The sequence below is a fragment of the Chryseobacterium echinoideorum genome, assembly GCF_007474535.1.
In the GTDB taxonomy this organism is placed as follows: domain Bacteria; phylum Bacteroidota; class Bacteroidia; order Flavobacteriales; family Weeksellaceae; genus Chryseobacterium; species Chryseobacterium echinoideorum.
This window is the reverse complement of sequence record NZ_VKNW01000005.1, coordinates 173,014-230,684: the sequence shown is the minus strand read 5'-3', so window position 1 is coordinate 230,684 and position 57,671 is coordinate 173,014. Positions and strand designations below refer to the sequence as shown.

Sequence of the window (57,671 nt, the reverse complement as noted above, 5' to 3'; positions counted from 1 at the left end):
CGCATTGTGAGCAATCATTAAAGTTCCATACATCATTTCTTCTACTTCGTACCAGATGTCTTCAAAAGTAGGAGCATTTTTTACATCATCAGGATAAATACCGTGAACATCAATATTTCTTTGATGAAAGTAGGGAAAGCTGGGTGGTTTTATCAGCCAGGTTTTGGTTTCAACAACGATGGAATTTTGTACTACGCAAATACCCAGTTCACAGGCAGAATTTTTCTCGTGTGTTGCTGTTTCAAAATCTAATGCACAAAAATCCATGAATCCGGATAATAATTATTTAAGCCTTATTGTTTTGCAAAAAATGCTTGAAAATAAGCCATTTTGATTGATAATAATTTGAAGTCTGTTTTTTTTGACGCCGCTTAATTGTTCCTGGGATATGAATGTAAAAACCGTAATGAGCTTTAGCTACTGCCCAAAAATGAGCAATTCCGTTTTTATATCCAAAATAAAAAGAAGCGGCACCATCCAGAATCATTCTAAGAAAAATTATCGCCAAAAGTTTCGGAAATGGTAAATTTTTCAGCATCATCGAGAGATTGTTTCTCATATTGAGATACGTTTTTCGAGGACTTTGTTTATTTAAAGTTCCTCCACCAACATGATAAATTTTTGATTTTCCGGTGTAATATACTTTTTTTCCTGAATTGATCAACCTCCAGCAAAGATCTATTTCTTCTTGGTGTGCAAAAAATCTTTCGTCAAAACCTTTTTGTTCCCAAAAATCGTGTGAACGGATAAAAAAACAACATCCTGAAGCCCAAAAAATTTCTTTTTCATCATCGTATTGTCCCAAATCTTCTTCTACATCGTCAAAAATTCTTCCTCTGCAGTAAGGATATCCCAGATTGTCAATCAATCCGCCTGCTGCACCTGCAAATTCGAACTTATTTTTGTTTTCGTAAGATAAAATCTTAGGCTGAATTGCAGCGATAGAATGATTTTGCTCAAACAAATCCAAGACTGGCATAATCCAGTTTTCTGTTACTTCCACATCAGAATTCAGAAGACAGTAATATTCAGCATCAATTTTTTTTAAACCTTCGTTGTAGCCGCCTGCAAATCCTAAATTTTTATCATTAATAACGATTTGTACGGTAGGAAATTCTTTATGTAATAATTCAACGGAATCATCGGTTGATTGATTATCAATCACATATATGTTTGCTTCCGAAGAATGATTAATTACACTAGGAAGAAATTTCTGAAGCCAGTTTTTACCATTCCAGTTTAAAATGACAACGGCAATTTTTTGAGATTTTTGTGTCATTATTCTTCGTCATAAGTTTTTATGGCATCCTGATATTTCCATTTTCGATGAGACCAAAGGTAGTTGTCGGGATTTTTTCGGATGGTATTTTCCAATAATTGATGGAATTTTTTTACCACTTCGTTATTGACGAATTTCTCATTATCAGGATATATTCTTTTGTAATTGACCTGATAAAAACCTCTTTTTACTTTTTTCATTTCGCAATAGATGAAAACAAGATCCATTCTTGTTGCCAGTTTATCATAACCAATAAAAACAGGAGTTCTCTGATTGAGGAACTTCAGACCATAATTTACACTTGTAACATAAGGGGTCTGATCTGCAACAAACATATAAATAGATTCTCCGTCATTTCTTTTACGAAAAATATTGATGATAACTTCGTTGGCTTCTAAGGCTTCGTTTCCGAATTTGTTGCGCACTTTTTTCATTTGATTTTCCCAAAAACTGCTGTTTACTTTTCTGTAAACTGGGTGCGTGTTTTTTTGTGGAGTTAAAGTTGCAAGTGCGTTGATCCATTCCCAATTGAATACATGACCGGCTAGCAAGATAATATTTTTACCTTCAGATTTTGCATCGTGAAAAATCTGCTGATTGATATGTTGCATCCGTACACGCGCTTCAGTTTCGGAAATACTGAAAGATTTTATGGTTTCTACCAGATAATCTGAAAAATTGAGATAAAACTTCTTTCTGATTTCCTTTATTTCTTCATCAGATTTTTCGGGGAAGGAATTTTTAAGATTTTGAGTAATCACCTTTTTCCTATATCCTACAATGTAAAAATTTAGAAAAAACATAATGTCCGAAAAAATATATAATATTCTTAACGGCATTTTAGAAATCAGGTAAAGTATTTTGATCAGAAAATTCATAAAACAGACAAATTTAGTGATAAAATTATTATGGTTTTAAATTTGCTTATAATTACACTTATTTTTTTATTTTTATAGTATGAAAAAATTGTATTTAACAGCGTTTTTAGGTCTGGGAATTTTCACTTATTCTCAGCAATTAAAAGACAAGGCATATAAAAAGGAAACCGATAAGGCTTTATTGATAAAAACTGAGCAGGCAGAATTAGAAGCAAAGAAAAAAACTTCTGAAGAAAAAGCAAAGTTACCAAAACCTTATAACCCTAAAGCCGATGCAGAAAAAGATTTGCAAACTCTTATCGCAAAAGCAAAAAAAGAAAAAAAGAACATCATGATCCAGGCAGGAGGAAACTGGTGCATCTGGTGTTTGAGGTTTAATCAGTTTGTACAAACCAATCCTGAACTGAAAGAAATGGTAGATGCCAATTTTTTATATTATCATCTCAACTATTCGCCAGATAACAAAAATGAAAAGGTTTTTGAAGAATTTGGAAATCCGGGTGAAAAATTTGGTTATCCAGTATTTATAGTTCTTGATGAAAACGGAAAGTTGCTTCACATACAGCAAAGTGATGTTTTGGAAGAAGAAAAAGGCTATAGTCTGGAAAGAGTAAAAGACTTTTTTGAACAATGGGTCGTAAGAAAATAAACTTTGTTTTTGTATAAATGAGCATCCGGTCTGCTGAATGCAGACCGGATTTTTAATTAAGATTTTTATAAACTTTCCATTCTTCAAAACGGTAGTTAATCATTTGTTTCATCAAATGATAGTTTTCATGTGTATCTTCTATGTGATAAAAACTTTTATATGCTTCTCCGTTTTGTTCTGCTTTAGTATCAAAAAGATTGATATAGTCATCAGCAAAAGAACTGTATTGATTTCCAAAATCAGTATCATCTGCATAGTAATCTTGGGCAAAGCTGTTTCCGAAGTTATTCAGATCAGATTCTGAAAATTTTCCTTCCATGGCAGTAAGGATAAATTCTGCTCCGGTTATCTTTCTTTGCATTAATTTTTCAATGTCAGTGGCAGTAATTTCTTTCAGCTTATCTGAGATAAGATTGTTCTCAATACACCAGTTCAGAAACATTCCTGTATGGGTAGCGCAGTTTTTAAGAGGTACATCTTTTGGGAAATTTTCTCCGGAATGCCATGAAGCATCATCATATTTTAGCATAAATGATTATCATAATTGTCTGTTGCATCCAAAGATATAAAAAATCATTTTCTTTTGTCTGCATAGGAGAAATTTCCGTCATTTGCAAAATAAAATTAATGTATGAAAAGTGCCGTACTTATTACCATCGGAGACGAAATTCTTTCTGGCAATACCGTTGATACCAATTCTAATTTTATCGCCACAGAACTCAAAAATATAGGAATAAAAGTAGTGCAGATTTTTACTATTTCGGATGAAATTGAGATCATAAAAAATACTCTCAAATTATCATTTGAACTTGCAGATCTCGTCATCACAACCGGCGGTTTGGGTCCTACGAGAGATGATAAGACCAAGAAAGCACTGGCAGATTTTTTTGATGATGAAATTGCATTGGATGATGTTACTTTTGAGCATCTTAAAGCTTATATGGAGAAGCGGGGAAGAACGGAAATATTAGAAAGAAATCGAGAGCAGGCATTTGTGCCGACAAAATGCACGGTTTTCCAAAATCATTACGGCACAGCTCCCTGTATGATGATGCCCAACGGAAATAAACTGTCTTTCAGTTTGCCGGGAGTTCCTTATGAAGTAAAACCTTTGATTAAAGAACAGATTATTCCTTATTTAAAACAAAAATTCGGTTTGGAATATATTGTTTCAAGGATAGTATCTGTAGTTGGAATTCCTGAAAGTATTCTGGCAGATACAATTGAAAACTGGGAATTGCAGCTTCCTGATAATATGTCATTATCTTACCTTCCGATTGGAACACGCGTAAAGCTAAGGATTACAGCAAGTGGTAACAGTGAACAGTTTTTACAGATTCAGCTGGAAAATCAGATTCAAAAATTATTTCCAATAATTGGTGACAACATCATTGCAACAAAAGAAGATAAGATAGAGAAAATTCTGGCTGAAATTTTAAATGAAAAACAACTGTCTATTTCTACTGCGGAAAGCTGTACAGGAGGAGAACTGGCGAAAATGCTTACGTCAAATACGGGAAGTTCTCAATTTTTTTTGGGAGGAATTGTTGCTTATGCTACAGAAAAGAAAGTCAAAATTCTGAATGTTTCTGAAAGCACGATCGAAAGATTTACAGTAGTGAGCGAAGAAGTGGCAAGAGAAATGTCAGAAGGCTGCCAGAAACTTTTTCAAACCGATATTTCTCTCTCTACTACAGGCGTTGCTGGTCCGGATAAAGGTGAAGATGGTAAAGAAGTGGGAACGGTTTATTATTCTATAAGGGTAAAAAAACATACTCAGACATTCAAACTTTTTCTTCCTCATTTGGAAAGACAAGATTTTGCTTATTTTGTTTCTCAAAAAATTATTCAGGATTTAGTCGGGATTTTAATTGAAAAATAAATTGCAGTTCTCTGTTTAAATCATTTTTGAATATTCGTAATGAGTCATATTAGAAATCTTTGTAAAATTCAATAATTGTTAATGCCTTTGCGAACTCAAAATGAGTGCAAAACATTCAGTATTCAAAGAATCTTTGTAGACTTTTTGTTAAAACATTTTTCAATATGATTAAAAGCGGACAATCATAAATTATTTTAATTTTTGAGTAACAAATAATTAAAAACAGATACTTATCTTAAAATAAAAGAAAAAATACTTTTAGAAAAAAAATATTTTCTAGTTTTAAGAATACATACACCAATGAAAATAATGCAATTGATCAGGTATAAATACTTTGTTGAGTCTGCATTTAATTAAAAAAATAATAAAAATCTACATATGAAAAAACTGACACTATCCTTGTTTTTATTAGCCGGGATTTGTTCACAGACAACACTTACTGCTCAAACAAAATCAACTCAGACAGTACAGAAAGATTATGGTTTAGACATTAGCCTGATGGATAAATCTGTGCGTCCGCAGGATGATTTCTACAATTATGTAAGCGGAAGCTGGATGAAAACTGCTAAAATTCCTTCTGACAAGCCCACTTGGGGAAGTTTCAACAAATTGGCGGATGATACGGATAATAACTCTATGACCATTTTAAATTCTCTTCTGAAAGATAAATTTGCTGAGGGAAGTGAAGGTAAAAAAATTCAGGATTTGTATGCAACATATATGAATATGAATAAGAGAAATGCAGATGGAATTAAACCAATTCAGGAAAACATCAAAAAAATTGATGCAATTAAAAACCTTACGGATTTACAAAATTATTTAGCATCAGTTACCAAAGAAGGTGAAAATAATTTCTACGCATGGGGAGTTTATGCAGACCTTAAGGATTCTAATATGAATGCGGTTTATCTTGGGGATGCTTCTTTGGGAATGGGAAGAGATTATTATCAGAAACAAGATGCCAAAAATACAGAAGCTCTTGCAGAATATGAGAAATATGTAGCTTCCATGCTTGCCGAACTGGGCTATAAAAACTCTGCTGAGGCTGCAAACGGAATTGTTAACTATGAGAAAACGATTGCAAAACACCTTCTCACCAATGAGCAAAGCCGGGACAATACATTGCAGTATAATCCGAAGACGATGGCTGAGCTTTCAACTTTGGTGAAAAATATAAATCTTCCTGAGTATCTAAAGAAGGTTGGAGTAAATACTAACAGAGTCATTATTGGTGAATTGGATTATTACAAAAATTTTGATCAGTTGGTAAATGAAAAAACTCTTCCTGTGATCAAAGATTATCTTAAATTTCACATGATCAACGGAAGTGCTTCTTATCTGAGTGAAGATTTAGGAAATAAAAAATTCAACTTTTACGGTAAATATTTAAGAGGTCAGCAGGAGCAGAGAGCTTTGAACAAAAGAGGGTATGAGTTGATCAACGGTTCTTTAGGGGAAGCTTTCGGGAAACTGTATGTAGAAAAATATTTTCCTGCAGAAGCAAAAGCTCAAATGGTTGAGCTGATTGATTATTTAAAGAAAAGCTTTGCTGTCCATATCAATAATTTGGCTTGGATGTCTCCGGTAACTAAGGAAAAAGCAATGGCAAAACTAAATAAGTTTACCGTTAAGGTAGCCTATCCTGATAAATGGAAAGATTATTCTAAACTAAAAATCGTTCCTGAATCTAAAGGCGGAAATCTTTATGCCAATCTCCAGAATATTGCTGAATGGCAGTACAATAAAGAGCTTGAAAAAATTGGAAAACCTGTAGATAAAACCGAGTGGGGAATGACTCCGCAAACGGTAAATGCTTATTATAACCCTGTATATAACGAAATCGTTTTTCCTGCTGCAATTCTTCAGCCGCCGTTCTTTAATCCTAAAGCTGATGCTGCGGTGAATTTTGGTGCAATCGGAGCGGTTATCGGTCACGAAATGAGTCACGGATTTGATGATTCTGGGGCACAGTTTGATGCCGACGGTAATTTGATTGATTGGTGGACTCCTGAAGATAAAGCTAACTTTGAAAAGGCAACTAAAGCTTTGGCTGCTCAGTTTGATAAATATGAGCCTGTAAAAGGAACTTTCGTTAATGGTACTTTTACCAACGGTGAAAACATTGCAGATTTAGGTGGAGTAAGTATTGCTTATGATGCACTGCAGATGTATTTAAAAGATAAAGGAAATCCTGGAAAAATAAGCGGATTCACTCAGGATCAGAGATTTTTTCTAAGCTGGGCAACAGTGTGGAGAACTTTATCAAGCGAAAAATATATGGTTAATCAGGTGAAAACAGATCCGCATTCTCCTGGATATTTCAGAAGCTTCGGACCTCTTACCAATGTAGACGCTTTCTATAAAGCTTTTGATGTGAAACCGGGTGATAAATTATACAAAAAACCAGAAGAAAGAATCAAGATCTGGTAGATTAATTGATGATAAAACCAAAACCGCTGATCAACAGCGGTTTTTTTGTTTTTATTTATCATATTTGTACAAATTACACAATTAAGCATCCTCTAAAAGCTCTTGCAGCATAGTAGGAAGAAGCTCCATTGTGATAGGTGAAAACGGTATCGTAGCGCCGGTCACAAAATAAAGCACCACCTAGATTTCTGATTTTTTCTGGTGTTTTTACCCAACTTGATGTCTTCATATCAAATTCCCCCAAAGTTTGAAGAAAACGATATTGTTCTTCATTTAGAATTTCTATTTCCATGTCTGAAGCAGAGTCAATTGCTGAATGTTGAGGTTTGTTTTCTTTTCTTGAGTCCAGAGCTTCACGGTCATAGCAGAAACTTCTTCTTCCTTTAGGACTTTCAGCAGAGCAATCGAAAAAAGTATACTCATTTGTTTTTTCATCAAGACTGACTACATCAGGTTCGCCGCCAGAAATTTCCATTTGATAAAGTGACCATAGTTTTGAAGGACTATCATTTAATTTTTCCTCAATTTTTGCCCAATCCCCATCAGGATGACGGTTTTTGTGCTGATCAAATCTTTTTTTCAAAATATTGAAAATTTCAAAAGTCTGCTCTGCAGAAAGTAATTTTTTTGAAGTCATGGAAACTGGGTTTAAAAGTTTTTAAAATTAATAAAATTATAGATGTCATTTAAATGACTTCATTAAATATTGATATGAATATTTGTAAAAAACTGACCAAAAATAGTATTAGATAGTTTTTAAAATTCTTATTTTTGCCAACGTATGAAAAGATGGTATCTCTATCCTTTTTCTTTAGGTTTTCACATGGTTACGGGATTTCGTAATACAATGTATGATCTGGGAATTTTTAAATCTACTAAGTTTAAAACACCAATTATCAATGTTGGTAATCTTTCTGTGGGGGGAAGCGGAAAGTCTCCTATGGTGATGTATCTGGCAAAATCTTTGTCAAAATATTACAGAACCGGTGTTCTTTCCAGAGGATATGGAAGATTGACGAAAGGATATGAAGTAACCAACTACGAAAGCAATTACAAAACTGTGGGTGATGAAGCCATGCAGCTTTTTGAGCGCTTTAAAAACCGTTTTGTAATCGCGGTTTCCGAAGAAAGAGTTCCTGGAGCAAAGAAGGTGATTGATGATATGGATCTGGATGTTCTGATTCTGGATGACGCAATGCAGCACAGACCTATCAAAGCCGGTTTTAATATTTTGATGACCGACTTCAATGATCCTTATTTTAAAGATCATATTCTTCCCGCAGGAGATTTGAGAGAATCAAGATCAGGAGCTAAAAGAGCGGATGTTATCATGGTCAGTAAATGTCCGGATGAGTTAACGGAAGAAACCAAACGCTATTATATTTCCAGGATAAAACCTGCTGCCCATCAGAAAGTTTTTTTCTCTTCAATAGGATATGATGAAAATATTTATGCCAGAGACAAGATGCTTCCGGATAATAATCTGAATTATTACGACATTCTTTTGATCACAGGAATTGCCAATCCTAAGCCTTTACTGTCGCATCTTGCGAAATTTTCTCAGCGGGTAAAACATTTAAAATTCAGAGATCATCATAATTTTTCTGAGTCTGATATTAAAAATATTCTGGCAGAGTATAAAAAAATGGGTGAGTATAAACTTATTCTTACAACAGAAAAAGATTACGTTCGTCTTAAAACTTTCGATTATCTGAAAGATTTGGTTTATTACTGGCCTATTAATGTTGTGATTGACAAGAAAGAGGAGTTTAATCAAATCATTATGAATTATGTAAACCGAAAATAATTATTTTATTTGCTGGTTTATCTTCTTGTTATTTCTTTAATTAATTCTTTTGCCCGGTTTGCAGATAAGTAGATTCTCTTTTAGAATATATTATACAACCCAATCTTTAATAAGCTTTACAAAAAAACCGCCTCATTTACGAGACGGTTCATATAATTGGTAATTTCTTTAAATTAGAAAGTTTTATCAGCTTCAGGAGCGATTTTATTGTGCTTTGAATAGATCATGATAAATAAACCTGCTATCATAAAAGGAATAGATAAAACCTGACCTGTATTAAGTCCCGCAATGGAAATAAACTCTTTTCCCTGCGGCTCTTTCAAAAATTCCACAAAAAATCTGATTGCCCAAAGTATGATGAAAAATAAACCGAATAACCAGCCTTGCTGATATTTTTTATCAGTTTTTCTATACAGAAACCATAAAAGAACAAACAGCATTACATATCCTGCCGCTTCAAAAAGCTGTCCCGGAAATCTTGGGACTGTAATTCCGTATTCATCGCTCATCTGTGGAAAAAGAATCGCAAAAGGTGAATTCGGATCTGCAGGTTTTCCTACAATTTCTGAGTTAAAAAAGTTTCCTAGTCGTACAAAAGCACCTCCCAGCGCAACAACAATTCCTAATCTGTCGTAAACCCAAAACGGATTTTTCTTAATTATTTTAAAAGAATAATATAGCGTTGTAAAAATTAAGGCAATGGTCGCTCCGTGGCTTGCAAGTCCTGAAAATCCTGTAAACTCAAGCTCAGGTTTTGTTCTGATCGGCAAAAAAACACTTAAAAAATCATCTTTAAAGAGCTCTGGCTGATAAAAAATGACGTGTCCCAGTCTTGCTCCCAGAATTGTTCCGAGTAAAGTCCATGTAAAAAGAGGATCAAGATATTTCTGATTAACATGGTCAATATCAAATATTTTTTTCATCAGTATATACCCGAAACCAAATGCAAAAACAAACATCAGACTGTAATAATGCAGCGTAACCGGTCCTAAATGAATTCCTACGGAAGGATCCCAGATTTTATAGGTTGTGTCAAGCGAAACCTGATCTCCTTCTTTTAACGGCTGCTTGATTTTGGTAATATATTTAAAATCTGCTTTATTTTCTGTCAGCTTAAAATTTTTATTTAAAAACTGATACCCATTCTGTTTCAGAATGGCAAAAGAATTGTCATAAAAAGCTCCCCATCCGCCTTTAGATTCAAGATTGGCAGCATTGACAATGATTAAGCTGTTGGCAGGATTTTTTCCCGCAAACTGAGCAAAAGTCTGTGCATCTGTCGTAGAAAAAACTTTAACCGGGATTGACTGATTGTTGACTACCAGATCGGCATCAGAAACACCATCAGGATAATTTTGAGCAAAAATGTTTTGTACAAAAAATGCAAAAATCAAAAGATAAATTCGAAAGAATAAATTATTCATTATGAAATTTTTTTTAGCTTATTATTTTTTGGGCGGAACGGGATCATAGCCGCTTCCTCCCCAAGGATGACATTTTGAAATTCTTTTCACACCAAGCCAGAATCCTTTAAAAATACCATGAATCTGTAAAGATTCTACCATATAGTGCGAGCATGTAGGTTCATAACGGCAGTTTTTCGGAAGTAATGGCGAAATAAACCATTGGTAAAATCTGATGACAGTTACCAAAGGAAACGTGATGATTTTATTTAATGTAAATTTCAAAACATTGCAAAAATAGGGTAAAAAATTGAAAATTAGTTTAAATTTGTTGTAAGTTTCAACGATGAAATAAGGCTTTGGTCGTATAAAATAGGATGTTGGTCGATTATAGTCTTTTCGCATAAAATCAGTGAAGTTTTTCCCTTAATTTTTACTTTAAATCAATTAAATTGGCTCAGAATATCCCATTAGCAGAACGGTTAAGACCCAAAACTTTAGATGAAGTTTTAGGACAGGAACATCTTACCGGTGAAAAAGGTACAATAAGAAAAATGCTGGAGAATGATACATTAAATTCATTGATTCTTTGGGGTCCGCCGGGAACGGGCAAAACAACTTTGGCAGAAATTATTTCAGAAAAATCCGGGCGTAAATTTTTTAAACTTTCTGCGGTTTCTTCCGGAGTGAAAAATGTTCGCGATGTAATAGAAGATGCCAAAAAGCAGAATCTTTTCTCAGGAAAATCTCCGATCTTATTCATTGACGAAATTCACCGTTTCAACAAATCTCAGCAGGATTCTCTGCTTCATGCGGTAGAAAAGGGGTGGGTGGTTTTAATAGGTGCAACTACAGAAAACCCAAGTTTTGAGGTAGTTTCCGCACTGCTTTCCAGAAGCCAGGTATATATTCTGAAAGCTTTAAGTTACGAAAAATTGGAAGAACTTATTGATATTGCGGCTAAAAGATTTAATAAGGATGAAAATTCAGATTTTATCATTAAACAAAAAGAAGCATTCATTCAATATTCCGGTGGTGATGGCAGAAAACTGATTAATTCTGTCGAATTGGTTCTCAATCAGTTTAAAAATTCAGGTAATCAAGAAATTGATAACGAGGATGTAATGTCGGTTCTTCAGGAAACGATGGCGCTTTATGACAAAAATGGTGAACAGCATTATGATATTATTTCTGCATTTATAAAGTCTATGCGCGGAAGTGATCCAAACGGAGCAGTATACTGGCTTGCCAGAATGATTGCAGGTGGTGAAGATATTAAATTTATTGCCCGGCGAATGCTGATTTTAGCTTCAGAAGATATTGGTCTTGCCAATCCGAATGCTTTGGTTATTGCCAACAACTGCTTTCAGGCAATCAATGTGATAGGAAATCCTGAAGCCAGAATTTTATTGAGCGAAACGGCAATTTATCTGGCGGTCTCGCCTAAAAGTAATTCTGCGTATGCGGCAATTAATGAAGCGTTGGCTTTTGTGAAAAAAACAGGAAATCTGCCTGTACCTCTGCATCTGAGAAATGCTCCAACCAAACTGATGAAGGATTTGGATTATGGAAAAGAATATAAATATGCTCATTCATTTGAAGGGAATTTTGTAGATCAGGATTTTTTACCCGAGGAAATAAAAGATGTGAAATTTTATCAACCGGGAAATAATGCTACCGAAAAAAAGATTCAGGATGAACTTAAAAAGAAGTGGAACAATAAATATTAAAAAAGGGAATGATCAGTATTGATCATTCCTTGAATTATTTCGATAAGTTATTGATTTGCGAATACCAATAATTTTAATCTAAGCCTTTGGTTTTTGTAGGTAAAGTATAAACAGATTTTGAAGCTGTAACAAATAAAATATTATTTTTTTCTCCTCCAAACGTAATATTTCCTGTCCAGTCTTCAGGAATTTTGATATGATGAATTTTTTCACCTTTATTATTAAATACGGTAACACCGTCTCCTGTAATGTAAAGGTTTCCTTCTTGGTCAAGCGTCATTCCGTCTGAGCCCATTTCGCAGAATAATTTCTTTTCCGAAAGCTGTCCTTCTCCCAAAATATCGTATACATAGGTTTTGCCTCCATCAATATCGGAAACATAAAGTTTTTTTAATTTTTTACTTCCGATAATGCCATTAGGCTGAGTAAAGGTTTCAATTTTTGATATTTTACCGTTTTTGTTTCTGTAATAAAGATTTTTCTCAGGAATTTCTACTTTGAAATTTTCCCAGTAATCTCTTTCATATAAAGGGTCTGTAAAATAAATTCCGCCAAAATCATCCAGCCATAAATCGTTTGGTCCGTTCAGTCTTTTTCCTTCAAAACCTTTAGACAGAACTTCTACAGATTTGTCTTTACTGATTTTCCAGATTTGACCTTGATTGTCTGAGCAGGTAATCAGATGGTCGTTTTCATCAAAAAAAGTTCCATTAGCACGACCGGTTTTGTCTAAAAATAGCTGAATTTTATCGGTTTTCCAGTCCCAAAAATAAATTTTGTCATTGGGCTGATCGGTAAAGTAAACATTTCCTGATTTATCGGCAGCAGGACCTTCTGTAAAGCTGAATTGATCTGAAATTAATTTTGGTTCGGCGTTTTCTTCAAACATATTTTTATATTTTGTTGATTGGCAACTGAATAATACCAAAATTAAACCAACAATACCCAGAACTTTCTCCTTTTTCATTTTTTAATTTTAAAGATTACAATGTACGATTTGTACGGTAGTTTCAAAAATATTTATCTTTGAATTTTCAGGATTCAACGTAATGAAGATAAATTTACCCGACAAACTGTATTATTCGATAGGAGAAGTGGCTAAAGCATTCGATGTAAATGCTTCATTAATAAGGTATTGGGAGCAGGAGTTTCCCATTATTAAGCCCAAAAAAAACAAAAAGGGTAATCGGTATTTTACTCCGGAAGACATCAAAAATCTTAAAATCATTTATCATTTGGTAAAAGAAAAAGGCTATACATTAGACGGAGCCAAGATTGCGCTGACTACCAACAGTAAAATTTCAGAAACGGTCACTATTATTGACAGACTGGAGTTCGTAAAAGCTGAACTTTTAAAACTGAAAGATTCTCTGGCAGAGAAAAACGAGGACTAGGTCAACAATTTTAGTTGATGTTTTGCTGCTAAGCTAAAAATAGATATGCATAAATTTTTAGCATAAAAAATAATTCTTATCTTTAGTTTACTAAAACATAAGAGATGAGGAAAAATTATTATCAAAAAATGGCTGTGTTGGGAGTTTTACTCCTTACTTCACTTGCTTTTAAGAAATATTCAGCAACAAAGGAAGATAAATTTCCTGAAATTACATTTGTCACAGAAAATTCGTCTTCAGAAATCTTCTCAGACTTCAATCCAAACGATTTAGATGAAAATCAGTGGCAGAAGCTTGGCTTTTCCGAAAAACAAACCAAAACTATTTTAAAGTATAAAGAAATTGTTGGCGGTCACTTTACTTCAAAAGAACAGTTCAAAAAATGTTTTGCAGTTTCGGAAGAAAAATACAATGAGCTAGAACCGTTTTTATTACTTCCTGAAAATGGTTCTGAATCTACAATAAATTACCATTCCGGAAATTTTGAAAAGAAATCTTTAATCATTAATGGGAGATTCAATCCTGATCATATGGCTAAAAATGATTGGCAGGCAATGGGTTTTTCTGAAAAACAGTCTGCTGCTATTTTAAAATACAAAGATTACCTGGGGGGAAGTTTTGTAAGCAAAGAAAAATTTAGGGAATGTTTCATTATCAGTGATGAAAATTACAGAAAACTTGAGCCTTATATTATTCTGCCTGCAAAAACTCCTGCAAATTTTAACTCGTCTGCTGTAAAGTCTAAGGCACAAATTAAACTCACTGCTTTTGATCCAAATATTTTAGACTTAAAAGGCTGGGAAAATCTTGGGTTTTCTGAAAAACAGGCCAATGTAATTATAAACTATCGCGATAGAAATCTAAAAGGAAGTTTTAAAACTTTGGAGGATATAAAAAGCTGTTTTGTAATTTCTCAGGAAAAGTTTGAAAGCCTAAAACCATTTATAAGACTTGATCTTTCAACAATTACTAAAACTTCTGATCAGAAAAAGCCTGAAATAAAACAGGAAAAAACAGATTTTACAAAAACAGATCTGAATTCGATCACTTTTAAACAGCTTTTGGAGTTTGGTCTTGATGAAAAAAGTGCTGGTTCTATGATCGGTTTTCGCAGAAAGCTTGGCGGATTTATGACCAAAGAACAGATTCTTGAAACGTATAATATAGATAAAGAACTGGTTCAAAAACTTTTAAATATTGCTCCGCTCGACAACTCCAAAGTTGAAAGATATTCTCTGGTTGATGCTCCTGAAGAATGGCTGAAAAATCATCCTTACTTTAAATATTCTGCGGATAAAATCCTTTACTACAGAATCAGTTATCCCGATGATAAGAAAATCTGGAAATTATTGAAAACCAAGCCGGAATATGAGGCAAGGATGAGACTTTATTTAAAGTAATTATTGGAATTTTGAAGTTTAACAGAATGCAGGGTATTTTATTGAAACATCCCGCATACTTACCCTCTATCTCAAACCAAAACAACTGAAAATTCCGAAGATAAAGAAATAATTCCTTCTGTTATATTTTCGGGGTGGGAACCAAAACCTTTCAATTTGGAGGTTTTTCCTTTTAAAATAAGATCCATCAATTGTTTTTCGGAAAGCTTTTTACCAAATATTTCAAAAGGAATTTTAAAGCCACAGTTCTTAAAGTCCGAACATCCAATAGCGGTTTTACCTTTTATTAAATGATGGTCTTTACATTTCGGACACTTTGTTTCTTCCCAAGTTGGCAAATCTTTTTTTACCGACGATTCCCGCTTTTTCTTTTCTTTAGTTTCAGGTTTTTCTTCTTTCAGAATGATAATTTTTCCTTTTCCATCGACTACTTTTTTAGTAAGCTCGGTCACCATCTGGATCAGTTCTTCTTTAAAGTGGTTCGCTTCATATTCGCCACTTTCAATTTTCCGAAGCTTAAGTTCCCATTCTCCGGTAAGCTCGGGGCTTTTCAGCAGCTCGTCTTCAATCGTGTCAATCAACTGAATTCCTGTTGGTGTTGCGATCAGGTTTTTTCTTTTCTTTTCAATATATTTTCTTTTGAAAAGCGTTTCGATAATATTGGCTCGGGTAGAAGGTCTTCCAATGCCATTATTTTTCAGCATTTCACGAAGTTCTTCATCATCTACTTGCTTTCCTGCGGTTTCCATAGCACGAAGAAGTGTTGCTTCTGTGTAAGGTTTGGGTGATGAAGTTTTCCCATGATGAATCATAGGATCATGCGGTCCGGTTTCCCCTGCAATAAACTCGGGAATAGTTTGTTCTTCTTCCTTGTTTTTTTCTTTATCAGATGTCTCATCTTTCGTGTCTTTGGCATAAACAATTCTCCATCCTGGTTCTAGAATTTGCTTTCCGCTGGTTTTGAAGGGTATTGTTCCTACTTTTGCTTCTACCAAAGTATTTGATATTTTGCATTCAGGATAAAAAACCGAAATAAAACGCTTGGCTATTAAATCATAAATCAGCTTTTCTTCCCGGGTTAAATTTTGAGAAGGCGGTACTTCTGTCGGAATAATCGCGTGGTGGTCAGTCACTTTTGTATCATCAAAAACAGCTTTAGACTTAGGAATTGATTCCTGAAGTAAAGGAGTAATCAGATCCTGATAAAACTTCATACTTCGTAGAATTCCCTCAATTTTTGGATATAGGCTTTCAGAAAGATAAGTGGTATCCACACGAGGGTAAGTTACATGCTTTTTTTCGTAAAGACTTTGGATATAATTGAGGGTATTTTCCGCAGAATATCCATATTTCTTATTGGCTTCTACCTGAAGACCGGTCAGGTCAAAAAGCCTCGGATTTTTTTCTTTACCTTCCTTTATTTCAAAGGAAACAATTTCAAAGAGGTTTTGTTTTAAATAATCCAGACCCTTTTCAGCGCGGTCTAAAGTTTTAAGCCGGTCAATGGCAGCACTGAAAACTACCTCCCTGTATTTGGTTTTCAGTTCCCAATATTCTTCTACAGTAAAAGCATCAATTTCTTTCTGACGCTGTACCAGCATTGCCAAAGTAGGTGTCTGAACTCTTCCGATAGACAAAACACTCTTATTTCCGCCAAATTTTTTGGTGAAAAGACGGGTTGCATTGATTCCTAGAAGCCAGTCTCCAACGGCTCTTGCATTTCCTGCGAGATACAGATTTTTATAATCTTCAGCAGGTTTAAGGTTGGCAAAACCTTCTTTGATAGCCTCTTCCGTTAAGGAAGAAATCCATAAACGACGGACAGGTTTATTACATTTTGCTTTCTGCAACACCCAACGCTGAATGAGTTCTCCTTCCTGTCCGGCATCCCCACAATTGATGACTTCTTCACAGTCTTTTACAAGTTTTTCAATGACTTTGAACTGATTTTCTACCCCTTTATTTGGAATTAATTTAATTCCAAATTGAGGAGGGATAATGGGAAGCAGAAAAAGATTCCATGATTTGTATTGGGGTCCATAATCGTGAGGTTCTTTCAGAGTACAAAGATGTCCGAAAGTCCATGTTACCCAATAGCCATTTCCTTCCATATAACCTTGTTTAGGCATTGTTGCACCCAAAACTTTGGCAATATCTCTGGCAACACTTGGTTTTTCGGCAATACAAAGTTTCATGAATGATTAAATTATGGAAAGGGTTGCAAAAGTCGGTAAAAAAAAATTAATGATGCTTTTTTGATTATTAAAAAATAAGATTAACGAGATGATGAATTATAATGCTTTCATCATCAATTCTGCTTCAAAAACTTGTTCAAAATGTTTTTTAATACTGTTTTTTACTTGTTCTACTTCTTCGGTAGTTAGTTCTCTTTCAAGTTCTCTTTTTAAAGAAGTTACCTGTTTATCTTTTATTCCGCAAGGAACTATGTATTCAAAATAACGCATATCAGTATTAACGTTTAAAGCAAAACCGTGTAAAGTAACCCATCTTGAAGCTTTTACACCCATTGCGCAGATTTTTCTGGCGTAAGGTTTCCCAACATCCAGCCAAACTCCGGTTTCTCCTTCAGAACGCTCGCCTTTTAGACCAAATTCGGCAATTGTCCTTATAATTACTTCTTCAAGGTTACGCATATATTTATGAATGTCGGTGAAGAAGTTTTCAAGATCAAGAATAGGATAGCCAACGATTTGTCCAAAACCATGATACGTGATATCTCCGCCTCGGTTTACTTTTACAAAAGTAGCTTCAATTTCTTTCAATTTATCAATTCCGGCAAGCATGTTTTCTTCATGTCCACTTTTACCTAAAGTGTAAACATGAGGATGCTCTACCAAAAGAAAATGGTTGGGAGTTGTGATGTGCTGTTCTTCAGAAAGATCACGATTTTTTATTTTCAGATCAATGATATTTTTCATCAGAGATTCCTGATAATCCCACGATTCCTGATACTCTTTGATTCCTAAATCTTCAAATTCTACAACTTTATTTTGATGTGTATTCATTATTTACTTTAATGAAACAAATTTAGTGATTTTTATGCGTTTAAAGAATTTGGAAAGTTCATTGGTTTATTTAACCATAAACCGAAGATCAAACGAAGTCATCGTTACAAATGTTTTTTGCTCTTCTATTTAAAGTTTAAATTTTTACGGTTAAAAGCTAAGAAAAGTATATTGTAAATCATTATTAAAATAGAATCTGCCTAATTTCGAGAAATTTGCGGGAACTTTTAATACATTAATCACATAATTTTCATGTTTAAAATCTCAAAGAAGAACTTGACCAATATTTCTTCTAAAAAAAATAAAAGCAGCCTTACTTAAAAAGTAAGACTGCTTTTTTATTAATTCTTTACACTTTTAATAAAGCTCTCTGCTTTTGCTTCCCAATCCTGATTCTCCAAAAGGATTTTTACAAAAGCGGTTCCAATAATTCCGCCCTGCGTTTTTTCCGTCACATTTTCAAAATCAGATTGATTCTTGATTCCAAAACCGATGAAAACAGGATTTTTCAAATCTAATGAAGCCAATCTGTCCAAATAATTTTCATTTTTTAAAACTGCATTTTCGTTTCCCGTTGTTGAAGAAGAACTTACAGCGTACAAGAATCCTGAACTTAAAGAATCAAGATATTTGATGCGCTCTTCCGAAGTTTCAGGTGTTACTAGGAAAGTGAAATTCAGATTGTATTTCTTTAGAATTTCTCCGTATTTATTTTCAAATTCAATAGGAGGCAAATCAGGAATAATCAATCCTGAAACGCTGACCTCTGCACATTTCTGACAAAAGTTTTCAAATCCAAATTGAAGAACAGGATTCAGATAACCCATTAATATTTTAGGAATCGTCACAGAATCTTTAATTTCTGCCAATTGTTCTAATAGTTTTTTAATAGACATCCCGTTTCTCAATGCCAGAGAATGAGCCTCTTGGATCACTGATCCATCCGCAACAGGATCAGAATAAGGAATCCCGATCTCCATCATATCCGCTCCCGATTCCTGAATTAGTTTTGCAATTTTTCCGGTGTCGTCAAGTTTTGGAACTCCTGCTGTGAAATATATGTTTAGTTTTTTCATTTTGTTTAATGTATCAAAGTATTCACGTAAAATGTATTAACGATTGAGAATCATAAATACATTAATACGTTTTACATTTTACAGATTTAAAGATGTTTCAAATACGTTTCCATATCCTTATCACCACGTCCGCTTAGACAAATCACGACTACATCATCTTTCTCGAATTTCTTCTTGTCCAAAACCGCCAAAGCGTGCGCACTTTCCAAAGCCGGAATAATGCCTTCGATTTTTGTCAGTTCAAAAGCTGATTTCAAAGCTTCATCATCATTGATACTGAAAAATTCTGCTCTTTTTTGGTTGAAAAGATTGGCGTGCATAGGTCCAATTCCAGGATAATCCAAACCAGCGGAAATAGAATGTGGTTCGATAACCTGTCCGTCTTCCGTTTGCATCACAAGGCTTTGACTTCCGTGCAGAATTCCCAAAGTTCCCAAAAAAGTTGTCGCTGCAGATTTCCCTGAATCAACGCCAAAACCACCAGCTTCCGCCGCAATGATTTTTACATTTTCTTCATTCACGTAATGATAAAAAGTTCCGGCTGCATTACTTCCGCCACCAACACAAGCAATCACATAATCAGGATTTTCTCTGCCGATTTTTTCATTCAATTGTTCTTTGATTTCTTTCGAAATAATACTCTGAAATCTCGCTACCAAATCCGGAAATGGATGCGGACCAACCACACTTCCGATAATATAATACGTTGTAGAAGGATTATTGATCCAATCTCTCAAAGCTTCATTCACCGCATCTTTCAATGTTTTTGAACCTGAAGTGGCGGGAATGACGGTTGCACCAAGCATTTTCATTCGGGCAACATTTGGCGCTTGTCTTTGGATGTCGATTTCGCCCATATAAACTATGCATTCCAAACCTAACAAAGCACAAGCTGTTGCCGTTGCGACACCGTGTTGTCCGGCTCCGGTTTCTGCAATGATTCTATGTTTTCCTAATTTTTTAGCCAATAAAGCTTGTCCTAAAGCATTGTTGATCTTGTGCGCTCCGGTGTGATTCAAATCTTCTCTTTTCAGATAAATTTGAGTCTGATATTTTTCGCTCAGATTCTTAGCAAAATAGAGTGGAGTAGCACGTCCGACATAGTTCTTCAACAAATCCTGAAATTCATTCTGAAATTCTTCGGATTCGATGATTGGGAGATATTTTTCTTGTAATTCTGCAACGTTCGGATACAGCATTTCTGGAACGAAAGCACCTCCGAAATCTCCGTAATAACCGTTTTTATCTGGGTTTTGAAAGTTCATTTTTTAATTTTGTTTATAAGTTATTTCCGGATGATGCTTCACTTCAAAGTTCAAAGAATTGGCAATGAAACAATATTCATTTGCCTTCTGATGAAGTTCAACCGCTTTTTCTATCATTTCTTTTTCAGAAACAACAATCCTTGGTTTTAAAGTAATTTCACTGAATTTTCCACTTCCGTTTTCCTTCTCAATCATTGTTCCTTCTGCAAAATCTTCATATTCCAAAACCAGAATTTTGTTCACAGAACAAAGATGAAGATACCCCAACAGATGACACGAAGATACCGAAGCCAGCAACAAATCTTCAGGATTGTGAAGTTCCGGGTTTCCTAAAAATGCTGGGTCAGATGAGCCTAAAATATCAGCTTTCCCATCAATTGAAATCGTATAATTTCTTTGATATGAACGATAGTTTTTTGTGGATTCGCCGGTGTTTCCTGTCCAGATTATTTTGCTTTTATATTGATGGTTCTTCATTTTTTATTAATGATAAAAATTCTTTTACTTTTTCTAAATCTTTGTTACCAGCTTCAATTTCAAATCTTGAGTTGATGTCGAGAGCAGTTGGTTTTTGATTGATATTTTTTAAATCCTCAAAATTTTCCAATGAAATCCCGCCACTTAAAAAATAAGAAATTGGAATGTCAATTTCATTTAAAATATTCCAGTCAAAGGTTTTTCCTGTTCCGCCAAACGCTTTGGATTCGGTGTCGAATAGGATGTAATCGATGGTTATTGGTTGTTGGTTGATGGTTTTTTGTAATTCTTCTGATGTTTGATTTCCTATCCTAATAACTTTGATAATTTTAATACTTTCACCTATCATTTGCCTTAATAGCTTTATATATTTTTCATCTTCATTACCATGTAATTGAATTATATCAAGATGAGCTTCTGAAACTATTTCAGCAATTCCTTTGATACTCTCGTTTACAAAAACACCCACTTTTTTGAAATGTGGAATTTCCGCAATTTGTTTTAAATTCAAATGATTCAAAACATATCTCGGAGATTTGTCATAAAAGATAAATCCCAGAAAATCAATTTTCAAATCAACCAATTCTTTAATTTGATTGAGTTTTGTTAATCCGCAAACTTTGAGTTGATAGTTGTTGGTTGTTGGTTTTCGGTTAGTTGTACTCATTACTTTGTACATTTTACATTATACTTTTTAAAAAAGTTGCGAATTTATTTCCCGGATTTTCATTTTTCATAAAATATTCGCCCATCAAAAATCCATCAAAACCTTTTTCTTTAAGGAATATGAAATCTTCTTCATTGTAAATTCCGCTTTCTGCAATTGAGAAAATATCTTTTGGAAGTTTGTTTTTCAAATCTGCTGAATGCTGCAGATCTACTTTGAAATCTTTCAAATTTCTGTTGTTGATTCCTACAAAATCAACATTTTTATTGATGTGTTTTAATTCTTCTTCAGAATGGATTTCCAGCAAGACTTCGAGATCTAAAGAACGTGCTAATTCTGTAAATTCCGAGACCTGAGTTGGCGAAAGACAAGCAGTAATCAGCAAAACAACGTCTGCTCCAATTGATTTTGCCTCATAGAATTGATATTCATCAATCATAAAATCTTTCCTCAGAATAGGAATATTAACGTGATTTCTGATACTCAAAATATCTTCAAAACTTCCACCAAAAAAATCTTTGTCCGTCAAAATAGAAACAGCGCTCGCTCCGAATTTTTCATATTGGGAAACAACTTCCAAAGGCGAAACTTTGTCATTGATAATGCCTTTGCTTGGCGATTGTCTTTTGAATTCGGTAATAATTCCGGATTTTGTTTTGATAGTTTCTTTCAACGAAAAAGTTGGTCTTCCGAAAAACTCCGAATCTTTTAGTTTTTCAACAGAAATTTTAGATTTTGCTTCTGCAACTTCTAGTTTTTTTCGTTTTATGATTTTATCGAGAATGTTCATTTTGTTTTCTTTTTGGATTTTGTCATTCAGAGCGAAACGTAGTGTAGCGAAGAATCTTTTTAAATTTTATACTGAGTTCGAAATAAAATTAAATTAACCATTTATTAAAAATTTATTCAATTTTATCATTCCAAAAATCCCAATTAGGATTAATATTTTTAATAAGATTTTCTTTTTTGATTCTTGAATAGCCTTTTAATTGTTTTTCCCTAGCAATTGCTTGGTCTATATCGTGGAAAAATTCGTCATAAATTAAAAAGAAGCATTAAATGTAAAGTGGTTAGTATGAGATTCAGGATTTATATGCCAAAATAATCTGCCTTTCAAATCATTAGTTACTCCTATATAAAGAACTGTTCTGTTCTTATTTGTCAGAATATAAACATAATAATTATGTGTTCCTAAAGTTTTCATACTTTAATTTAAAAAGATTCTTCACTCCGCTATGCTACGTTCTGAATGACAAACTTTAAGTTATTTGATAATACTTTTCAAACTTTGTAATGCCTTTCCGTTTTCCAGACTTTCTTTTGCTAACTCAAGACAGTCGTCATAACTTCCATATTTTCCAGTGTTTTCCAAAGCAATTGAGGCATTAGAAAGAACAACCGAATTTTGTTCTTCGGTTCCATTACCTTCCAAAATATTGATAAATAATTTCGCCGCGTCTTCTTTAGTTTCACCTCCAAAAATACTCTCAGGAGATATATTTTTGAATTTCAAATCTTCTGCGGAATAGATTTTTTCTCCAGTTTTACTGAATATTTTAGTGTCTCCAGTCAAAGAAATTTCGTCATAACCATTCAAAGCGTGAACAATCATAAACTCGCTTTTCTGCTTTTGTAAAAGATATTGATAAACTCTTGCAATTTCCAGATTGGCAACACCAATCATCGTGAAATCAGGACGTGCAGGATTAACCAAAGGTCCGAGAATATTGAAAAAAGTTTTCAGACCAAGCTGTTTTCTGAGAGGCGCAACCGATTTCAAAGCGGGATGGAACAACGGTGCATGAAGAAAACAGATATTTCCTTTTTCCAGATCGGTTTTCAAATCCTCGGAATTATCCTTGAATTGGTATCCCAATTTTTCCAGAACATTGGACGAACCTGAAATAGAAGATGCACCGTAATTGCCTTGTTTTGCAACTTTTTGTCCGGTTCCGGCAACGATGAAGCTTGCCAAAGTTGAAATGTTGAATGTGTTTTTTCCATCCCCGCCAGTTCCGACGATGTCAACCAAATCTTTGGTTCCTAAATCAATAGGTTTTGCCAATTGTAGCAATGCTTCCCTAAAACCAGTGAGTTCTTCCAGGGTAATTGTCCGCATCAGAAATACCGTGATGAAGGAAATGACTTCACTTTCGTTGAATTTATTTTGTGCTAAATCAATCATTACAGCTTTTGCTTCAGTCTTCGATAAGGTATGATGATTGAAGAGGTAAATAAGGATTTCTTTCATGATTTTAGATTTAATTCAGAAGAAAATTTCGGATAATAGCTTCACCATCAGGTGTGAGAATGCTTTCCGGGTGATACTGTACTCCGTGAAGATCAAAGGTTTTATGTTGGAGACTCATAATCATTCCGTTTTTATCAACGCTGGTAACTTCCAGTTCTGCAGGAAGACCTTCAGGATTTACTGCCCAGGAATGATAACGCCCTACTTCTATTGTTTTGGGAAGATTTCTAAGGATGGTGTGATCTTTTATACGAATTGCTTCCGTAGCAACACCGTGGTAAATTTCGGATAGATTGATTAGACTGCCTCCGAAAGCTTCAGCAATAGCCTGCTGACCAAGACAGACTCCCAAGATACTTTTTGTTGCAGCGAATTTTTTAATCAGATCTAATAAAATTCCTGCTTCTTCAGGGATTCCTGGTCCTGGAGAAATAACAATTTTATCATATGTGTTTATTTCTTCCAAACTAATCTTGTCATTTTTGATAACATCGATTTTTTCTTTCAGTATTTTTTCGATCATTTGTACCAGATTGTAGGTAAAACTGTCGTAATTGTCAAATACTAAGACTTTGGCTTGTTCTTTATTATTATCCATTTTTTTTATTTAATTAACCAACAACTAATTTTTCTGCTTTCTCAACTGCTTTTTTTAGTGCGTTCAGTTTATTGTTGACCTCTTCCAGTTCGCTTTCAGGATCAGATTTTGCTACCAATCCAGCTCCTGCCTGATAATAGAGTGTATTATTTTTACTGAGAAAAGTACGAATCATAATTGCCTGATTGCAGTCTCCGTTTAATCCTATCATTCCTATACATCCACCGTAGTATCCTCTTGAATCCTTTTCGTAAGTGTTGATGAGCTGTAATGCTTTATGTTTTGGAGCGCCGCTTAAAGTTCCCTGCGGAAAAGTTGATGCAACCATTTCAAAAGGATTTGTATTTTCATATAGGTCTGCCGTTACTTCGCTTACCATGTGAATAACGTGGGAGAAAAGCTGAATTTCCTTTAACTTGGTAACGGTAATATTTTTTCCCAGTTTTCCCAGATCATTTCTTGCTAAATCAACCAGCATCGTATGTTCTGCATTTTCTTTCGGATCTTTTTTTAAATGATCAATAGATTGAAGGTCAATATTCAAATCTCCTGTTCTCTTAAATGTTCCTGCAATCGGATGAATCACCGCTTTGTTGTCTTTGATGATAAGCTGGCTTTCAGGACTTGATCCGAAAAGTCTGTAATTACCGTAATCAAAGAAAAACAGATAGGGAGACGGATTAATATTTCTCAATGCACGGTAAACATTAAATTCGTCACCTTTGAATTTTTGCTGAAATCTGCGGCTAAGTACCAATTGAAAGACATCTCCTCTCATGCAGTGCTTTTGTGCGATTTTTACAAGCTCAATATATTCTTCATCTGAAAGATTTGAACTTTCTTCCGAAACTTTTTCAAAAGGATAAATTACTGCATTTTTATTTTTAATTAAATCTTCAACAGTCATAAATTCAGATTTTATTCCGTCAATCTGGTTTTCAATGAGGTGCATTTCATCATTAAAATGATTAATGGCAATTACATATTGATAAAGTCTGTAACGCAAAATAGGAATTTCAACTTCCGGAGTCTGATTTTTAAAGAGGATGTCTTCAAAAAACTGTACGGCTTCAAAACTGGTATATCCGAAAAGACTTTGTGCGGTTTCTTCTATTTTTTCATTTACTTTCTGATATTGAAAGATTTGTGAAAACTGATGCAGAAGGCTGGTTACCTCTATGTTTTCCAAAGATTTTTTCTCAGGATTTTGACCGGGAAGTTTTATTTCAAACTCGGTGAGGTTTTTAATTTCAATTCCTGCAACGGCATTAATCGCTATGAAAGAAAAGTTGTTTTGCGGGTTTTTGGAATCTGCACTTTCCAGAAGAATGGTATCCCTGAAGTTATCGCGCAGACTCAGGTAAATATTCATGGGAGTATGAAGATCTCCCAATATTTTTTTTGAAATTGTTTTTATTGTTATTTTTTTATCGAACATTTTTTTTCAGATTTTTATAAGTTGATTGAGATATAAAACAAAAAAAGACTTCAACGTATCACGTCAAAGTCGTATTTATATTTTTAATATTATTCCTGCTGTAATTGATCAACAACACGACAATAGTTTCAGACCCGACGAAGAGTTTGAAAGCCACCACCAATTTCTGTTGTTTGAAGTAATCATATTGCAAATGTATATATTTTTTTGAAACCAAAAATAAAAAAAGCAAAAAATGTTCTTCACTAAATTAGAAGCCGAAGCTGATGATGAAAGATAATATTTTCCTATTTTTGTGATCAAATTATAATTAACAATGAAAAAAGTTTTAGCAATCGTATTCATCGCAAGTTTAACGGCAGTAAGCTGCTCAAAAAAAGAAGAAAAATCTCTACAGGATAGCAATATTATGCTTGAGGAACCTGCTGCACCTACTGTCACTGATTCTACAGCAACAGATTCTGCACCGGTAGCGGCACCAGCTCCTGCTGCGGTTGATACTATAGCTGCAAAATAATGAAACATTTATTTTTGGCATTAGCAGCAGGTTTATTTCTGTTTTCCTGTTCTAAAAAAGAAAATTACGAAGCTCAAAAAACGGATACGGATGATGTGCCATCTCCTGTGGTGAAAAATATTTCAGGACAGGCTTTGATAGAGACATCCGACTGTATGTCATGCCATAATGTGACAGAGAAAATGATTGGTCCTTCCTATCAGGAGATCGCCGCACGATATTCCGAAAAAGATATTGAAAAACTTGCTTCCAAAATAATTGAAGGCGGAAGCGGAGTATGGGGAGATGTACCTATGGCACCTCATTCCCAATTTTCAAAGGAAGATGCCAAAAAAATGGTAGAATATATCCTAAAACAGAAGAAGTAAATGTCTTCTGAAAAATCAAATCTGCACCCAAGAAATCTGCACCGAAATTCTTATGATTTTGATTCCCTGATTTCTTGTGTGCCGGAATTGAAACATTATGTGTATAAAAATCCTTACGGAAACTTTACCATCAATTTCAGCATTCCGAAAGCGGTAAAATTACTTAATAAAGCTTTGTTGGAACATTTTTACGGAATCAAAAACTGGGATATTCCGGATGGAAATCTTTGTCCTCCCATTCCCGGAAGAGCAGATTACGTACACTATATTGCCGATTTGCTGGCTGAAAATCATCATCAAACTCCAAAAGGTTTTTCTGTGAAAGGTTTGGATATCGGAGCCGGAGCTAACTTGGTTTATCCTTTAATAGCGCATCAATCTTATGGTTGGAGAATGGTCGGAACCGATATCAATAAAGATTCTCTTAAAAATGCACAACATATTTTAAATCAAAATCCAGATTTGTCGTCTGGAATTGAGCTTAGGTTTCAGAAAAATTCAAATTTTATCTTTAAAAATATTGTTTCTTCTGAAGATAAGTTTGCTTTTTCCATGTGCAATCCTCCGTTTCATGGTTCTGAAGAATCTGCTTTGAAAGGGAATTTGAGGAAAACAAAAAATCTGAATACATCCAAAATTAAAAATCCCAATCTGAATTTCAGCGGACAACAATCTGAACTTTGGTGCGAAGGTGGTGAACTGGCTTTTATTTCAAAAATGATTGAAGAAAGTACTGTGTTTTCTTCCAAAGTGTTGTGGTTTACCTGTTTGGTTTCAAAAAAAGAAAATCTTTTCAAGTTAAATTTACTTTTAAGCAAACTAAAAGCAGCAGAAATCAAAACGATTGAAATGTCTCAGGGTCAGAAAGTAAGCAGAATTTTAGTCTGGACTTTTACCTCACAAAGTGAACGTAAAAACTGGATTTGAGTATTTTAAGTTTTCAAACATGAAAATTTGGTTTATTTATTTTAAGATTCTTGAGCACGAACAAATTTAAAATTATATGGAAAACCGTAAAATATCTTAAATATTTTACGTCATAATTCTCAACTCTTTCATAAAATTCTTAAAGGATTAAATCTTATCTAAGTTATTTTTCTAAATAAATGGTGGTATAAAATTTAACTTCCATAAAATCTTTAAATTCATTACTTTTGCAATTCCAAAAAATTGAATTTACAATGCAATTATCAGAACAGGAAATCATTAGAAGAGAAAAGCTGAACAAGCTTGTTGAAATGGGAATCAATGCATTCCCGGCAGAAGAATATGTAATTACAGATACTACGGAATCTATAAAAAAGGATTTTTCTGAAAGTAAACAGGTAAAGATTGCAGGCAGACTAATGTCCCGCAGAATTCAGGGTAAAGCTTCTTTTGCTGAATTGCAGGATTCTACAGGGAAAATTCAGGTATACTTTAACCGTGACGAAATCTGTACCGGAGAAGATAAAACTTTGTATAACGACGTATATAAACACCTTTTAGATATTGGTGATATCATCGGTATTGAAGGAGAGTTGTTTACAACACAGGTAGGCGAGAAAACGGTTTTGGTGAAAAATTTTACTCTTCTTACCAAATCTTTAAGACCGCTTCCGCTTGCAAAAACGGATGAAAACGGAGTGGTGCATGATGCATTCAACGATGCCGAACTCAGATACAGACAACGCTATGTAGATCTTACTGTAAATCCTCATGTAAAAGAAATTTTTGTGAAAAGAACAAAATTGTTCAATGCCATGAGAACTTTCTTCAATGATGCAGGATATTTTGAAGTAGAAACTCCAATTTTACAGTCAATTCCCGGTGGAGCAGCTGCAAGACCGTTTATTACTCATCATAATGCTTTAGATATTCCTTTGTATTTAAGAATTGCCAATGAGTTATATCTGAAAAGATTGATTGTTGGAGGTTTTGACGGTGTGTATGAATTCTCAAAAAACTTCAGAAATGAAGGAATGGACAGAACCCATAATCCTGAATTTACCGCAATGGAAATTTATGTGGCTTACAAAGATTACAACTGGATGATGGATTTCACAGAAAAGTTGCTGGAATTCTGCGCAACTTCTGTAAACGGAAATGCAGAATCTACATTTGGTGAACATACCATCAGCTGGAAAGCTCCTTATCCAAGAGTTTCCATGACAGAAGCAATTCTAAAATATACAGGTTTTGATATTACAGGAAAATCTGAACAGGAATTATTTGATTTTGCTAAATCTATTGGGATTGATGTAAACGAAACGATGGGGAAAGGGAAATTAATCGACGAAATTTTTGGTGAGAAATGTGAAGGAAACTTCATCCAGCCGACATTTATTACTGATTATCCGATCGAAATGTCACCTTTAACCAAGAAACACAGAAGCAAAGATGGTCTTACAGAGCGTTTTGAATTGATGGTGTGCGGAAAAGAAATAGCCAATGCTTATTCAGAATTGAATGATCCGATTGACCAGAGAGAGCGTTTTGAAGAGCAGCTGAAATTATCAGAAAAGGGTGATGATGAAGCAACAGGATTTATTGATGAGGATTTTCTGAGAGCTTTGGAGTACGGAATGCCTCCAACGTCAGGTTTAGGAATAGGAATGGACAGACTGATTATGTTCCTGACGAATAATCCATCCATTCAGGAAGTATTGTTTTTTCCACAGATGAGACCTGAGAAAGCAGTTCCTCAAATCGAGCTAGGCGAAGATGAAAAAGTTATTTTGGAAATTTTAAATTCTCAGGAAGACGCATTTTCTTTAGCGGAGGTAAAAGAAAGGAGCCAATTATCCGGTAAAAAATGGGATAAAGCTTCAAAAAATCTTACCAAACATGGTATAGTAAAAGTGGAAAAAATAGATGAAAATGTTTTGATGAGATTGGTTTAAGAATATCACAAAAAAGATAAAAAAAAGACTGTGTCACTATAAGTGATGCAGTCTTTTTTTTAAGATATTAATTCACCATTGCTTTTTTTTAGTTAATGTGATCATTGATTTTACTTAATGAATAATCGTTTATATGTATTGATTTGTGAATTTTTACTACATAATTTTATATTTTATTTGTTCATATATGTAATTTGTTACTTTTGTTAATTAATGGTTTTGATGTTTTATTTAATTCAAGCCATTTTAATAATTATAATCAAGCCAAATCAATGACAAAATTTTTATCAGTTTTTTGTTTATTTTTCGCTGTTTTCTATTTTGCTCAGACTCCTATTGCTGTCAAAGTAAAAGATGCGTTGGGAAATGAAAATTTTAATGTTACCTGTATCAATAATCTTGATGCCAATGGCTGCTTTACACTCGGTGTAGAGTATCCTGTTATTAAGCAGACAACATCATACCAGGTTACTTCCGAAAATTTTTCTCCTCTGATTCCCTTTAATCAGGGAACGCCTATCAATGCAAATTATGACGATCTTTTTGCAGTAAAGCTTAATCTTCCCTTTAAATTCTGCTTTTTTAACCAGTACTTTGAATCTGTTGTAATAGGCTCAAACGGGATGGTCACCTTTGATGAAAACCAAATAGGAAACATCAATTATCCGAATGTTGCATGGCAAAATCCAAGTACAAGTCTGCCTAAAAATTCGATTTTCGGAGTCTATCATGATATGGTTTTTTCTTCATCCGATCCTTCAGAAATTTATTATTCTGTAACCGGAACTTATCCTAACAGAAAATTTATCATTAATTTTTTTGAAGGAAGAATTGCCGGATGTACAGAAAGATCTTCGTCTCAGATTGTTTTGCATGAAACTACCAATATTGTAGATGTTTTTATCGGATCTAAACCACAACCTTGTGCGACAAGAAAATTTGAGAATGCACTTGTCGGTATATTGAATAACGATGGCAGTTTGGGATATTCTCCGTTATCACGAAATACAGGGAGTTGGCAGACTTCGCAGGAAGCCTGGCGATTTGCGCCATCAGGAGCCAATATTCAGCCACAGGTCAACTGGCTAGATTCTTCAGGACAAATTTTGGCAACAGGTACTACCGCGACTCTTTGTCCTACACAAAATGAAGTCTATACCGCCAATGTAAACTTTAATATCTGCGGAAATAGTATTTTAACATTATCTGATGATTTTAACCTCAGTTTTGATCCTGCTTATCCTTCGTCTAAAAATTATAGTCAAGATTTTTGTGGAAATTCTCCGCTTACACTCAACCTAAATGATTTTAAGCCTAATCTTACTTCTCAAAATCCTTCCAATTTTATTTTTACATTTCATAATACCATTCAGGATGCGCAAAATAATACCAATAGTATCTCAACCAATTATACTCTCAATTCAAATTCTGTTTTATATGTAAGAATTCAAAATCCATCAATTCCTGACTGTTACAGAACCGCTGTTCTCACATTGAATTTTAAGACATACCATCTTTTAACCGACATTATTTCTATCTGTGACACCAATAATGATGGTGTTGAACCAAACTATGACTTGAATCTTATTAATAACGAAATTTTCCCGGTGGGGACTACTGGTTTTTCATATTTTCTTTCACAAAATAATGCTCAAAACAATACAGGATCTGTTGTATCTGCCAATATTTCTTCAGGAACAAAGGTTTGGGTTCGTTTGCAGTCTGCGGGTTGTACTTATATTTTAGGACCTGTAAATTTTGTTTTAAAAACGGGTGTTAATGTCAACTCACCAATTTCCTTTGTTTTTACTATGTGTGACATTAACGCAGATAATCTTGAAGGATTTGATTTTGCAGTAAATCTGGGACCGCTTATTTCAAATCAGTCCGGTGCTTCTTTTACCGCTTATGAGACTGCAGTGGCAGCTTATCTGGGTGGCGGAACTCCTTTAGGAAACATAAAAAAAGGTATTTATACCATTTTTATAAGGGTGGAGATTCCGGGTGGATGTTTTGCTGTAGTTCCTGTTAACATGAACATTACTTTTACTGAAATTGTGGCTAATGATAAGAATGAATATATATGTTTTAACGGTTTGGAAGATGTCACAATTAATTTGGCTACCATTTCTTCCAGCATGCTTATCCAACCGCTCACTGTAGCTGTTACAGAATTTTATGATAATTATCTGGAAGCAGTTGAAGGTCTTAATCCTATTTCTCCGAATCAGGTGATTACAGATAACGGAAATTTAGTTACTAAAATATTTTTTGTTCGTTTTGAACAAAGTGATGACTGTTATACGATAAGAGCAATCAATGTTAATCTCGTACACCCTGTGATTGCACAATCAAACTTTACCGTTTGTGATTTTAATAACAATAATTCAGAAAGTGTTTCATTGAATCAGTTTTCGGCTCAGATCATAGGCAGCCAGAATGCAACCACAACTTTTTTTCTTACTCAGGCTGATGCACAAAACAATACAAATGCGGTGACTACAGCAAATATTAGTGGCAGTCAGCAAATTTTCGTTAGAATAAATTCCTATAATTGTGTTCAGATTTATCCTGTCACGGTTGGTCTGGTTCCTACGCCTAATGTAAACTCTAATGTAACGATTTCTCTAAATAATATTTGCGATAATAATAATGATGGTATTGAAGTTTACAATCTATTGCAGGCTCAACCACAAATTTATACGGGTTCTGGTGTGACTTTTACTTACTATACTTCTTATAATTCTGCAACACAGACATTTTCAGGGCAGATTTCAGACCCTTCTCAGTTTCTGGTTCCGGGAAACGCAACGGTTTTTGTTAAAATTAAATTTAATAACAATGCATGTTTTTCAGTTGCTCAACTTACTGTTCAGATGACTTTCTTGCCGGCAATTGTATTAAATAATGCGGTGCTTAATCAATGTGATGAAGATTTTAATCTGAATGAAACATTTCAGTTAAATGATGCACTTTCGCAATTGTTTGTAGCCTCTCAAAATTCTCAGCCTTTATCGGATATGAATATTTCATTCTATCTTAATTCAGCCGATGCCAATTCAGGAAATTCATCATCGCAGATTGGAAATACCATAGTAACCAGTGTTTCCACAGTTCAGGTTTGGGCAAGGTTTCAATCGAAAACAAGTGGCTGTTATTCTATAGCGCCTATCCAGCTCAATACTTATTTCCCGCCTAAAGCGATTAATTCAACAGTGATTATATGTGATGATAATTTAGATGGAATTTTTGAGGTTAATCTCAATAATTTTACTCAATTGTATGTTGATATTCCTAATTCAATCAATACATTTTCATATTATCTCACTCAACAGGATGCTTTGAATGGGGTAAATCCAATTACAAATCCTCAAAATTTTTCTGCACAGCCATTTCCGCAGCAAATTTGGGTAAAGGTTACCAATATCCCCGGTTGCGATGATGTGGCAAATATTAATTTTACAGTTGGAGATAAAATTACTCTTCAGAATGCAGGACCATTTTTAATGGATAATATTTGTGATAATGGAAATGATGGTGTAGAAAATGTAAATCTTATACAATTTGAAAATCAGATATTTAATGGGAGTAATGCTGTGTTTACCTATTATCTTTCGATTGCAGATCTGAATTCCGGTAGTAATGCAATTTCGAATCCTGCAAACTTTGCTTTTAATCAGAATACCATGTCAAATACTGTTTTTGTAAAAGTAAATGTTCCTGGTTTTTGTCCGGATATTGCATCCATAAAAATTGTATTAAAATCGGTTCCTTCTTTTATCATTCCTACCCAGTTTTTTTGTCCGGAAGAAAGCTTTAGCTTTACTTTGAATGTTGAAGGGCATACTATCGTAAGTTATGCATGGACCAATCCTGCGGGAGAAATTGTATCCACCGGAAGCACTCTTTCTAATGCTGTTTTACAAGGAATTTATTCTGTAAACGTGATTTCAGATAACGGATGTTTTTTTACTGCGATATTTGAAGCTAAATATTATGATGTTCCTGTAATAAAACAACTTATAGCAAATGGTAATAATTTTACGGTAATTGCCACCGGTTCTCAGCCTATATTATATTCTGCAGATGGGATTAACTGGCAGGAAAGCAATATTTTCTACAATCTTCCAACCGGAATTACAACATTCTATGTGAAATATGCAGAAGGGAAATGTATCGTGAAAAAAGACGGAGTGATTTTAGATATTAAAAATGCGATCACACCAAATGGTGACGGTTTTAATGACAAATGGATTGTGAAAAATCTTCATGTATTTGGAAAAGAAATGACTAATGTGAAGGTATTTGACCGATACAGTTATCTAATTTTTGAGCAAAATACCAATACCCAGATTATTTGGGACGGTACTATTGCAGGCAGACCTATTCCTACATCAAGCTATTGGTACGTAATTACACTTCCGGATGGAAGAACATTTACAGGCTGGATTCTGGTTAAAAATAATAATTAATTGTACTGCTTTTTCGAGCCATAAATCTCACATTTTTTGTGAGATTTGTTTTGTTGTAAAGTACAGGAAAAGTAAAAAAGGTATTTTCTTTATCATATCTTTCCATATCTTTACCAAACAATTAAATGCAACGTGAAAAAATATCCTTGGTGGAAAGCGATGATGGATTATGGGCTGAGTCTTACAACGATCATTGTTCTGCTTCCTGTACTTTTATTATTGATTATAATTTCATCTTTTGATACCGGTTTTCCTGGAATATTTACACAGAAAAGAGTAGGGCTATATGGCAAAACTTTTGTTATTTATAAGTTGAGAACCTATCATTCTAAAACTTTAAAAAAATCTTCTGTTGGAAAATGGATGCGAAAAACAAAGCTTGACGAGCTTCCGCAATTATTTAATATTTTGAAAGGAGATATGTCTTTTGTCGGTCCGAGACCCGATATTCCCGGTTATTATGATACTTTAAAAGGTGATAATCAATTGATTTTAAATCTAAAGCCTGGTCTCACCAGTGAAGCAGGTATCAAGTTCAGAAACGAAGAGGAGATTTTGAAACAGCAGAAAAATCCTTTAGAATATAACGATACCATTCTTTTTCCCGAAAAGGTAAAAATGAATCTTGATTATTATTATCAGCTTTCATTTAAAAAAGATGCACAAATTTTGCTGAAAACCCTTTCTGTTATTATAAAATAAATTAATGATTTTTAAAATTTGCATCTTAAGACTGTTGCAGAAAATTTCTACAGTGCTTCCGTTATTTTCTGTTTTATTAATTAAAGCTCAAACTGAGGTTAAAATTAATGCACCATTTGTTCCTTTAGGTATACTTAATGTTGCTGTTGAGCAACCATTCAATAAAAAAATATCTTTACAGACTGAAGTTTTAGTTTCTCCCTGGAAATCATTCAGCGGAAAAAATCTCCAGATTTATATGGGAACTGTAGAAGGAAGGTATTATTTTAATGAAGTTATGAAAAAATGGCATCTTGGAATTTATGGATCTGTTGGTGTTTTTAATATACAAAAATGGAATTACTTCAATCTAGCTCCCGTAGTTGATGAAAATGGAGTTCCTGAAGTATTGCCGGATGGAACCGTTCGTATGACAGATCGTTATCAGAAAGGGTTGGCTTTTATATTAGGAGTAAGTGGCGGATATCATTTTATTATTAATGACAAACTAGGAATTGATATTTATGCTGGATTCGGTCTTACTCAGTCATTATACAAAGGATATTTGAAAGATAACGGTGAACGCTACGATGGTGCAAAGAAATGGAATAAGAGCGGAGAAATAATTCCTACAAGAGGCGGAATTATGCTTACTTATAAACTATAGATATTCGAAGAGTTACGGTTGATATTTTTTTTGTATTATTATGGTTGGTAAAATTTTTATTAAAAGATGGAAAAATGGTAAAATATAGATACTCACAACTGCTTTTTTAAGTAAATAATAGATATATTTGCAATCGTTCACAAAAAACTATAATTAATCCGAAAATGGATCATAATATCAAGAAAGAAATCAACATAAAAGAACTTATCGCACCATACTTAAGAAACTGGAAATATTTTGCTGCGACTGTTTTTATAGCTTTATTGGCTGCAGTTTATTATATCAAATCAAAATCTCCTGTTTTCAAAGCTCAAACATCTGTACTTATTAAAGATGCAAAAAAAATGTCTGCAGCTTCCGGTGATATGGGGGTTCTTCAGAGTTTAGGTGGATTTAGCGGGATGGGAACAAACAGCATAGAAAATGAAGTAGGGGTATTTGAATCAAAATCAATTGTAGAAGACGCTTTAAAGGATCTTAATTTTCAAACTACATTTTATGCTAAACAAAGCCTTAAAAACGTAGAGTTGTACGGGGAAACAAATCCTTTTATTATTAATGTTATTCAGGAAAAGGAAAATTCTGAATTGCCCAAAAAACCAATATCAATAAAAACTAAGAATAATGAAATAATTTTATCCTCGGATGAATTTGATAAAGATATAATAACATCTTTTGGCAGAACAATAAATCTGCCTTTTGCTTTAATAATCATAACTAAAAACCCTAACTACAAAGCTCCTCAAAAAGTAGATATGTCTGATCTTTTTTTCTACTACTCTAGTTTTGAAGATGCAGTAAATAATTATCAAGAGGCACTAAAAGTGGATCTTCTTGACAAAGATGGAACGATAATCAACCTTTCAGTAGATTTTGAAAACAAAGATAAAGCAAAAGATTTTCTGAATAAATTAGTGAGACAGTATAACAGTTATGCAATCAACGATAAAAATATTGAATCTAAAAAAACAAAAGATTTTATTGATCAGAGAATTGTAATTATTTCAAAAGAGCTTGGAGATGTAGAATCCCAGAAAGAAGGTTTTAAATCTGGTAATAATATTGTGGATTTGCCTACCGAAGCGAGAATAAACCTTCAGATGAAAGAACAGAGTAAGGCTCAAATTCTAGAGATCGGTACTCAGATGGAGATAACAAAGTTGTTGAGAAATTCACTTATTAGAAAAGGAACCGGAGATATTCTTCCTGTTAATATAGGTTTAGAAAACGATGCAGCTTTAAATGCTATTCAAGAGTATAATGCTTTGGTTTTACAAAGAAATAGATATTTACAGGAAGCAACACCTGATAACCCTTTGGTAAGAGATGCCAACAAACAAATTGAGCAGATGAAGTCTTCGCTTTCTGAGTCCTTACAAAGAAATATGACGACTTTGGAATTAGCACGAAGGAAAGTTGAAAGTCAACTTGGTAGTTCTTCGGGCATGATCAGTAAAATTCCTGGTCAGGAAAAACTTTTCAGAAGCATAGAAAGACAACAACAGATCAAAGAAAGTCTTTATTTACTCCTTTTGCAAAAGAGAGAGGAGGCTGCAATCAGTATGGAAATAACCTCTGAAAAAGCAAGAGTTATAGACAGAGCTTTCATTCTTAAAAAACCTGTTGCACCTAGAAAAATGATTGTTTTAGGAATTAGTCTTTTTATAGGCTTATTGGTTCCTTTCGCTGTAATTTATATAAGAAGCTTATTACAAAGCACTATTTTGAGCAGAGCTGATATTTCTAAGGTTACTGATTTGCCTGTTTTGGCAGAAATTCCTAAACTTAAAAGAAAAGATAATGCTCTTTTGTCTTTCAATGATGTTTCTCCAATGGCAGAAGCATTTAGGATTTTTGTTACCAATCTAAAGTTTTTGCTTCCGAATAAAGATTCCGGGAAAGTAATTATGGTTACATCATCGGTTAAAGGAGAGGGGAAAACATTTGTATCCACTAATCTTTCTATTATTTTGGCTTCTTCACGAGATAGAGTGTTGGTAATAGGTGCTGATGTCAGAAACCCTCAGTTACAGCGCTACAACGAAAATATGAAATCTACAAAAGGTTTAACTGAATTTTTAGGTGGAGAAAGTCTGAGCATTCAAGAAATTATTCATCCAAGTGGATATAACGAAAATTGTGATTTTATTTATTCCGGTGCCATTCCACCAAACCCAACAGATCTATTGCAGAATGGTAAGCTAGATGAGCTTTTATTACTTATTAAAGCGGAAAATAAATATAAATATATTGTACTAGACACAGCACCACTTTTACTCGTAACAGATTCCCTGCTTATTGCAGATAAATCTGATGCAATTGTTTATGTTACCAGATCGGAGGTTACCGAAAAAAGTTATTTCGAATTCCTGAATAATTCGGTAAAAGAGGAAAAGCTCAAGAATGTTGGAATCGTTCTTAATAGTGTTAAAGAATCAAACTTTGGTTACGGTAACAAATATGGATATGGCTATAGTGCTGACGAAAAAAAATGGTGGCAAAAATTTAGATAATGCAAAATAATAAGGTTATCGCTATTTTTAGAAATAAAATAGGAATAGATACTGCAATTATTTATACCGCATTCAGCCGAATTATACAAGGAGGTAGTGGGTTTTTAAGTATGCTTTTTGTTATTAAATTTTTAGATAAATTTGAACAAGGCTACTTTTATACTTTTGGAAGTATTATAGCTCTTCAGGTTTTTTTTGAATTAGGCTTAACAAGTATTATAACCCAATTTACGGCACATGAATTTGCAAACCTGAAATTTAGCGATAAGTATACTTTAGATGGAGACTTGAAAAATCTTTCCAGAGTTAGTTCCTTGCTACATCTTTCTGTGAAATGGTTTTCAGTTTTAAGTATACTTTTATTTGTTTTTTTAACCGTAATAGGTTTTATCTTTTTTCAAAATTATGGTAACAATAGTGTAGATTGGTTTTATCCTTGGCTTATTCTTGTATTGACCAGTAGTTTGAATTTACTAGTGATTCCAATACTATCTTTTTTGGAAGGATTGGGTAAAGTAAAGGAGGTGGCTATGATTAGATTAGTACAATATTCTATACAGGCTGCATTTGTATTACTGTTCCTATCAACCGGATTTCATTTATATTCGAGTGCCATAGCTAATTTTCTTGCTTTTATAGCTATTCCTTTGTTTTTATATTTTAGCTATAGGAAGAAATTAATTATTAATATTTGGAAAAATAATATTACAGAACGCGTTAATTATATTAAAGAAATATTGCCTTTTCAATGGAAAATATCTATTAGCTGGATTAGCGGTTATTTCATTTATCAACTTATAAACCCTATAGTTTTTGCGACAGAAGGAGCCATTGTAGCTGGGCAAATAGGGTTGTCTTTGGCTGTTTTTAATGGTATTCAAAGTATTTCTTTAAGTTGGCTGAATACTAAAATACCTTTTTTTTCAACAGCTATAGCACAAAAAAAATTTGATACATTGGATTTGGTATTTAAAAAAACAATAATACAATCAACTGTCGTTTCTTTTGTGAGCATTTTATTTTTTCTTTTCGCATTAAATGTATCAAACTTATATATTGAAAACTTTTCTCAAAGATTTCTAGAACCAAAACTTTTGTATGTCTTAGCTTTTTCTGTCATTACAAATCAGTTTGTGTCTGGTTTGGCAATATATTTAAGATGTCATAAAAAAGAACCATTTCTTTATTTTTCAATATTAATGGCAGTAATAATTGTAGCTGGAATTTTTCTGTTGGGGAAACTTCATGGAATTTGGGGAATAATTCTATTTTATAGTTTTGTAATAAGCTGTATTAGTCTGCCTATAGCATTATGGATATTTTATACAAAAAGAAAATTGTGGCATTATGATGAAAAATAATACTCTTTCTATTTTATCCATTGTAATTCCTACTTATAACAGAGCAGAAATTTTAAAAGAAAATCTTGATAATATTTTAGAAGATCTTATCAAATATGATATTCCTATTTTCGTTTCTGATGATAGTACTACTGATGATACTAAAATTGTTATAAACGATTTAAAAAAGAAGCATAATAAAATTTATTACTTCAAAAACACCCCATCTTTAGGACATGACAAAAATTGCATTGCTTCATTAAAACTTAGTAGTTCAAATTATATATGGTATTTAGGAGATTCAATGATGATTAAGAAAGGTAGTATTTTAAAAATACTATCTATTATTGAGTCTGAGGATCCAGATTTTATATCTTTTAAAGATGAGAACAGAAATATTCATATTAATACTGGTATTATTAATAAATCCAAAATTATTTTTAATGATTTTTCCTGGCATCTTACGATGTCCGGAGCAACAATTTATAAGAGAAGTAATTTGAAATTAAATGATTTTTCTTCTGAAAAATTTAAAAACTTTCCACAATTAGGTTTGATATTTTGTAATTTTAAAGATAACATAAATAGATTTTACTGGTTAAATGAGGATCTAATTGTTGCTAATAATAAGAAGATAAGTTATTGGAAAAATGATGTTTTTGAGGTTTTTTTTAGAGATTTGGAGCAATCACTTTTGCACTTTCCTCAAAACTTCAGCACTTCTGAAGCGGAAAAGGTAATTAATAAGCATAGTGTTTGTTCTGAGATTTTTGGGGTTAATAATATGATAAAACTGAGAATTTCTGGTATATTTAATTTTTATTCATTTAGAAGTTATTATAGATATTTTTATAGAAATACCAATTGCAATGTATTGTTTTTATTCATATTATCATTATTTCCAAAAATTCTATTAAGGGTTATCTATAATGCTATAAAAAATATAAAGTGATATTTATAAATATTATATTTAAAGTACAATAGTTATATTGTGAAAATTTTCCTAATCTTAGGAGTTCTAATGTTATGATTAAAATAATTACCAAAGATGTTATATTATCTTTTATTCTTTTTTTCTTCAATTTTTGCTTTTATAGCAAATTTTAAGTTTAAAAATATTTTTGTTATCATACTGATTGTATTTTTGGCTCTTTTTGCAGGGACAAGATTAGATGTAGATAATGATTATATGTTTTATTTAAAGCTTTTCAAATATGTTCCGGATAATGCAAAAGACTTTTTAAATGATGAGAAAAAGATAGAATGGTGTATGTATGTTATTCCAAATACATTGAATTTTTTTGTAAATTCTAAATTGGAAATGATAAGAGGATCGTTTCTTATTTTTGCTTTTTTAGGTGTGAGTATAAAGTTATTTGCTATAAAAAAATATTCGCCATTTTTCTTTTTAAGTATTATCATTTATCTAAGTTATCTTTTTATTATGCAGGAAATGACAACGATAAGGGCTGGTGTTGCTTCTGCAATCTTCTTGCTATCTTTAGATGATATTGATAATAGAAACTATAAATCTTTTTTTTTAAAGATATTATTGTGTCTTTTCTTTCATTCATCTAGTTTAGTATTTATAATAGCTTTTTTTATTATTTATTATAAAATAAGCATAAAATATTTGTATGTAGGGTTGTGTATTTGTTTTTTATTGGCTGTTTCAAAAGTAAATTTTTTAACACTTCTTTATCTTGATCGTATTTTTCCGAAAGTACAAGTATATTTGGAAATGATGGAGTGGATGAAAGAAAAGGAAACCAATATATTTAATTTTAGAATATTATTTGCTTTATTTTTTACAGGCGTATTGGGTTTTTATTATTCAAAATTCAAGGATGTGAAATTTTTTGACTCCCTTTTTAAATTACACGTAATATCCCTTTGTTTCTTTTTTATTTTAAGCCCCTCCGCACACGTTTTCTCTATAAGGACATTTGAATTGTTTTCGGTAATTCAAATTATTTTGTATCCCATGATAGTGTTTTTGTTTGAGCCTAGATCAAAATTTATTGGTTGGACTTTTATTATACTTTTCTCAATAGTACAGATTGTATATTTGATCGATGTAGTTGATATTTATAAACCATATAAGTCATGGTTATTCTATTAATATTTTATTTTTATGCATTTCGTTAATATGTCGTCATTGGTATTTGGAATTGTTTGTTTTCGGGAGAAATTTTGGGAGACAGAATCATTTATTAGTTTAATCGAATCTTTCAAACAATCAGTTTCTTGTAACAATATTATAATTTATATCTACGATAATACAGATTTTGAATATTGGAGTGTCTCAAATGAATTCGAAATAGCTGAAAATATTAAAATTTTTTACTTTTGGGACTCTAAAAATACAGGAATATCAGCAGCATACAATCATATTGCAAAATTTGCAAATAATAATGCAGTAGAATGGATCGTCTTTTTAGACCAAGATACTTTTTTACCTCTTGACTTTGTTGAAAAATACTTTGAAAGATGTAAAGAAACATCAAAAAAAATATTATTTCCCAAAGTTTATTCAAATCAAGCTTTATTATCTCCTTCTATTTACAGGTTTTACCGCACTTTCAAAATTAAAAAACTTGGAAATGAAATTATGCTGAAACATATCACTGCTATAAATTCAGGATTAATGATACAAACGAATTTTTTTTTCCAACATCACGGCTATGATTCCTGTTTAAAGATTGATTTTTGTGACCATGAATTTATTGAAAGGATAAACAATAAAAATATTATAGCTGAAATTATTAATATACGTTTAGAACAAAATTTTTCAGGTAATTCAAATAATCTGCAAAAATCATTGGACAGATATAAAATATACTTAAATGATTTGAAAAGTTATAGTAAGAATAAAAATAAAATACTGATATTTTTTATGCTGGATTTTCCTCATTTACTAAAAGAAACATTCAGGAATAAAAGTCTAGCATTTCTTAAAATTCGGTATTATTTTGGAAGAAAATAAATTAATATATATCACTATTTTATAAATATTTGTAAAATCTAATTGCTAAATGAGAGACCCTGTTTCAGTATGTATGGCATCCTATAATGGTTTTAGTTACATAAAAATACAAATAGAATCTATTCTTAAAGAATTATCTGTAGATGGAGATGAACTAATCATAGTGGACGATTGTTCAACAGATGATACTGTCAAAGTAATAAAAGCTTTTACATCAAATGTAATAAAATTATACTGTAATGAGATAAATTTTGGGTATGTAAAAACATTTGAGAGAGCTATTTATAAAGCTCAAAATAGATATATATGTCTGTCTGATCAGGATGATATTTGGATTTCAGGAAGATTAAATAAAATGTTTGAAGCAGCAAAAAAAAATAATGTAAGCTTGATTGCCTCAAATTTTGAGATAAATAATCAATCTAAAAAAAATGTAAGTTTTTATAACCTTAAAAATGAAAACTCATCAAAATATTTAGGGAATATTAGAAGGATATTTTTAGGTAAATCTGCTTATTATGGTTGTACAATGATGATAGATAGAAACTTATTAAAATTTATATTACCTTTTCCAGGTTATATTGAAGCCCATGACTTATACATTGCAATGACGGCTAACCTTTTAAAATCTGTCTACCATATTTCAGATAATACGCTTATTTATAATATTCATCAAAATAACTCAAGTCTAAGAAAAAGGAGTTTACAAAAAAAAATAAAAGCTAGATACTATTTTTTTAAAACAATATTGCATTTTTTAAAAAAAAGAAAAAACAATAATTTTTGACTCAAACGTATTAATAAAGATAGTGTATGAAAGTTAGTATTATTACAGTTTGTTGGAACAGTGAAAAATATATAGAAACAGCATTAGAGTCTGTATTAAATCAAACATACAAAGATATTGAATACATCATTGTAGATGGAGGATCTAAGGATAATACTTTGGATATTATTAAAGAGTATGAAAAAAAATTTGCTGGAAGATTACATTTAATAAGCGAAAAAGACCAAGGGATATATGATGCTATGAACAAAGGTATTGTATTGTCGTCAGGAGACATTATCGGAATTCTTAATTCGGATGATTTGTATACTTCACAATATGTTATAGAGAATATTGTTAAAAATTTTAAAAATAAAAATATTGACTCTTTATTTTCTAATCTCTATTATGTATATCAAGATGATATAAACAAGATTCAAAGAAAATGGACTACAGGTTTACAGGATAAATTTAAAAATGGGTGGCATCCCGCTCACCCAACTTTATTTGTAAAGAAAGAAATTTATGAGCGTTGGGGTGTTTTTGATTTAAAATATTCTATAGCAGCTGACTTCGAGCTTATGATGAGGTTTTTTGAAAAAGGGAAAATCTCATCGTATTATTATCCTGAATATATCTTAAAAATGCGATCAGGAGGTACATCAAATAATAATTTAAAAAATATTTTAAAAGGAAATAAAGAAGTTATAGATGCTTTCAAAAAACATAATATAAAGGTGCCTTTTTATTATACTTATAAAAGATGGTTTATAAAAGCTATGCAATATTTTTAATTTATTTATATTTGTACAAATAGTTTCAACGACTGATTGATTTTTTGAGAAATAAGTAAGCATGAAGAATTATCTAAATCTTTCAAAATATAATGAAAGATATCTTTTTATAAATATAAGCAATATAACATTGAAAATTTTAGAAGAAGATAATTTCAAGAAATCTCATAAGTCTTTTTTTTATAATTCAGAAAATAGTAAAAGAAGCATTTTTACTTATATTAAAAAATTAAATATTAAAACCATTATTATAGAAACTTCAGAATTAAATCATCTTCCGGAAAATGTAACTAATGAAATTGTAGAAGCAAAACTGCAAGGAATAAAGGTATTTGAAGTACATGAGTTTTATGAGAAAATAAATAAAAGAATTCCTCTCGTTAAGTTAAAAGAGAACGAATACTTAGCAGATGATATTTTTTCTATAGGTTTAAACAATCGAGATTTCGTTTTCAAAAGAGCTATAGACCTTATTTTTTCTATTATTTTAATACCGTTGGTACTTCCTGTAATTCTAATAGGTTGTCTTATGGTTTTTATTAACTCTCCTGGAAAAGTTCTATTTTCTCAGGAACGAGTAGGTAAAAATTTACAGACTTTCAAAATATATAAGTTAAGAACGATGACATTAAAACATAACGGTGAATTTACACAAAATAATGATAATAGACTTTTAACTGTAGGTAAGATTCTCAGAATAACCAAAATTGATGAGTTACCACAGTTATTTAATGTTCTCAATGGAAGCATGAGTCTCATTGGACCTCGTCCTGAGCAACAAAAATATGTTGCCTTATCTGTTGCTGAAAATTCATACTTTGATTTAAGACATCTAGTAAAGCCAGGAATTACAGGTTGGGCTCAAGTGAATCTTCCTAAAGCAACCCCGAAAGATAATCTCAAAAAACTAGAGTACGACCTATTTTATATCAAAAATTATTCAATATTTTTAGATTTAAAAATTCTATTGAAAACGATTAAAGTAGTTTTCACTTTAAATAGTAACTAGTATTATGTGGCTGAGTAAAAAAACAATTGTTTTTTGTTTAATCTTTCTTTTTGAAATATTTTTTTCTCAAAATAAGCTTATTCCAATTCTTGCCTTCCACGGAGTGCCTCAAGGAGAATACTCTACTAAAGAACATTTTCTAAATATGAAAAATGTAGGAATTGATATTTGTTATAATTCATACAATAATAGTTTTGAGGCGCTTAAAGCTTTAGATGCAGCACAGCAGGCAGGAGTGAAGATTGTTGTAAGGGTACCTACTTTATTTACGGATACAGAAAATACGGTCAAATTATTTAAGAAACACCCAGCACTTTATGGATACTATATTTTCGATGAACCCTCTCCAAAAGAATTTGATAAGCTTAAAATATTAATAGATACTATAAGTAAATACGACTCCAAACATATTTTTTATATAAATTTATTTCCCAACTATGTAGGAAAAGACGTTATTCGCAATTATACCTATAAGCAATATCTTGAAGCATTTATCAGTAAAGTAAATCCAAGTTATATTTCTTTTGATTATTATCCTATTGCAAATAATAATGTTCGTAAAGGATGGTATTCTAATCTGGAGGATATAAGGGATATATCTAAAATAAATAATATACCTTTTTGGGCATTTGCTTGCTCTACTATACATTTTAATTATTTAGCTCCTACAACTGAAGGTATAAAATTACAGCAGTTCAGTAATTTATTATATGGAGCACAAAGTCTTCAATATTTTACCTATTGGACAAATACATTTGAATATATTTGGATTAAAGATAAGTATGGTAATGGAATTGTTGATGATAAAGGAATGCCTACCGCTACTTATGATATTGTTAAAAATGTCAATCAGCAAATACAAAGGTTAGCTTGGGTTTTTGTAGGTGCAAAGTCAGATCAGGTTTTTCATATAGGGAATCAAATACCTGAAGGAACATTCAAGTTACCTTCTCTACCAAAAGGTTTTAGTTTTTTTTCTACTAATGGTAAAGATGCGCTAATTTCTTACATGTCGAATGGGAAAAATAATTTTATAATTGTTCAGAACAAATCATTAGAGAAAAAACTTAAGTTAGAATATAAATTAAGGTTAAAAATGAAAAAAGTAAATAATAATACTGGGAAAACTGAAAGTCAAGTAATTGGAAAAAAAAGTGTGGACTATATTTTGCCAGGTGATATTCTCATTTTTTCTTTAAATTAATTAATTAATAAGAATAATATGAAAATAAAACACACTCCATTAAAAGACTGTTATATTATCGAACCGACTATTTTTGAGGACGATAGAGGCTATTTTTTTGAAAAGTTTAATGAGAGAAAATTTGAGGAACTTACGGAGATGAATGGACATTTCGTTCAAGATAATATATCAAAATCATCTTATGGTGTTTTAAGAGGCTTACATTTACAAAAAGGTGATCACGCACAGGCAAAGCTGGTTTCATGTCTTGAAGGAAGTGTTTGGGATGTTGCGGTTGATCTTCGTAAAGATTCACCTACTTTTGGACAATGGTTTGGCATAGAATTATCAGCTGAAAACAAACTGCAGTTATATATACCTAGAGGATTTGGACATGGTTTTTCTGTAATTAGTGATTTTGCGTTATTTTCTTATAAATGTGACAATTTTTATAATAAAGATTCTGAAGGAAGTGTCAGATTTGATGATCCAAACCTGAATATAGATTGGAAATTAAAGCCAAAAGATATTATTTTATCAGAAAAAGACAAAAAAGCACCATTATTTTCTGAAAAAAATTATTAAAATCATAAAACACAGAACCGAATCCTTTGGTTCTTTTTTTTATTCTTAAATTTGCAGCCACAAAAAAATACTTAATTACTTATTATTCAATATAAAATGCGCACAAAATCTGTAGGGAAGAAGAAAATAAATATCGTGACACTTGGTTGTTCCAAAAATGTTTACGATTCTGAAGTGTTGATGAGCCAGCTGAAAGCCAACGGAAAAGAAGTGGTGCACGAAGATAAAGGAGACATCGTGGTCATCAATACCTGTGGCTTTATAGACAATGCTAAAGAAGAATCAATCAACACGATACTTGATTTTGTTGAGGCTAAAAACCGGGGTGAAGTAGAAAAAGTTTTCGTTACAGGCTGTCTTTCGGAAAGATATAAACCGGATTTGGTAAAAGAAATTCCCGATGTAGATCAATATTTCGGAACCAGAGATTTACCGATTCTTTTAAAACATTTAGGAGCAGATTATAAGCACGAATTAGTAGGAGAAAGACTTACTACTACCCCCAAACATTATGCTTACCTAAAAATTTCTGAAGGTTGCGACAGACCGTGCTCATTCTGCGCAATTCCTTTGATGAGAGGGGGGCACGTTTCAACACCAATAGAAAAACTGGTGAAGGAAGCTCAGAAATTAGCAAAAGTAGGAGTTAAAGAGCTTATACTTATCGCGCAGGATCTTACTTATTACGGACTTGATATTTATAAAAAAAGAGCTTTGGCTGATCTTCTGAAAGAGCTGGTAAAAGTTGAAGGAATTGAGTGGATTCGTCTGCATTACGCTTTTCCTAGCGGATTTCCGGAAGATGTTCTTGATATAATTCGTGAAGAACCGAAAGTTTGTAATTATATAGATATTCCTCTGCAACATATCAATTCAGATTTGCTTAAATCTATGAAAAGAGGGACTACTCATGAAAAAACAAATGCTCTCTTGGCTAAATTCAGAGAAAAAGTACCGGATATGGCAATCAGAACTACCCTTATTGTAGGATATCCGGGAGAGACTGAGGAAAGGTTTCAGGAATTGAAAGAATGGGTAAGAGAACAGAAGTTTGACAGATTAGGATGTTTTACTTATTCCCATGAAGAAAATACTTCCGCTTATGTATTAGAAGATGATATTCCGCAGGAAGTAAAAGAAGAAAGGGTAGAAGAGATCATGGAATTACAATCACAAATTTCATGGGATAAAAATCAGGCAAGGATTGGCGAGATTTACAAATGTATCTTCGACCGCAAGGAAGGAAATTACTTTGTAGGACGTACTGAATACGATTCTCCTGATGTTGACAATACTGTATTGGTTTCTGCAGAAAATACGTACATCTCAATTGGCGAGTTTGCCCATGTGAAAATTACTTCAGCCGAAGAATTTGATCTATATGGTGAGTTGATTTAGAATTTACAGTAAAATATAAAGCCAGACATTGTGTTCTGGCTTTTTTATTTCATATCAAAAAAACTGTTTTGCTGAATAAATTTTTTGCTGATGGCAATGCTTTCAAAAATGTTTTTATCGCTGGAATCCTGTTCCAGAAACCAATGCTTCAATCCCGCTTTTTCTTTATATCTGAAAATCTTTCTAAAGTCAATAGTTCCGTTTCCTATCTCAGTAAAATCGTTATTTCCAGCTTTCATATCTTTTATGTGCCACAAAGGAAATCTACCTGGATATTTTTCAAAATAATCTACAGTATTGAGTCCCGCTTTTGCGATCCAGTACAGGTCAAGTTCCATTTTTACCCTATCTGATGAGGTATTTCTCAAAATGAAATCATAAGCATTGCCTTTTTCATCAAAAGAATCAAACTCAAAATCATGATTATGATAAGCAAACTGAATATCTGCTTTTTGTGTAACTGTCCCTGAATTTTCAAGCAAATCAGGAAGTTTTTTGTAATGGTCAACGGTTCTTTCTTCAGGAAAAAGGTACGAGCACACCATATATTTTGTACCCAAAGATTGCAGATCTTCTACGGTTTGCTCCCAATTGGTCATTAAGCTGCCTTTACCTGGGTGTACAATTCCTGTTGTGTGATGTGAACTGATGACTTTCAGTCCTGTATTGTTCAGAATTTGCTTAAATTCGTTGAGGTTTCTCCCAAAAAACAAACCGTCATAACCATATATTTCAAGTTGATTGAATCCTAATTGTGCCAGCTTTTCCAAGGCTTTTTCCGGATTTTGTGAAACAGCATCCCGAATGGTGTAAAGTTGTATTGCTAATGTTTCTTTGGTGGTCATAATGTTTGAAATTCCGCATGAATATAAGCCAAGAATACCCAATGATGAAAGTTTGATGAAGTCTTTTCTTTCCATTACAAAAACGGTTTCATTTCGTCCTCAATCTGAGTTCTGAGCTGCATCAGTCTTTTTGCATATTCTTCCTGCTTCATTTCTTCTTCAGTAATAGGAATCCATTTGGGAACCGGAAGTTTTTTTCCGTTTTCATCCACTGCGACAAAAACAATGATACAGTGGGTTTTTTTATCAAAATTCGGCTGTTTTAGATTTCTCGAAAAAACATTGATCGAAATATGCATACTGGAAGAGCCAGTGTAGATTACCAGTGCTTCCACTTTTACAATTTCTCCTATTTTTATAGGTTCATAAAAACGTATTCCGCCTACATATACTGTAACAGAATAATTGCCGCTCCAGGTTGTAGCACATGCATAGCCAGCCTGATCAATCCATTTCATTACACTTCCGCCATGAACATTTCCGCCATAATTGACATCTGATGGCTCTGAAATAAACTGAAAAGTAACAGGTTTGTTCTCCATTTTTTTAATTTGAATAAAGGTATTTATAATTTTTAAAATTTTGCATTAAATCTTATTTTTGTGGATGTAAAATTTATTAGAAGTACATTTTTAAATCTAAAATATATATAATGAAAAAAGTTTTTTATCTGAATACTTGTGATACGTGCAGAAAAATTTTAGCACAATTTGATCTCTCCGGTTGGGAATTGAGAGAAATAAAAAAAGAACCGGTTACAAAAGAAGAGTTGGATAAAATGTATGATAAAAGTAAATCTTATGAATCTTTATTCAGCAAAAAATCTACTCAGATAAAACTTAGAGGTTTGGATGTAAAATCTTTACAGGAAAAAGATTTTAAAGAATTGATTTTGAATCATTACACATTTTTAAAACGTCCGGTTTTTCTTACCGACAAACAAATTTTCATAGGTAATGATAAAAAGAATATAGAAGCACTGAAAGAATTTTTTGAAACAAAGTAACTGGAATTTCATTTCAATAAAAATCCTTCATTGTTTAAACAATGAAGGATTGGTAAGCAATATTAATGGAAAATTTTATTTCAGATCAAATCGATCTGCGTTCATCACTTTTGTCCAGACTTTGATGAAGTCTTTTACAAATTTTTCTTTATTATCGTCCTGAGCGTAAACTTCAGCATAAGCTCTCAGAATAGAATTAGAACCGAAAACCAAATCTACTCTGGTTGCAGTAAATTTTGTTTCGCCAGACTTCCTGTCTACAATGTCATACCTATTTTCACCTGTTGGCTGCCATTTGTAATTCATATCAGTAAGATTGGCGAAGAAATCATTACTCAAAACTCCGATACTTTCTGTAAAAACACCATGTTTAGTTCCGCCGAAATTCGTTCCTAAAACCCTCATTCCGCCAATCAGGACAGTCATTTCCGGCGCAGTAAGTCCCATGAGTTGGGTTTTGTCGAGCATCATTTCTTCCGGAGTTACGAGATAATCTTTTTTCTGCCAGTTTCTGTAGGCATCATGCAACGGTTCCAGTTCTGCAAAAGATTCTGCATCAGTCTGCTCTTGCGTAGCATCACCTCTTCCAGGAGCAAACGGAACTTTTACGTCGAAGCCGGCTTCTTTAGCGGCCTGTTCTACAGCAGCACTCCCGCCTAAAACAATTAAATCTGCAATGCTTATTTGTTTACCTGACTCAGATTGAATTATTTCCATAACATCCAAAACTTTTTTTAGTCTTTCAGGCTCATTTCCTTCCCAGTTTTTCATTGGCTCAAGACGAATTCTGGCTCCGTTTGCTCCACCTCTGAAATCAGAGCCTCGAAAAGTTCTTGCAGAATCCCAAGCCGTGTTGATCAATTCTGTCTTAGTTAATCCCGAACTTAAAATTTTTGTTTTTAAATCTTCTATTTCAGCATCAGAAAGTGTATAATCTACTGCAGGAATAGGATCTTGCCAGATGAGATCTTCAGCAGGGACATCGTTTCCCAGGTATCTTGATTTTGGTCCCAAGTCTCTGTGTGTTAATTTAAACCATGCTCTGGCAAAAACGTCCCGAAAATATTCAGGATTTTCACGAAACTTTTCTGAAATTTTTCTGTATTCAGGATCTGCCTTTAAAGCCATATCTGCATCGGTCATCATTGGGTTTCTGCGTATAGCAGGATTGTGTGCATCGATAGGTTTGTCTTCTTCTGTAATATTTACAGGCTCATATTGCCATGCTCCTGCCGGACTTTTTCTTAGTTCCCAATCATATTTAAAAAGCAAATCGAAATATTCATTATCAAATCTTGTCGGGTGGGTTGTCCAGGCTCCTTCAATTCCTGAGGTCACTGTATTTCCGCCGCCACCTTTAGGATTTATCCATCCAAAACCTTGATTTTCAATATCTGCTTCTTCAGGATCACTGTCCAAAGTGGAAGCGTCGCCATTTCCGTGCGCTTTTCCTACGGTATGTCCGCCGGCTGTAAGAGCAACCGTTTCTTCATCATTCATCGCCATTCTTTTGAAAGTGGTTCTCATATCCTGAGCGGTTTTCAAAGGATCAGGATTTCCGTCAACGCCTTCAGGGTTTACGTATATTAATCCCATCATAACGGCAGCCAAAGGATTTTCCAGATCTCTTTCTCCGGAGTATCGGCTTCCTTCACTTCCTGTAGGAGCCAGCCATTCTTTCTCGCTTCCCCAATAAATATCTTTTTCAGGATGCCATATATCTTCTCTTCCTCCAGCAAATCCAAAGGTTTTAAAGCCCATGGATTCGTAAGCCATATTTCCTGCCAGAATCATGAGATCTGCCCAGGATAATTTATTTCCATATTTTTTCTTGATGGGCCAAAGAAGTCTTCTCGCTTTATCCAGATTAGCATTGTCGGGCCATGAATTTAACGGGGCAAATCTTTGGTTTCCCGTATTCGCACCTCCTCTTCCGTCAGCAACTCTGTATGTTCCGGCAGCATGCCATGCCATTCTGATCATCAATCCTCCGTAATGTCCCCAATCAGCAGGCCACCATTCTTGACTTTCGGTCATCAGGTTTTTCAGATCAGATTTTACGGCTTCAAGATCAAGTTTTTTAAACTCTTCTGCGTAATTGAAGTCTTCCCCGAGAGGATTGGTTTTTTTATCATGTTGATGGAGGATATCTAAATTTAAAGCTTTTGGCCACCAACTCATCACTGATTGGTCTGTTCCTGTATTTGCACCATGCATTACAGGACATTTTCCCGAACTGTTTCCTGATGCTTCCGGAGAAACAGGATTTTTTTCATTCTGACTGTGAATGGTTTCTCCCTGATTAGGATCATTTTTCTTTGAAAAATCGTCGTGAGGAAAAGGACATTTGCCCGAGTCTTGGTTATTCATAATAATTTATTTTCAATTAATATTTCAAAATTAAAATAAGAGCAGTTGTGAAAGATGTTTTTTTAATTTTTAAAGATGATCTCTTTGATAGATCAAATAAATCAATAACTAATACGTGATTAGTAAAATCTATAATATTGAGATGTATTATCTAAATTACAAATTTTAGTTTGAAATATTCATTAAATTTTGTATTTTTAGAATGAAAATTACCAATATCAACCATTATAAATAAGTTATTATGAATAATATTAAATTTGAAATATCGCCATATCAAGATGAACTTCAACTTATTATAGATAATGATAAAGTTGGATATATGTCTATTTCTGTGAAAGGACGACTGCTTAATGTTTATTATACGAAAATTGATGAAAATTATGAGGGACACGGCTTTGCAAAGCTCCTTCTAGACAAGCTGGTAAACTATGCCGAAGAAAAAGATCTGATGATAGATCCTGAATGCGATTTTGTAAGACAGCAACTCGAAAATCATCCGAAAAGATACAAAGGAATATGGCACGATTAAGCTATTTCCACCATGTTTCAAATGTCATATCACTATTGTTAACGTCTAAAAGTTCGCCTATTTTTGGTGTTAAAATTTTGATATTGTGTTCTTTTGCTAAAGAAGTTATCTTATTAAGCGGTTCGTTCCACGGATGAAGCGCCAGTGCAAATTTTCCGGAATGAACAGGAACGATATTTTTTGCATTAATATCAAGACTTGCCTGAATTACATCTTCTGGTAGCGCATGAATATATTTCCAGGCTTCGTTATACTGTCCGTTTTCCATAATGGCTAAATCAAAAGGCCCGAATTTTTCACCTATGTCCTTAAAATGACTGTCATACCCGCTGTCTCCACCTAAAAATATTTTAATTGAAGGTGATTCCAGGACATAGGATGTCCATAAAGTATTGTTCTTGTTAAACTTTCTTCCGGAAAAGTGCCTTGCCGGTGTAAAAGTAATTTTAAATTGCTTTTTGAGCAGAACCGAAGTTTCCCAATCTTCTTCTATAAGCTGATCTTCGGAATATCTCCATCTTTCAAAATGCGCCCCGACTCCCAATGGAAGAATTACTTTTTCAACCCTGTTGCGGATTGCTTTTACCGTAGGATAATCAAGGTGATCGTAATGATCATGAGTAATGACAAGGTAATCAATATTGGGAATGTCTTCAGGTTTAAATATATCTGCCCCCTCAAAAGCCTTATTAAATATTGGAAAAGGCGAACCATATTTGCTTAAAACAGGATCAATCAAAAACGAAACTCCCTCGATTTTTAAGAAGTAAGAAGAATGTCCCAGCCAAATAAATACATCTTTATTTTGAGGAAGGTTTTTAATATCCGAATATATTGAAGGAATAGCCTGAACAGGTTTTAGCAAAGGATCTTTCTTACCAAAGAAAAAATCTGACATTACTTTGGGCATAGAATAGCCTTCTGCAAACTGTGGAGTAAAACTTTGATTCTGAAATTGCTTGTTTCTGAAGTTTTTTGATTTTAAGATTCTTTCCAGACGTTTTCCTTTTGGGGTTGCTCCGAAAACTTCTGATGAAAGAATAAAATAGGCTAGTATAATCAGTATAGCAATAATGAGAAAGAAATAAATCATTTGAGCTTTTTTTAAATATGAAACAGTAGTAAGTAATTAGTCATCATTATAAAGGTAATCAACTTTTTTAACTGACGAATGAGTTTCTGTTTTACTTTTTTAATTTCGGATAAAGTTTAGTATTTTTAATTCTTAAAAAACCGCTTAATCTTGAGATATCTTTCTTTTATTGCTTTAGCAGTCATTTTTTCTTCCTGTATTTCTGTGAAAAATTATAATAAACAGAGATTGGAAATGATCTCTCCCGAAAACCTAAGAAAAGATGTAGATTTTACTTATTCTAAACTTCAGGAGCTTCATCCGAAGCTTTACTGGTATATTTCTAAACAAGAACTTGGTTATAAATTTGACAGCATTAAAAATACGATAAACAAACCGCTCAATTCTGTGCAGTTTTATTTTAAATTACAGCCTGTAATTGCTCAGATCAAAGAAGGTCATCTTTCTCTGAGAATACCCTCAAAAAGGTTTTCAAGAAAAGAAATTAAAGTATTGAAAAATAAAAAAGGACTTTTCGGAAGGTTTGAGTATCGTCTTGAGGGTGATCATCTTTATTTTACAGAAAATAAAGATTCTATTGAAAACATCAAACCGGGAACTGAGCTTTTAAGCATTAATGATGAACCTGTTTCAAAATACATCAGAAAATACAGTCAATTAATCAATAGTGACGGCGAAAATACTACGTTTCAGCCTTATTATCTGAACGATGTTTTCTTTAATTTTTATGTTGCTGAAAAAGGAATTCTGGACAGTGCAAAAATTGAAACATTGTATGAAAGCGAAAGAAAACAAATCGTTTTGAAACGCGAATCCAAAAATAAAAATGAACTCGAAAAAGAAAAAGTAAACCGAAAAAGAACTCCCGAAAAAAAGATTAACGATTATGTGGCATTCAGTAATTCTTATAACAGGAGCTTTAAGTTTCTGGACAAAGACAGTACAATTGCATACATGAAAATCAAGAGCTTTTCCGGAACTTTTTCTCGGAAGTTTTATAAAGAAACATTTTCAAAAATTAAAAATGCTAACTCCTCACACCTGATTATTGATATCAGGAACAATTACGGTGGTTCGCTTTCAGAGATCAACAATCTTTATTCTTATCTTGCAAAAGAACCTTTTGTACTCATTAAACCGGCAGAATTAACCTCTAAAACGAGTCCATTAAAAACCAATTATTTCAGAAGAGTCAGTCCTTTGCAATATGCTTTAAAAAGTTTGGCTTACCCCGGCTACTTTTTTTACCAGGTCTTTAGCGTTTACAAAGGCGATAATGGAGGTGCATACTATAAAATGAAAGAAAATAGATCTACAAAACCTAAAGAAGATACTTTTTCAGGGAAAATATATGTATTGATCAACGGAAGCAGTTTCTCGGCTTCATCTGTCATTTCATCAAAGTTAAAGTATGATAAACGCGTTGTTTTGGTAGGTGAAGAAACGGGAGGAGCTCATGATGGAACGGTAGCAGGATTTTATTCTTATCAAAAATTACCGCATTCTAAAATAGAATTTCCGATTGGTTTGCTTTTGGTGCAGCCCAATATTGATTTTGAAGAAAAACATCGAGGCGTTATTCCTGATGTTGAAGTTAAAGAAAGCCTACAAAATATAATTGACAAAAAAGATGTGCAGCTGGAATGGATTTTAAACGATATTGCTGTTCATAGATAAGCCTCTTTTTAGAGGTCTGTCGTCATTAATCAGATTTTAAAATGGGACTGAATCTTTATCTTTTATTTTTTCACCATAACAAATCTGTCATTTCCACTAAGATCTTTTATTAATTCTGCTTCCGGGAAATTTTTTTTATATAATGCTAATGTTTCTTTTCCTAATTTCTGATTGATCTCCAGGAATAATAATCCGTTTTCATTCAGGTATTTCTGGGCATCGTCTGCGATTTTTCTATAGAAAATCAGCGCATCTGAAGTAGGAGAGAATAGCGCCATTGCAGGTTCAAAACCTTTTACCGAATGTGCTATTTCCTCTTCTTCATCAATACCGATATAAGGCGGATTTGATATAATGATGTCGAATTTTTCATTAAAATTAAAATTCAGATAATCGGCATAGATGAAATTGATGTTAAGCTGATAAAATTCTGCATTTTTTTTGGCAATTTCCAAAGCTTTTTCCGATACATCAATGGAGGTAACTTCCGCTTCAGTAAAACATTTTTTTAAAACCAACGGAATGACTCCGCTTCCTGTTCCGATATCCAAAATCTTTAAAGCTTGGACATTCAGCTTTGAATTTTTAATTTTTTTGATCGCAAATTCCAACAATTCTTCTGTTTCAGGACGTGGAATCAGCACATTTTCATCCACAAAAATTTTCATTCCGTAAAATTCAGTTTCACCCAAAATCTGCTGATAAGGTTTTCCTGTTTTTAATTCTGAAATAATATGTTTAAATTTTTTTTCATGTTCTTCTGAGATTTTCTCGCCAGAAAACTGTCTTTGTAGAATTGTATTCCAGCCCAGAATATCTTCGGCAAACAGTTGAAACATGAAACGGCTTTCCGATTCTTCATACAAATCAGAAATGTTCTGAGCAAAAACTTTTTTTATTTCTTCAAATTTCATCGTACAAAAACAAGATGATTATCCGTTGATTTTTCCTCATCAATTCTATAGCGTTCATAGTTAAATGCTTTTACATCGTCCAATGTTTTGGCATTTTGTTCGGCACAGAATCTTGCGACCAAACCTCTTGCGTGTTTGGTATAGACAACAATGGTTTTCAGTTTCCCTTCTTTCAGCTCATAAAAATCAAAATCAATCATCTGATGATTCAGTTTTTTTCGGTCAATTACTTTTACATATTCGTTGCTTGCAAGGTTGAGGAGAATTTCCTTTTTTTTCATCTCAGAATTAAGCTGCTCAGTTACTTTTTCTGTCCAGAAACCGTAGAGATTTTTATATTCTTGAAATTCAAAATTTCTGCCCATTTCCAGACGGTAAAGCATTACTTTGTCAGAAGGTTTCAGCAATCCGTATAATCCGGAAAGTATTCTGTGATTTTTTTGAAGATAATCTACAGCTTTTTTATCTAAACTTTTGGCATCTAAACCTCTGTAAACTTCTCCTGTAAAAGCAAATAGGGCAGGACAGGACTCTTTTGCTGTTGGTTTGGCTTTCCATTTTTGGTTTCTTTCCCAGTTTTCGTCAGCGAGTTTAGACGAAATTTCCATTAATTCTGAAAGATATTTCGGAGATTTGTCTTTTAAATAAGATTGTATTAATGCTGCTTCATCAATAAATTTCGGTGTTGTGGAACGAAGGAAACCCGTTGAATAGTCTACATTCATCAGTTTTGCAGGAGAAGTTATAATTTTCATAACTGTAGTAAAGATAAGTGTTTAATATCGATCAGATTCATCATCATCAAAGAAATAAAATCAATAAGAAAATGACAGATGATTAAAATTTTAATATTGGAATATACTTTATAAGATATGGCAAAAACCAGCCCTATAAAAAAAGGAATCGCAACCTGGCCAATTGTTCCATAAGTGCTGTGCAGAATTCCGAATAAAAGTGCCGAAACAACAACACCTAATATCGGACTGTTATAAATTTTTTCAATTCTTGGCTGAATGTAAGCTCTCATCAGCAGTTCTTCAATGACTCCCGCAGTAAGACAGGTAAATGCTATAAGCAAATAATTATTTTGGAATAAGATTTTGAACTCTGCAAGTCTTTTGCTGATCTTTTCTTCCGTTAAAAGCATGATAATACTGTTCAAAAAAGCACCGCCAATGGTACAAATAAGATATAAAACAGTCACAGCGCCCAAATAAAACAACGAAGAATATTTTTTGTCTTCCCAAACGAAAAAAGATCTGTCTTCTATGAAGAAGTTGTACACCAGAACCAAGACCAACACCAGCCAGAGCGAAAGTCTGTTATAAAAAAATAAATCAGGTGTTAATGTTTTGTACTGAAAAAAAACATTAATGACAGGAATTGAATACAGCATAAAAGCAGTAAGCAATACAAAAGTCAGGAT

At 33.0% G+C, this 57,671-nt stretch carries 54 protein-coding genes (2 of these 54 only partly in view); 28 read left to right on the top strand and 26 right to left on the bottom strand.

All coding sequences use genetic code 11. From position 1 onward, the window contains the following. The 3 genes in view from FOL89_RS08505 to FOL89_RS08495 are tightly spaced (at most 19 nt apart) and all read right to left on the bottom strand, a layout consistent with a single transcriptional unit that may run on beyond the window. Window positions 1–267 carry the beginning of a 3'-5' exonuclease gene (locus FOL89_RS08505; RefSeq protein WP_144282394.1) on the bottom strand. Its footprint begins 288 nt before the window's first position, so 267 of the gene's 555 nt are visible here — the first part of the coding sequence; the start codon lies at window positions 265–267; its stop codon lies beyond the left edge, outside the window. A 19-nt stretch (window positions 268–286) separates the two neighbouring features. After that, complete coding sequence (locus FOL89_RS08500; protein WP_144282393.1) at window positions 287–1,279, bottom strand: glycosyltransferase family 2 protein; 993 nt, start codon at window positions 1,277–1,279, stop codon at window positions 287–289. Further along, window positions 1,279–2,157 (bottom strand): lysophospholipid acyltransferase family protein, encoded by an 879-nt coding sequence (locus tag FOL89_RS08495; RefSeq protein WP_144282392.1) that lies wholly within the window; start codon window positions 2,155–2,157, stop codon window positions 1,279–1,281. The genes FOL89_RS08500 and FOL89_RS08495 overlap by 1 nt, the downstream gene beginning before the upstream one ends. Before the next feature lie 79 nt (window positions 2,158–2,236). Between FOL89_RS08495 and FOL89_RS08490 the strand changes: the two genes are divergently transcribed. Further along, window positions 2,237–2,806 (top strand): thioredoxin family protein, encoded by a 570-nt coding sequence (locus tag FOL89_RS08490; RefSeq protein WP_144282391.1) that lies wholly within the window; start codon window positions 2,237–2,239, stop codon window positions 2,804–2,806. A 52-nt stretch (window positions 2,807–2,858) separates the two neighbouring features. On the opposite strand, the gene FOL89_RS08485 is transcribed toward FOL89_RS08490, so the two are convergent. After that, complete coding sequence (locus FOL89_RS08485) at window positions 2,859–3,335, bottom strand: DUF7832 domain-containing protein (RefSeq protein WP_144282390.1); 477 nt, start codon at window positions 3,333–3,335, stop codon at window positions 2,859–2,861. A gap of 102 nt (window positions 3,336–3,437) precedes the next feature. Here FOL89_RS08485 and FOL89_RS08480 point away from each other — a divergent pair, with 102 nt between their 5' ends. Next, window positions 3,438–4,688 (top strand): CinA family nicotinamide mononucleotide deamidase-related protein, encoded by a 1,251-nt coding sequence (locus tag FOL89_RS08480; RefSeq protein WP_144282389.1) that lies wholly within the window; start codon window positions 3,438–3,440, stop codon window positions 4,686–4,688. Between the two features lie 378 nt (window positions 4,689–5,066). Next, window positions 5,067–7,118, top strand: a complete 2,052-nt coding sequence (locus FOL89_RS08475) for a M13 family metallopeptidase (protein WP_144282388.1) — start codon at window positions 5,067–5,069, stop codon at window positions 7,116–7,118. Between the two features lie 73 nt (window positions 7,119–7,191). Here FOL89_RS08475 and FOL89_RS08470 read toward each other — a convergent pair whose 3' ends face one another. Then, a complete protein-coding gene (locus FOL89_RS08470; RefSeq protein ID WP_144282387.1) occupies window positions 7,192–7,755 on the bottom strand; it encodes a DUF4256 domain-containing protein in 564 nt (187 codons plus the stop codon). A 144-nt stretch (window positions 7,756–7,899) separates the two neighbouring features. Between FOL89_RS08470 and lpxK the strand changes: the two genes are divergently transcribed. After that, window positions 7,900–8,925: a tetraacyldisaccharide 4'-kinase gene (lpxK, locus tag FOL89_RS08465; RefSeq protein ID WP_144282386.1), complete on the top strand. Its 1,026-nt coding sequence runs from the start codon at window positions 7,900–7,902 to the stop codon at window positions 8,923–8,925. A 173-nt stretch (window positions 8,926–9,098) separates the two neighbouring features. On the opposite strand, the gene lgt is transcribed toward lpxK, so the two are convergent. Both lgt and yidD read right to left on the bottom strand, forming a co-directional pair. Further along, a complete protein-coding gene (gene lgt / locus FOL89_RS08460; protein ID WP_144282475.1) occupies window positions 9,099–9,944 on the bottom strand; it encodes a prolipoprotein diacylglyceryl transferase in 846 nt (281 codons plus the stop codon). A 426-nt stretch (window positions 9,945–10,370) separates the two neighbouring features. Next, on the bottom strand, window positions 10,371–10,613 hold the full coding sequence (gene yidD / locus FOL89_RS08455) for a membrane protein insertion efficiency factor YidD (RefSeq protein ID WP_228444882.1): 243 nt from the start codon (window positions 10,611–10,613) through the stop codon (window positions 10,371–10,373). 167 nt (window positions 10,614–10,780) lie between these two features. On the opposite strand from yidD, the gene FOL89_RS08450 reads away from it, so the two are divergent. Further along, a complete protein-coding gene (locus tag FOL89_RS08450) occupies window positions 10,781–12,058 on the top strand; it encodes a replication-associated recombination protein A (RefSeq protein ID WP_144282384.1) in 1,278 nt (425 codons plus the stop codon). A gap of 73 nt (window positions 12,059–12,131) precedes the next feature. Here FOL89_RS08450 and FOL89_RS08445 read toward each other — a convergent pair whose 3' ends face one another. Then, window positions 12,132–13,025: an SMP-30/gluconolactonase/LRE family protein gene (locus tag FOL89_RS08445; protein WP_144282383.1), complete on the bottom strand. Its 894-nt coding sequence runs from the start codon at window positions 13,023–13,025 to the stop codon at window positions 12,132–12,134. Window positions 13,026–13,107: 82 nt separating this feature from the next. Here FOL89_RS08445 and FOL89_RS08440 point away from each other — a divergent pair, with 82 nt between their 5' ends. Both FOL89_RS08440 and FOL89_RS08435 read left to right on the top strand, forming a co-directional pair. Further along, complete coding sequence (locus tag FOL89_RS08440) at window positions 13,108–13,452, top strand: MerR family transcriptional regulator (protein ID WP_130913685.1); 345 nt, start codon at window positions 13,108–13,110, stop codon at window positions 13,450–13,452. Window positions 13,453–13,556: 104 nt separating this feature from the next. After that, on the top strand, window positions 13,557–14,852 hold the full coding sequence (locus FOL89_RS08435; RefSeq protein WP_144282382.1) for a helix-hairpin-helix domain-containing protein: 1,296 nt from the start codon (window positions 13,557–13,559) through the stop codon (window positions 14,850–14,852). Window positions 14,853–14,923: 71 nt separating this feature from the next. Here the strand turns inward: FOL89_RS08435 and FOL89_RS08430 are convergent, their stop codons facing one another. The 11 genes from FOL89_RS08430 to FOL89_RS08380 form a co-directional block, all read right to left on the bottom strand. Further along, window positions 14,924–17,047, bottom strand: a complete 2,124-nt coding sequence (locus FOL89_RS08430) for a type IA DNA topoisomerase (protein WP_144282381.1) — start codon at window positions 17,045–17,047, stop codon at window positions 14,924–14,926. A gap of 96 nt (window positions 17,048–17,143) precedes the next feature. Then, the gene (gene lipB, locus FOL89_RS08425; protein ID WP_144282380.1) at window positions 17,144–17,878 is read right to left on the bottom strand and encodes a lipoyl(octanoyl) transferase LipB; all 735 of its coding nucleotides are present in this window, start codon (window positions 17,876–17,878) and stop codon (window positions 17,144–17,146) included. 341 nt (window positions 17,879–18,219) lie between these two features. After that, window positions 18,220–18,954 (bottom strand): tryptophan synthase subunit alpha, encoded by a 735-nt coding sequence (gene trpA, locus FOL89_RS08420; protein WP_144282379.1) that lies wholly within the window; start codon window positions 18,952–18,954, stop codon window positions 18,220–18,222. Window positions 18,955–19,040: 86 nt separating this feature from the next. Next, window positions 19,041–20,219 carry a tryptophan synthase subunit beta gene (trpB, locus tag FOL89_RS08415; RefSeq protein WP_144282378.1) on the bottom strand — a complete coding sequence of 393 codons (1,179 nt, stop codon included), beginning with the start codon at window positions 20,217–20,219 and terminating at the stop codon, window positions 19,041–19,043. Window positions 20,220–20,222: 3 nt separating this feature from the next. After that, window positions 20,223–20,696 carry an OsmC family protein gene (locus FOL89_RS08410; protein WP_144282377.1) on the bottom strand — a complete coding sequence of 158 codons (474 nt, stop codon included), beginning with the start codon at window positions 20,694–20,696 and terminating at the stop codon, window positions 20,223–20,225. Further along, window positions 20,677–21,363, bottom strand: a complete 687-nt coding sequence (locus FOL89_RS08405; protein ID WP_144282376.1) for a phosphoribosylanthranilate isomerase — start codon at window positions 21,361–21,363, stop codon at window positions 20,677–20,679. The genes FOL89_RS08410 and FOL89_RS08405 overlap by 20 nt, the downstream gene beginning before the upstream one ends. Before the next feature lie 13 nt (window positions 21,364–21,376). Further along, window positions 21,377–22,153 (bottom strand): indole-3-glycerol phosphate synthase TrpC, encoded by a 777-nt coding sequence (gene trpC, locus FOL89_RS08400; protein WP_144282375.1) that lies wholly within the window; start codon window positions 22,151–22,153, stop codon window positions 21,377–21,379. A gap of 252 nt (window positions 22,154–22,405) precedes the next feature. Beyond that, the gene (locus FOL89_RS17785) at window positions 22,406–22,567 is read right to left on the bottom strand and encodes a GIY-YIG nuclease family protein (RefSeq protein WP_317130099.1); all 162 of its coding nucleotides are present in this window, start codon (window positions 22,565–22,567) and stop codon (window positions 22,406–22,408) included. A gap of 60 nt (window positions 22,568–22,627) precedes the next feature. Further along, window positions 22,628–23,614 (bottom strand): anthranilate phosphoribosyltransferase, encoded by a 987-nt coding sequence (gene trpD, locus FOL89_RS08390; RefSeq protein ID WP_144282374.1) that lies wholly within the window; start codon window positions 23,612–23,614, stop codon window positions 22,628–22,630. A 10-nt stretch (window positions 23,615–23,624) separates the two neighbouring features. Beyond that, on the bottom strand, window positions 23,625–24,212 hold the full coding sequence (locus FOL89_RS08385) for an anthranilate synthase component II (RefSeq protein WP_144282373.1): 588 nt from the start codon (window positions 24,210–24,212) through the stop codon (window positions 23,625–23,627). A gap of 13 nt (window positions 24,213–24,225) precedes the next feature. Next, window positions 24,226–25,650, bottom strand: coding sequence for an anthranilate synthase component I family protein (locus FOL89_RS08380; RefSeq protein ID WP_144282372.1), 1,425 nt, complete (start codon window positions 25,648–25,650; stop codon window positions 24,226–24,228). A 316-nt stretch (window positions 25,651–25,966) separates the two neighbouring features. Here FOL89_RS08380 and FOL89_RS08375 point away from each other — a divergent pair, with 316 nt between their 5' ends. The 18 genes from FOL89_RS08375 (at window position 25,967) to rimO (ending at window position 47,811) form a co-directional block, all read left to right on the top strand. Then, complete coding sequence (locus tag FOL89_RS08375) at window positions 25,967–26,167, top strand: hypothetical protein (protein ID WP_144282371.1); 201 nt, start codon at window positions 25,967–25,969, stop codon at window positions 26,165–26,167. Then, complete coding sequence (locus FOL89_RS08370) at window positions 26,167–26,535, top strand: c-type cytochrome (protein ID WP_144282370.1); 369 nt, start codon at window positions 26,167–26,169, stop codon at window positions 26,533–26,535. Before FOL89_RS08375 ends, FOL89_RS08370 begins: the two co-directional genes overlap by 1 nt. Further along, on the top strand, window positions 26,536–27,462 hold the full coding sequence (gene rlmF, locus FOL89_RS08365) for a 23S rRNA (adenine(1618)-N(6))-methyltransferase RlmF (protein ID WP_144282369.1): 927 nt from the start codon (window positions 26,536–26,538) through the stop codon (window positions 27,460–27,462). A gap of 254 nt (window positions 27,463–27,716) precedes the next feature. Continuing rightward, window positions 27,717–29,417 (top strand): lysine--tRNA ligase, encoded by a 1,701-nt coding sequence (gene lysS / locus FOL89_RS08360; protein ID WP_144282368.1) that lies wholly within the window; start codon window positions 27,717–27,719, stop codon window positions 29,415–29,417. 272 nt (window positions 29,418–29,689) lie between these two features. Beyond that, the gene (locus tag FOL89_RS08355) at window positions 29,690–33,889 is read left to right on the top strand and encodes a T9SS type B sorting domain-containing protein (RefSeq protein ID WP_144282367.1); all 4,200 of its coding nucleotides are present in this window, start codon (window positions 29,690–29,692) and stop codon (window positions 33,887–33,889) included. Window positions 33,890–34,021: 132 nt separating this feature from the next. Further along, window positions 34,022–34,591: a sugar transferase gene (locus tag FOL89_RS08350; RefSeq protein WP_317130098.1), complete on the top strand. Its 570-nt coding sequence runs from the start codon at window positions 34,022–34,024 to the stop codon at window positions 34,589–34,591. Window positions 34,592–34,595: 4 nt separating this feature from the next. Further along, on the top strand, window positions 34,596–35,237 hold the full coding sequence (locus FOL89_RS08345) for a DUF3575 domain-containing protein (protein ID WP_144282366.1): 642 nt from the start codon (window positions 34,596–34,598) through the stop codon (window positions 35,235–35,237). 164 nt (window positions 35,238–35,401) lie between these two features. After that, window positions 35,402–37,750 (top strand): GumC family protein, encoded by a 2,349-nt coding sequence (locus FOL89_RS08340; RefSeq protein WP_144282365.1) that lies wholly within the window; start codon window positions 35,402–35,404, stop codon window positions 37,748–37,750. Further along, a complete protein-coding gene (locus FOL89_RS08335; RefSeq protein ID WP_144282364.1) occupies window positions 37,750–39,111 on the top strand; it encodes a lipopolysaccharide biosynthesis protein in 1,362 nt (453 codons plus the stop codon). The genes FOL89_RS08340 and FOL89_RS08335 overlap by 1 nt, the downstream gene beginning before the upstream one ends. Further along, window positions 39,098–40,042, top strand: coding sequence for a glycosyltransferase family 2 protein (locus FOL89_RS08330; protein ID WP_144282363.1), 945 nt, complete (start codon window positions 39,098–39,100; stop codon window positions 40,040–40,042). Before FOL89_RS08335 ends, FOL89_RS08330 begins: the two co-directional genes overlap by 14 nt. 96 nt (window positions 40,043–40,138) lie before the next feature. After that, the gene (locus FOL89_RS08325; protein WP_144282362.1) at window positions 40,139–41,212 is read left to right on the top strand and encodes an EpsG family protein; all 1,074 of its coding nucleotides are present in this window, start codon (window positions 40,139–40,141) and stop codon (window positions 41,210–41,212) included. A gap of 27 nt (window positions 41,213–41,239) precedes the next feature. Continuing rightward, the gene (locus tag FOL89_RS08320; protein ID WP_185146944.1) at window positions 41,240–42,076 is read left to right on the top strand and encodes a glycosyltransferase; all 837 of its coding nucleotides are present in this window, start codon (window positions 41,240–41,242) and stop codon (window positions 42,074–42,076) included. A 49-nt stretch (window positions 42,077–42,125) separates the two neighbouring features. Beyond that, window positions 42,126–42,863, top strand: a complete 738-nt coding sequence (locus tag FOL89_RS08315) for a glycosyltransferase (RefSeq protein WP_144282360.1) — start codon at window positions 42,126–42,128, stop codon at window positions 42,861–42,863. Between the two features lie 26 nt (window positions 42,864–42,889). Then, the gene (locus FOL89_RS08310) at window positions 42,890–43,636 is read left to right on the top strand and encodes a glycosyltransferase family 2 protein (RefSeq protein ID WP_144282359.1); all 747 of its coding nucleotides are present in this window, start codon (window positions 42,890–42,892) and stop codon (window positions 43,634–43,636) included. A gap of 61 nt (window positions 43,637–43,697) precedes the next feature. Next, window positions 43,698–44,645: a sugar transferase gene (locus FOL89_RS08305; RefSeq protein WP_144282358.1), complete on the top strand. Its 948-nt coding sequence runs from the start codon at window positions 43,698–43,700 to the stop codon at window positions 44,643–44,645. A gap of 4 nt (window positions 44,646–44,649) precedes the next feature. Further along, complete coding sequence (locus FOL89_RS08300; RefSeq protein ID WP_144282357.1) at window positions 44,650–45,849, top strand: hypothetical protein; 1,200 nt, start codon at window positions 44,650–44,652, stop codon at window positions 45,847–45,849. Between the two features lie 18 nt (window positions 45,850–45,867). After that, a complete protein-coding gene (gene rfbC / locus FOL89_RS08295; protein ID WP_144282356.1) occupies window positions 45,868–46,413 on the top strand; it encodes a dTDP-4-dehydrorhamnose 3,5-epimerase in 546 nt (181 codons plus the stop codon). 96 nt (window positions 46,414–46,509) lie between these two features. Further along, complete coding sequence (gene rimO, locus FOL89_RS08290) at window positions 46,510–47,811, top strand: 30S ribosomal protein S12 methylthiotransferase RimO (RefSeq protein ID WP_144282355.1); 1,302 nt, start codon at window positions 46,510–46,512, stop codon at window positions 47,809–47,811. Window positions 47,812–47,855: 44 nt separating this feature from the next. Here rimO and FOL89_RS08285 read toward each other — a convergent pair whose 3' ends face one another. Both FOL89_RS08285 and FOL89_RS08280 read right to left on the bottom strand, forming a co-directional pair. Next, the gene (locus FOL89_RS08285; RefSeq protein WP_144282354.1) at window positions 47,856–48,731 is read right to left on the bottom strand and encodes a sugar phosphate isomerase/epimerase family protein; all 876 of its coding nucleotides are present in this window, start codon (window positions 48,729–48,731) and stop codon (window positions 47,856–47,858) included. Beyond that, window positions 48,731–49,198 carry an acyl-CoA thioesterase gene (locus FOL89_RS08280; protein WP_144282353.1) on the bottom strand — a complete coding sequence of 156 codons (468 nt, stop codon included), beginning with the start codon at window positions 49,196–49,198 and terminating at the stop codon, window positions 48,731–48,733. Before FOL89_RS08280 ends, FOL89_RS08285 begins: the two co-directional genes overlap by 1 nt. A gap of 110 nt (window positions 49,199–49,308) precedes the next feature. Between FOL89_RS08280 and FOL89_RS08275 the strand changes: the two genes are divergently transcribed. Continuing rightward, window positions 49,309–49,662: an arsenate reductase family protein gene (locus tag FOL89_RS08275; protein ID WP_144282352.1), complete on the top strand. Its 354-nt coding sequence runs from the start codon at window positions 49,309–49,311 to the stop codon at window positions 49,660–49,662. 75 nt (window positions 49,663–49,737) lie between these two features. On the opposite strand, the gene katG is transcribed toward FOL89_RS08275, so the two are convergent. After that, a complete protein-coding gene (gene katG, locus FOL89_RS08270; RefSeq protein ID WP_144282351.1) occupies window positions 49,738–52,032 on the bottom strand; it encodes a catalase/peroxidase HPI in 2,295 nt (764 codons plus the stop codon). 241 nt (window positions 52,033–52,273) lie between these two features. Between katG and FOL89_RS08265 the strand changes: the two genes are divergently transcribed. Beyond that, window positions 52,274–52,561 (top strand): GNAT family N-acetyltransferase, encoded by a 288-nt coding sequence (locus FOL89_RS08265; RefSeq protein ID WP_144282350.1) that lies wholly within the window; start codon window positions 52,274–52,276, stop codon window positions 52,559–52,561. 1 nt (window position 52,562) lies between these two features. Here FOL89_RS08265 and FOL89_RS08260 read toward each other — a convergent pair whose 3' ends face one another. Continuing rightward, window positions 52,563–53,654, bottom strand: a complete 1,092-nt coding sequence (locus FOL89_RS08260) for an MBL fold metallo-hydrolase (protein WP_144282349.1) — start codon at window positions 53,652–53,654, stop codon at window positions 52,563–52,565. Between the two features lie 150 nt (window positions 53,655–53,804). Between FOL89_RS08260 and FOL89_RS08255 the strand changes: the two genes are divergently transcribed. Next, window positions 53,805–55,331, top strand: coding sequence for a S41 family peptidase (locus FOL89_RS08255; protein WP_228444881.1), 1,527 nt, complete (start codon window positions 53,805–53,807; stop codon window positions 55,329–55,331). A 62-nt stretch (window positions 55,332–55,393) separates the two neighbouring features. Here the strand turns inward: FOL89_RS08255 and prmC are convergent, their stop codons facing one another. The 3 genes in view from prmC to FOL89_RS08240 are tightly spaced (each overlapping or abutting the next) and all read right to left on the bottom strand, a layout consistent with a single transcriptional unit that may run on beyond the window. Then, the gene (gene prmC, locus FOL89_RS08250; RefSeq protein ID WP_144282348.1) at window positions 55,394–56,245 is read right to left on the bottom strand and encodes a peptide chain release factor N(5)-glutamine methyltransferase; all 852 of its coding nucleotides are present in this window, start codon (window positions 56,243–56,245) and stop codon (window positions 55,394–55,396) included. After that, complete coding sequence (gene yaaA, locus FOL89_RS08245; protein WP_144282347.1) at window positions 56,242–57,000, bottom strand: peroxide stress protein YaaA; 759 nt, start codon at window positions 56,998–57,000, stop codon at window positions 56,242–56,244. The genes prmC and yaaA overlap by 4 nt, the downstream gene beginning before the upstream one ends. Beyond that, window positions 56,997–57,671, bottom strand: the 3' portion of a protein-coding gene (locus FOL89_RS08240; RefSeq protein WP_144282346.1) for a CPBP family intramembrane glutamic endopeptidase. It continues 33 nt past the right edge of the window; only the last 675 of its 708 coding nucleotides appear in the window; its start codon lies off the right edge, out of view — the gene reads right to left on this strand; its stop codon occupies window positions 56,997–56,999. The genes yaaA and FOL89_RS08240 overlap by 4 nt, the downstream gene beginning before the upstream one ends.

Bases quoted from the DNA above. Each gene is read 5' to 3' on its own strand.
- FOL89_RS08500 (WP_144282393.1), bottom strand. From the start codon at position 1,279: ATGACACAAAAATCTCAAAAAATTGCCGTTGTCATTTTAAACTGGAAT.
- FOL89_RS08495 (WP_144282392.1), bottom strand. From the start codon at position 2,157: ATGAATTTTCTGATCAAAATACTTTACCTGATTTCTAAAATGCCGTTA.
- FOL89_RS08490 (WP_144282391.1), top strand. From the start codon at position 2,237: ATGAAAAAATTGTATTTAACAGCGTTTTTAGGTCTGGGAATTTTCACT.
- FOL89_RS08485 (WP_144282390.1), bottom strand. From the start codon at position 3,335: ATGCTAAAATATGATGATGCTTCATGGCATTCCGGAGAAAATTTCCCA.
- FOL89_RS08480 (WP_144282389.1), top strand. From the start codon at position 3,438: ATGAAAAGTGCCGTACTTATTACCATCGGAGACGAAATTCTTTCTGGC.
- FOL89_RS08475 (WP_144282388.1), top strand. From the start codon at position 5,067: ATGAAAAAACTGACACTATCCTTGTTTTTATTAGCCGGGATTTGTTCA.
- FOL89_RS08470 (WP_144282387.1), bottom strand. From the start codon at position 7,755: ATGACTTCAAAAAAATTACTTTCTGCAGAGCAGACTTTTGAAATTTTC.
- lpxK (WP_144282386.1), top strand. From the start codon at position 7,900: ATGAAAAGATGGTATCTCTATCCTTTTTCTTTAGGTTTTCACATGGTT.
- FOL89_RS08445 (WP_144282383.1), bottom strand. From the start codon at position 13,025: ATGAAAAAGGAGAAAGTTCTGGGTATTGTTGGTTTAATTTTGGTATTA.
- FOL89_RS08440 (WP_130913685.1), top strand. From the start codon at position 13,108: ATGAAGATAAATTTACCCGACAAACTGTATTATTCGATAGGAGAAGTG.
- FOL89_RS08435 (WP_144282382.1), top strand. From the start codon at position 13,557: ATGAGGAAAAATTATTATCAAAAAATGGCTGTGTTGGGAGTTTTACTC.
- FOL89_RS08430 (WP_144282381.1), bottom strand. From the start codon at position 17,047: ATGAAACTTTGTATTGCCGAAAAACCAAGTGTTGCCAGAGATATTGCC.
- lipB (WP_144282380.1), bottom strand. From the start codon at position 17,878: ATGAATACACATCAAAATAAAGTTGTAGAATTTGAAGATTTAGGAATC.
- trpA (WP_144282379.1), bottom strand. From the start codon at position 18,954: ATGAAAAAACTAAACATATATTTCACAGCAGGAGTTCCAAAACTTGAC.
- trpB (WP_144282378.1), bottom strand. From the start codon at position 20,219: ATGAACTTTCAAAACCCAGATAAAAACGGTTATTACGGAGATTTCGGA.
- FOL89_RS08410 (WP_144282377.1), bottom strand. From the start codon at position 20,696: ATGAAGAACCATCAATATAAAAGCAAAATAATCTGGACAGGAAACACC.
- FOL89_RS08405 (WP_144282376.1), bottom strand. From the start codon at position 21,363: ATGAGTACAACTAACCGAAAACCAACAACCAACAACTATCAACTCAAA.
- trpC (WP_144282375.1), bottom strand. From the start codon at position 22,153: ATGAACATTCTCGATAAAATCATAAAACGAAAAAAACTAGAAGTTGCA.
- FOL89_RS17785 (WP_317130099.1), bottom strand. From the start codon at position 22,567: ATGAAAACTTTAGGAACACATAATTATTATGTTTATATTCTGACAAAT.
- trpD (WP_144282374.1), bottom strand. From the start codon at position 23,614: ATGAAAGAAATCCTTATTTACCTCTTCAATCATCATACCTTATCGAAG.
- FOL89_RS08385 (WP_144282373.1), bottom strand. From the start codon at position 24,212: ATGGATAATAATAAAGAACAAGCCAAAGTCTTAGTATTTGACAATTAC.
- FOL89_RS08380 (WP_144282372.1), bottom strand. From the start codon at position 25,650: ATGTTCGATAAAAAAATAACAATAAAAACAATTTCAAAAAAAATATTG.
- FOL89_RS08375 (WP_144282371.1), top strand. From the start codon at position 25,967: ATGAAAAAAGTTTTAGCAATCGTATTCATCGCAAGTTTAACGGCAGTA.
- FOL89_RS08370 (WP_144282370.1), top strand. From the start codon at position 26,167: ATGAAACATTTATTTTTGGCATTAGCAGCAGGTTTATTTCTGTTTTCC.
- rlmF (WP_144282369.1), top strand. From the start codon at position 26,536: ATGTCTTCTGAAAAATCAAATCTGCACCCAAGAAATCTGCACCGAAAT.
- lysS (WP_144282368.1), top strand. From the start codon at position 27,717: ATGCAATTATCAGAACAGGAAATCATTAGAAGAGAAAAGCTGAACAAG.
- FOL89_RS08355 (WP_144282367.1), top strand. From the start codon at position 29,690: ATGACAAAATTTTTATCAGTTTTTTGTTTATTTTTCGCTGTTTTCTAT.
- FOL89_RS08345 (WP_144282366.1), top strand. From the start codon at position 34,596: ATGATTTTTAAAATTTGCATCTTAAGACTGTTGCAGAAAATTTCTACA.
- FOL89_RS08340 (WP_144282365.1), top strand. From the start codon at position 35,402: ATGGATCATAATATCAAGAAAGAAATCAACATAAAAGAACTTATCGCA.
- FOL89_RS08335 (WP_144282364.1), top strand. From the start codon at position 37,750: ATGCAAAATAATAAGGTTATCGCTATTTTTAGAAATAAAATAGGAATA.
- FOL89_RS08330 (WP_144282363.1), top strand. From the start codon at position 39,098: ATGATGAAAAATAATACTCTTTCTATTTTATCCATTGTAATTCCTACT.
- FOL89_RS08325 (WP_144282362.1), top strand. From the start codon at position 40,139: ATGTTATATTATCTTTTATTCTTTTTTTCTTCAATTTTTGCTTTTATA.
- FOL89_RS08320 (WP_185146944.1), top strand. From the start codon at position 41,240: ATGTCGTCATTGGTATTTGGAATTGTTTGTTTTCGGGAGAAATTTTGG.
- FOL89_RS08315 (WP_144282360.1), top strand. From the start codon at position 42,126: ATGAGAGACCCTGTTTCAGTATGTATGGCATCCTATAATGGTTTTAGT.
- FOL89_RS08310 (WP_144282359.1), top strand. From the start codon at position 42,890: ATGAAAGTTAGTATTATTACAGTTTGTTGGAACAGTGAAAAATATATA.
- FOL89_RS08305 (WP_144282358.1), top strand. From the start codon at position 43,698: ATGAAGAATTATCTAAATCTTTCAAAATATAATGAAAGATATCTTTTT.
- FOL89_RS08300 (WP_144282357.1), top strand. From the start codon at position 44,650: ATGTGGCTGAGTAAAAAAACAATTGTTTTTTGTTTAATCTTTCTTTTT.
- rfbC (WP_144282356.1), top strand. From the start codon at position 45,868: ATGAAAATAAAACACACTCCATTAAAAGACTGTTATATTATCGAACCG.
- rimO (WP_144282355.1), top strand. From the start codon at position 46,510: ATGCGCACAAAATCTGTAGGGAAGAAGAAAATAAATATCGTGACACTT.
- FOL89_RS08285 (WP_144282354.1), bottom strand. From the start codon at position 48,731: ATGGAAAGAAAAGACTTCATCAAACTTTCATCATTGGGTATTCTTGGC.
- FOL89_RS08280 (WP_144282353.1), bottom strand. From the start codon at position 49,198: ATGGAGAACAAACCTGTTACTTTTCAGTTTATTTCAGAGCCATCAGAT.
- FOL89_RS08275 (WP_144282352.1), top strand. From the start codon at position 49,309: ATGAAAAAAGTTTTTTATCTGAATACTTGTGATACGTGCAGAAAAATT.
- katG (WP_144282351.1), bottom strand. From the start codon at position 52,032: ATGAATAACCAAGACTCGGGCAAATGTCCTTTTCCTCACGACGATTTT.
- FOL89_RS08265 (WP_144282350.1), top strand. From the start codon at position 52,274: ATGAATAATATTAAATTTGAAATATCGCCATATCAAGATGAACTTCAA.
- FOL89_RS08260 (WP_144282349.1), bottom strand. From the start codon at position 53,654: ATGATTTATTTCTTTCTCATTATTGCTATACTGATTATACTAGCCTAT.
- prmC (WP_144282348.1), bottom strand. From the start codon at position 56,245: ATGAAATTTGAAGAAATAAAAAAAGTTTTTGCTCAGAACATTTCTGAT.
- yaaA (WP_144282347.1), bottom strand. From the start codon at position 57,000: ATGAAAATTATAACTTCTCCTGCAAAACTGATGAATGTAGACTATTCA.